Origin of the sequence: Micromonospora sp. NPDC049645, assembly GCF_040675155.1 — a bacterium.
Lineage (GTDB): Bacteria > Actinomycetota > Actinomycetes > Mycobacteriales > Micromonosporaceae > Micromonospora.
On sequence record NZ_JBFAOI010000001.1, the window covers coordinates 622464 to 679495 of the forward strand.

Annotated in this window: 54 protein-coding genes (2 of these 54 cut by a window edge); 34 read left to right on the forward strand and 20 right to left on the reverse strand. The window is 70.6% G+C overall.

The window, feature by feature from the left end; translation table 11 throughout:
- Positions 1-512: the 5' portion of a DUF4241 domain-containing protein gene (locus tag AB0J33_RS02985; RefSeq protein WP_363609196.1), read on the reverse strand. 127 nt of this gene lie to the left of the window's left edge; 512 of the gene's 639 nt are visible here — the first part of the coding sequence; its start codon is at positions 510-512; its stop codon lies off the left edge, out of view.
- 73 nt (positions 513-585) lie between these two features.
- Positions 586-1617: a Ku protein gene (locus AB0J33_RS02990; RefSeq protein WP_363609198.1), complete on the reverse strand. Its 1032-nt coding sequence runs from the start codon at positions 1615-1617 to the stop codon at positions 586-588.
- Positions 1618-1702: 85 nt separating this feature from the next.
- Here AB0J33_RS02990 and ligD (AB0J33_RS02995) point away from each other — a divergent pair, with 85 nt between their 5' ends.
- Both ligD (AB0J33_RS02995) and ligD (AB0J33_RS03000) read left to right on the forward strand, forming a co-directional pair.
- Positions 1703-2644 carry a non-homologous end-joining DNA ligase gene (gene ligD / locus AB0J33_RS02995; RefSeq protein WP_363609200.1) on the forward strand — a complete coding sequence of 314 codons (942 nt, stop codon included), beginning with the start codon at positions 1703-1705 and terminating at the stop codon, positions 2642-2644.
- On the forward strand, positions 2634-3551 hold the full coding sequence (ligD, locus tag AB0J33_RS03000) for a non-homologous end-joining DNA ligase (protein ID WP_363609202.1): 918 nt from the start codon (positions 2634-2636) through the stop codon (positions 3549-3551). Before ligD (AB0J33_RS02995) ends, ligD (AB0J33_RS03000) begins: the two co-directional genes overlap by 11 nt.
- Positions 3552-3734: 183 nt before the next feature.
- On the opposite strand, the gene AB0J33_RS03005 is transcribed toward ligD (AB0J33_RS03000), so the two are convergent.
- Together AB0J33_RS03005 and AB0J33_RS03010 are read right to left on the reverse strand one after the other, a co-directional pair.
- Positions 3735-6038 carry an esterase-like activity of phytase family protein gene (locus tag AB0J33_RS03005; RefSeq protein WP_363609204.1) on the reverse strand — a complete coding sequence of 768 codons (2304 nt, stop codon included), beginning with the start codon at positions 6036-6038 and terminating at the stop codon, positions 3735-3737.
- Positions 6039-6092: 54 nt separating this feature from the next.
- Complete coding sequence (locus AB0J33_RS03010) at positions 6093-7205, reverse strand: hypothetical protein (protein ID WP_363609206.1); 1113 nt, start codon at positions 7203-7205, stop codon at positions 6093-6095.
- A gap of 143 nt (positions 7206-7348) precedes the next feature.
- On the opposite strand from AB0J33_RS03010, the gene AB0J33_RS03015 reads away from it, so the two are divergent.
- Together AB0J33_RS03015 and AB0J33_RS03020 are read left to right on the forward strand one after the other, a co-directional pair.
- Entirely contained in the window at positions 7349-8101 is a 753-nt protein-coding gene (locus AB0J33_RS03015; RefSeq protein ID WP_363609208.1) for a TIGR03089 family protein, read from the forward strand.
- Between the two features lie 157 nt (positions 8102-8258).
- Positions 8259-9221 (forward strand): zinc metalloprotease, encoded by a 963-nt coding sequence (locus AB0J33_RS03020; protein WP_363609210.1) that lies wholly within the window; start codon positions 8259-8261, stop codon positions 9219-9221.
- 123 nt (positions 9222-9344) lie between these two features.
- Here the strand turns inward: AB0J33_RS03020 and AB0J33_RS03025 are convergent, their stop codons facing one another.
- Positions 9345-9830 (reverse strand): carboxymuconolactone decarboxylase family protein, encoded by a 486-nt coding sequence (locus AB0J33_RS03025; RefSeq protein ID WP_363609212.1) that lies wholly within the window; start codon positions 9828-9830, stop codon positions 9345-9347.
- Between the two features lie 169 nt (positions 9831-9999).
- On the opposite strand from AB0J33_RS03025, the gene AB0J33_RS03030 reads away from it, so the two are divergent.
- The gene (locus AB0J33_RS03030) at positions 10000-10917 is read left to right on the forward strand and encodes an RNA polymerase sigma-70 factor (protein ID WP_363610202.1); all 918 of its coding nucleotides are present in this window, start codon (positions 10000-10002) and stop codon (positions 10915-10917) included.
- Positions 10918-10982: 65 nt separating this feature from the next.
- Here the strand turns inward: AB0J33_RS03030 and AB0J33_RS03035 are convergent, their stop codons facing one another.
- Together AB0J33_RS03035 and AB0J33_RS03040 are read right to left on the reverse strand one after the other, a co-directional pair.
- Complete coding sequence (locus AB0J33_RS03035; protein WP_363609214.1) at positions 10983-11252, reverse strand: hypothetical protein; 270 nt, start codon at positions 11250-11252, stop codon at positions 10983-10985.
- Entirely contained in the window at positions 11249-11518 is a 270-nt protein-coding gene (locus AB0J33_RS03040) for a DivIVA domain-containing protein (RefSeq protein ID WP_363610204.1), read from the reverse strand. The genes AB0J33_RS03035 and AB0J33_RS03040 overlap by 4 nt, the downstream gene beginning before the upstream one ends.
- A 363-nt stretch (positions 11519-11881) precedes the next feature.
- Between AB0J33_RS03040 and AB0J33_RS03045 the strand changes: the two genes are divergently transcribed.
- Both AB0J33_RS03045 and AB0J33_RS03050 read left to right on the forward strand, forming a co-directional pair.
- Positions 11882-12115, forward strand: coding sequence for a winged helix-turn-helix domain-containing protein (locus AB0J33_RS03045; RefSeq protein WP_363609216.1), 234 nt, complete (start codon positions 11882-11884; stop codon positions 12113-12115).
- A gap of 400 nt (positions 12116-12515) precedes the next feature.
- Positions 12516-13667, forward strand: coding sequence for a DNA cytosine methyltransferase (locus tag AB0J33_RS03050; RefSeq protein ID WP_363609218.1), 1152 nt, complete (start codon positions 12516-12518; stop codon positions 13665-13667).
- Positions 13668-13739: 72 nt separating this feature from the next.
- Here the strand turns inward: AB0J33_RS03050 and AB0J33_RS03055 are convergent, their stop codons facing one another.
- Positions 13740-14816, reverse strand: a complete 1077-nt coding sequence (locus AB0J33_RS03055) for a restriction endonuclease, SacI family (protein WP_363609220.1) — start codon at positions 14814-14816, stop codon at positions 13740-13742.
- A gap of 183 nt (positions 14817-14999) precedes the next feature.
- Here AB0J33_RS03055 and AB0J33_RS03060 point away from each other — a divergent pair, with 183 nt between their 5' ends.
- The 4 genes from AB0J33_RS03060 to AB0J33_RS03075 all read left to right on the forward strand — a co-directional run bounded on the left by AB0J33_RS03060 (position 15000) and on the right by AB0J33_RS03075 (position 22933).
- A complete protein-coding gene (locus AB0J33_RS03060; RefSeq protein WP_363609222.1) occupies positions 15000-15572 on the forward strand; it encodes a hypothetical protein in 573 nt (190 codons plus the stop codon).
- A gap of 764 nt (positions 15573-16336) precedes the next feature.
- The gene (locus AB0J33_RS03065) at positions 16337-16678 is read left to right on the forward strand and encodes a type II toxin-antitoxin system HicB family antitoxin (protein ID WP_363609224.1); all 342 of its coding nucleotides are present in this window, start codon (positions 16337-16339) and stop codon (positions 16676-16678) included.
- Between the two features lie 323 nt (positions 16679-17001).
- Complete coding sequence (locus tag AB0J33_RS03070; RefSeq protein WP_363609226.1) at positions 17002-21933, forward strand: carbohydrate-binding protein; 4932 nt, start codon at positions 17002-17004, stop codon at positions 21931-21933.
- 277 nt (positions 21934-22210) lie between these two features.
- Positions 22211-22933 (forward strand): hypothetical protein, encoded by a 723-nt coding sequence (locus AB0J33_RS03075; protein WP_363609228.1) that lies wholly within the window; start codon positions 22211-22213, stop codon positions 22931-22933.
- Between the two features lie 111 nt (positions 22934-23044).
- Here the strand turns inward: AB0J33_RS03075 and AB0J33_RS03080 are convergent, their stop codons facing one another.
- Positions 23045-23416: a DUF4267 domain-containing protein gene (locus AB0J33_RS03080; RefSeq protein WP_363609230.1), complete on the reverse strand. Its 372-nt coding sequence runs from the start codon at positions 23414-23416 to the stop codon at positions 23045-23047.
- A gap of 89 nt (positions 23417-23505) precedes the next feature.
- Here AB0J33_RS03080 and AB0J33_RS03085 point away from each other — a divergent pair, with 89 nt between their 5' ends.
- Positions 23506-24078 (forward strand): TetR/AcrR family transcriptional regulator, encoded by a 573-nt coding sequence (locus AB0J33_RS03085; protein ID WP_363609232.1) that lies wholly within the window; start codon positions 23506-23508, stop codon positions 24076-24078.
- A gap of 198 nt (positions 24079-24276) precedes the next feature.
- Here the strand turns inward: AB0J33_RS03085 and AB0J33_RS03090 are convergent, their stop codons facing one another.
- Positions 24277-25956 carry a DNA repair helicase XPB gene (locus AB0J33_RS03090; RefSeq protein ID WP_363609234.1) on the reverse strand — a complete coding sequence of 560 codons (1680 nt, stop codon included), beginning with the start codon at positions 25954-25956 and terminating at the stop codon, positions 24277-24279.
- A gap of 172 nt (positions 25957-26128) precedes the next feature.
- On the opposite strand from AB0J33_RS03090, the gene AB0J33_RS03095 reads away from it, so the two are divergent.
- Complete coding sequence (locus tag AB0J33_RS03095) at positions 26129-27007, forward strand: L,D-transpeptidase family protein (protein WP_363609236.1); 879 nt, start codon at positions 26129-26131, stop codon at positions 27005-27007.
- Positions 27008-27105: 98 nt separating this feature from the next.
- A complete protein-coding gene (locus tag AB0J33_RS03100) occupies positions 27106-27342 on the forward strand; it encodes a hypothetical protein (RefSeq protein ID WP_363609238.1) in 237 nt (78 codons plus the stop codon).
- A 28-nt stretch (positions 27343-27370) separates the two neighbouring features.
- On the opposite strand, the gene AB0J33_RS03105 is transcribed toward AB0J33_RS03100, so the two are convergent.
- Positions 27371-29854 (reverse strand): helicase-associated domain-containing protein, encoded by a 2484-nt coding sequence (locus AB0J33_RS03105; protein ID WP_363609240.1) that lies wholly within the window; start codon positions 29852-29854, stop codon positions 27371-27373.
- A gap of 83 nt (positions 29855-29937) precedes the next feature.
- Here AB0J33_RS03105 and AB0J33_RS03110 point away from each other — a divergent pair, with 83 nt between their 5' ends.
- Positions 29938-30561 (forward strand): HAD hydrolase-like protein, encoded by a 624-nt coding sequence (locus AB0J33_RS03110; protein WP_363609242.1) that lies wholly within the window; start codon positions 29938-29940, stop codon positions 30559-30561.
- A gap of 27 nt (positions 30562-30588) precedes the next feature.
- Positions 30589-30975: a cold shock domain-containing protein gene (locus AB0J33_RS03115; RefSeq protein ID WP_088986676.1), complete on the forward strand. Its 387-nt coding sequence runs from the start codon at positions 30589-30591 to the stop codon at positions 30973-30975.
- Here AB0J33_RS03115 and AB0J33_RS03120 read toward each other — a convergent pair.
- Positions 30936-31784, reverse strand: coding sequence for a 1,4-dihydroxy-6-naphthoate synthase (locus tag AB0J33_RS03120; protein WP_363609245.1), 849 nt, complete (start codon positions 31782-31784; stop codon positions 30936-30938). The two genes, AB0J33_RS03115 and AB0J33_RS03120, sit on opposite strands and share 40 nt — an antisense overlap.
- Before the next feature lie 637 nt (positions 31785-32421).
- On the opposite strand from AB0J33_RS03120, the gene AB0J33_RS03125 reads away from it, so the two are divergent.
- On the forward strand, positions 32422-33264 hold the full coding sequence (locus AB0J33_RS03125) for a helix-turn-helix transcriptional regulator (protein ID WP_363609247.1): 843 nt from the start codon (positions 32422-32424) through the stop codon (positions 33262-33264).
- Here the strand turns inward: AB0J33_RS03125 and AB0J33_RS03130 are convergent, their stop codons facing one another.
- Both AB0J33_RS03130 and AB0J33_RS03135 read right to left on the reverse strand, forming a co-directional pair.
- A complete protein-coding gene (locus AB0J33_RS03130) occupies positions 33265-33915 on the reverse strand; it encodes a futalosine hydrolase (protein WP_363609249.1) in 651 nt (216 codons plus the stop codon).
- Positions 33912-35528 carry an MFS transporter gene (locus AB0J33_RS03135; protein WP_363609251.1) on the reverse strand — a complete coding sequence of 539 codons (1617 nt, stop codon included), beginning with the start codon at positions 35526-35528 and terminating at the stop codon, positions 33912-33914. The genes AB0J33_RS03130 and AB0J33_RS03135 overlap by 4 nt, the downstream gene beginning before the upstream one ends.
- On the opposite strand from AB0J33_RS03135, the gene AB0J33_RS03140 reads away from it, so the two are divergent.
- Positions 35527-36456, forward strand: a complete 930-nt coding sequence (locus tag AB0J33_RS03140; protein ID WP_363609253.1) for a DUF3027 domain-containing protein — start codon at positions 35527-35529, stop codon at positions 36454-36456. The two genes, AB0J33_RS03135 and AB0J33_RS03140, sit on opposite strands and share 2 nt — an antisense overlap.
- 24 nt (positions 36457-36480) lie before the next feature.
- Here AB0J33_RS03140 and AB0J33_RS03145 read toward each other — a convergent pair whose 3' ends face one another.
- Positions 36481-36726 carry a DUF2530 domain-containing protein gene (locus AB0J33_RS03145; protein WP_363609255.1) on the reverse strand — a complete coding sequence of 82 codons (246 nt, stop codon included), beginning with the start codon at positions 36724-36726 and terminating at the stop codon, positions 36481-36483.
- Positions 36727-36814: 88 nt separating this feature from the next.
- Here AB0J33_RS03145 and AB0J33_RS03150 point away from each other — a divergent pair, with 88 nt between their 5' ends.
- The 4 genes from AB0J33_RS03150 (at position 36815) to AB0J33_RS03165 (ending at position 40820) form a co-directional block, all read left to right on the forward strand.
- Positions 36815-38293, forward strand: coding sequence for an NCS2 family permease (locus AB0J33_RS03150; protein WP_363609257.1), 1479 nt, complete (start codon positions 36815-36817; stop codon positions 38291-38293).
- 115 nt (positions 38294-38408) lie between these two features.
- Positions 38409-38858 carry a MarR family transcriptional regulator gene (locus AB0J33_RS03155; RefSeq protein WP_363609259.1) on the forward strand — a complete coding sequence of 150 codons (450 nt, stop codon included), beginning with the start codon at positions 38409-38411 and terminating at the stop codon, positions 38856-38858.
- A 72-nt stretch (positions 38859-38930) separates the two neighbouring features.
- Positions 38931-40214, forward strand: a complete 1284-nt coding sequence (locus tag AB0J33_RS03160) for an MFS transporter (RefSeq protein ID WP_363609261.1) — start codon at positions 38931-38933, stop codon at positions 40212-40214.
- Between the two features lie 96 nt (positions 40215-40310).
- The gene (locus AB0J33_RS03165; RefSeq protein WP_363609263.1) at positions 40311-40820 is read left to right on the forward strand and encodes a hypothetical protein; all 510 of its coding nucleotides are present in this window, start codon (positions 40311-40313) and stop codon (positions 40818-40820) included.
- 13 nt (positions 40821-40833) lie between these two features.
- Here the strand turns inward: AB0J33_RS03165 and AB0J33_RS03170 are convergent, their stop codons facing one another.
- Complete coding sequence (locus AB0J33_RS03170; RefSeq protein WP_363609265.1) at positions 40834-41586, reverse strand: helix-turn-helix domain-containing protein; 753 nt, start codon at positions 41584-41586, stop codon at positions 40834-40836.
- A 230-nt stretch (positions 41587-41816) separates the two neighbouring features.
- Between AB0J33_RS03170 and AB0J33_RS03175 the strand changes: the two genes are divergently transcribed.
- Positions 41817-42629 carry an alpha/beta fold hydrolase gene (locus AB0J33_RS03175; protein WP_363609267.1) on the forward strand — a complete coding sequence of 271 codons (813 nt, stop codon included), beginning with the start codon at positions 41817-41819 and terminating at the stop codon, positions 42627-42629.
- Positions 42630-42682: 53 nt separating this feature from the next.
- On the opposite strand, the gene sepH is transcribed toward AB0J33_RS03175, so the two are convergent.
- The 3 genes from sepH to AB0J33_RS03190 form a co-directional block, all read right to left on the reverse strand.
- Positions 42683-43765: a septation protein SepH gene (gene sepH / locus AB0J33_RS03180; RefSeq protein WP_350854022.1), complete on the reverse strand. Its 1083-nt coding sequence runs from the start codon at positions 43763-43765 to the stop codon at positions 42683-42685.
- A gap of 185 nt (positions 43766-43950) precedes the next feature.
- The gene (gene serC, locus AB0J33_RS03185) at positions 43951-45078 is read right to left on the reverse strand and encodes a phosphoserine transaminase (RefSeq protein WP_363609270.1); all 1128 of its coding nucleotides are present in this window, start codon (positions 45076-45078) and stop codon (positions 43951-43953) included.
- A gap of 211 nt (positions 45079-45289) precedes the next feature.
- Positions 45290-46396, reverse strand: a complete 1107-nt coding sequence (locus AB0J33_RS03190; protein WP_124774249.1) for a citrate synthase 2 — start codon at positions 46394-46396, stop codon at positions 45290-45292.
- A 278-nt stretch (positions 46397-46674) separates the two neighbouring features.
- On the opposite strand from AB0J33_RS03190, the gene pdxH reads away from it, so the two are divergent.
- The 7 genes from pdxH (at position 46675) to AB0J33_RS03225 (ending at position 52765) form a co-directional block, all read left to right on the forward strand.
- Positions 46675-47304 carry a pyridoxamine 5'-phosphate oxidase gene (pdxH, locus tag AB0J33_RS03195; RefSeq protein WP_363610206.1) on the forward strand — a complete coding sequence of 210 codons (630 nt, stop codon included), beginning with the start codon at positions 46675-46677 and terminating at the stop codon, positions 47302-47304.
- Positions 47301-48599: an MFS transporter gene (locus AB0J33_RS03200; RefSeq protein WP_363609273.1), complete on the forward strand. Its 1299-nt coding sequence runs from the start codon at positions 47301-47303 to the stop codon at positions 48597-48599. The genes pdxH and AB0J33_RS03200 overlap by 4 nt, the downstream gene beginning before the upstream one ends.
- A gap of 18 nt (positions 48600-48617) precedes the next feature.
- Entirely contained in the window at positions 48618-49547 is a 930-nt protein-coding gene (locus AB0J33_RS03205; protein ID WP_363609275.1) for an aldose 1-epimerase family protein, read from the forward strand.
- The gene (locus tag AB0J33_RS03210) at positions 49547-50149 is read left to right on the forward strand and encodes a nitroreductase family protein (RefSeq protein WP_363609277.1); all 603 of its coding nucleotides are present in this window, start codon (positions 49547-49549) and stop codon (positions 50147-50149) included. Before AB0J33_RS03205 ends, AB0J33_RS03210 begins: the two co-directional genes overlap by 1 nt.
- A gap of 187 nt (positions 50150-50336) precedes the next feature.
- Positions 50337-50642 carry a type II toxin-antitoxin system VapB family antitoxin gene (locus AB0J33_RS03215; RefSeq protein WP_145786031.1) on the forward strand — a complete coding sequence of 102 codons (306 nt, stop codon included), beginning with the start codon at positions 50337-50339 and terminating at the stop codon, positions 50640-50642.
- A 44-nt stretch (positions 50643-50686) separates the two neighbouring features.
- Complete coding sequence (locus AB0J33_RS03220) at positions 50687-51850, forward strand: acyl-CoA dehydrogenase family protein (RefSeq protein ID WP_363609279.1); 1164 nt, start codon at positions 50687-50689, stop codon at positions 51848-51850.
- A gap of 99 nt (positions 51851-51949) precedes the next feature.
- The gene (locus AB0J33_RS03225) at positions 51950-52765 is read left to right on the forward strand and encodes a DUF4230 domain-containing protein (protein ID WP_363609281.1); all 816 of its coding nucleotides are present in this window, start codon (positions 51950-51952) and stop codon (positions 52763-52765) included.
- A 253-nt stretch (positions 52766-53018) separates the two neighbouring features.
- Here the strand turns inward: AB0J33_RS03225 and AB0J33_RS03230 are convergent, their stop codons facing one another.
- Positions 53019-53228: a PspC domain-containing protein gene (locus AB0J33_RS03230; protein ID WP_030486383.1), complete on the reverse strand. Its 210-nt coding sequence runs from the start codon at positions 53226-53228 to the stop codon at positions 53019-53021.
- Positions 53229-53622: 394 nt separating this feature from the next.
- Between AB0J33_RS03230 and AB0J33_RS03235 the strand changes: the two genes are divergently transcribed.
- From AB0J33_RS03235 to AB0J33_RS03250, 4 genes are all read left to right on the forward strand, one after another.
- Positions 53623-54993 (forward strand): L-serine ammonia-lyase, encoded by a 1371-nt coding sequence (locus tag AB0J33_RS03235; protein ID WP_363609285.1) that lies wholly within the window; start codon positions 53623-53625, stop codon positions 54991-54993.
- 71 nt (positions 54994-55064) lie between these two features.
- Entirely contained in the window at positions 55065-55892 is an 828-nt protein-coding gene (locus tag AB0J33_RS03240) for an ABC transporter permease (RefSeq protein WP_363609287.1), read from the forward strand.
- Position 55893: 1 nt separating this feature from the next.
- The gene (locus AB0J33_RS03245; protein ID WP_363609289.1) at positions 55894-56640 is read left to right on the forward strand and encodes an ABC transporter ATP-binding protein; all 747 of its coding nucleotides are present in this window, start codon (positions 55894-55896) and stop codon (positions 56638-56640) included.
- Between the two features lie 41 nt (positions 56641-56681).
- On the forward strand, positions 56682-57032 hold the beginning of the coding sequence (locus AB0J33_RS03250; RefSeq protein WP_363610208.1) for a DUF5941 domain-containing protein. Its footprint extends 1665 nt past the window's final position; only the first 351 of its 2016 coding nucleotides appear in the window; the start codon lies at positions 56682-56684; its stop codon lies beyond the right edge, outside the window.

The following is a 57032-nucleotide window of genomic DNA, read 5'->3' on the forward strand; positions in this document are numbered from 1 at the left end:
ACCTCGTCCAACACGACGGCGATCAGCCCCGGGACCGGGGAGGACGGCAGCTCGGCCGGGATGAAGACCTCCTCGACCCGGTCGGAGTCCCAGCCCTCCAGGGCGGCGAGCGCGGTCGGGTCGGCGAGAGTGCCGGTGCCGGCGTCCACCCCGTACCCGAAGTAGTCGTCGGCGCCGAGCGTGGCGACATCCTGGTCGCCCGCGACGGCCGGCTCCCAGCGAACCGTGGGCTCGTCGGAGACGACCAGCTCCAGCGCGGCCACCCGCCGGTCCACCTCGGCGTCCTCCCGGAGCACCACCGCCACCCAGGCGCGCGCGGGGTGCCGCCCCGGCGGCACGGTCACCGTGAACGGTTCCGCCTCCGGGCAGACCAGCGGGTCGCAGCCGACCACCCGGCCGGTCGGCAGCACGATGTCGCTTACCGGGTGGACCTCGATCTGGTACCCGCCGTGCTGGTCGGTGAAGCGGGCGCCGGGCGTCAGCAACCGGTCCAGGTCAGGGGTGTACGGCATGGGGGCTCCTCCGGTCGCCAGCGGCCGGCGGAGCGTACCCGGCCCGGCGGACACCGCCGCCGCTGCCGTACGGTCAGGCGCTCTTGCGGGGTGCGGTCTTGCGCGCGGTCGTCTTCTTCGCCGGCTCGGCCTTCTTCGCGGCGGCCTTCTTCGCGGCGGTCTTCTTCGCCGGCTCGGCCGCCTTCTTCTCGGCCGTCTTCTTCGCCGCGGTCTTCTTCGCGGGCGCCTTGGCGGCCTTCTTCTCGGCCGCCTTCTGCGCCGACCGGGCCGACGAGATGGGCGTCGGCGCGCCGCCACCGCCGCCACCACCACGGGCCGGCTCCTCGCCGCGCGCCGCCTTGGCCCGCTCCACCGACGCCTTCAACGCCGCCATCAGGTCCACCGCCGCGGCGGGGGCCTGCTCGACCTCCTCCGGCTGGACGACCTCCCGGCCCTCCACCTTGGCGTCGATGACCTCCTGCAACGCGGCCCGGTAGTCGTCGGTGAAGACGTCCGGTTCGAATTCACCGGTCATCGAGTCGATCAGCGAGCTGGCCATGGCCAGCTCCGGCGGACGCACCTTGAGGTCCTCGTCGAGGAAGCCGAAGTCCGGGGTACGGATCTCGTCCGGCCAGAGCATGGTGTTGAGCAGCAGCACACCCTCGCGGACGCGCAGCGTGGCCAGCTGTTCCCGCTGGCGCAGCGCCACCTTGACGATGGCCACCCGCTCGGAGTCGATCAGGGCGTCCCGCAGCAGCACGTACGGCTTGGTCGCGGTGCCCTCCGGTTCCAGGAAGTACGCCTTGTTGTAGAGGATCGGGTCGACCTGCTCGGCCGGCACGAACTCCAGCACGTCGATGGCGCGGGAGCTGGTCAGCGGCAGGTCGGCGAAGTCCTCGTCGGTGAGGATCACCATTTCGCCGCCGCCGATGTCGTAGCCCTTGGCGATGTCGTCGTAGGTGACCTCCTCGCCGCAGACCGAGCAGGTGCGCTTGTAGCGGATCCGGCCGCCGTCCTCGCGGTGCACCTGGTGGAACCGAATGTCCTTCTCCTCGGTTGCGGAGTAGAGCTTCACCCCGATCGAGACGAGCCCGAACGACACGGCTCCCTTCCAGATGGCACGCATTCTGCGCTCCCTTCGCCGGTATCGACCATGCTCGCATCCCGAAGAACATGACGCGAGGTGTTCGGCCTGCTACTACAGTCGGGTCGTGCCCGGCGCGCCGATCAAGCCGATGCTAGCGATGACCGGGCCGCTCCCGGCGGGTGACGGCTGGGCGTACGAGTTCAAGTGGGACGGGGTGCGCGCGCTGGCCGACGTCTCCGGTGGCGTCCAGCACCTGTACGCCCGCTCCGGCGTGGAGATCACCGCCGCGTACCCCGAACTGGCCGCCCTGCACGAGCAGGTCGACGACGCGTTGCTCGACGGCGAGGTGGTGCTGCTCGGCGAGACCGGCCAGCCCTCGTTCACCGCCCTCGCGGAACGGATGCACGTCCGGGACCGGAACAAGGCCGCCCGGCTGGCGGCGGCCATGCCGGTCACGTACATGATCTTCGACCTGCTCCGGCTGAACGGCGACGACCTGACCGGCTGGCCGTACCAGCGCCGCCGGGAGGCGCTGGACGCGCTGGCGCTCGGTGGCCCCCGCTGGGCGGTGCCGCCGGTGTTCGCCGACGGCCCGGCGACCTACGAGGCGGCCGGTGAGCACGGCCTGGAGGGCGTGATGGCCAAGCGGGTCGGAGCCCTCTACCGCCCGGGGGTGCGCTCGCCGGACTGGGTGAAGGTCAAGCTGGAGGTGACCGGCGACTTCGTGATCGGCGGCTGGCGGCCGGGAGCGCGCCGGGTCGGCGGGCTGCTGGTCGGGGTGCCGGGCACGGACGGCCGGCTGATCTACCGGGGTCGGGTCGGCGGCGGGATCGGCGCGGCCATCGAGCGGCAGCTCCTCGCCGAGTTGGAGCCGCTGCGCTCCGGCGTGTCACCGTTCGCGTCGGGGGTGCCGCGCGAGGATGCCCGAGGCGCCATCTGGGTAACACCCCGGGTGGTGGTGGAGGTGAAGTACGGCCAGCGCACCCCCGACGGCCGACTGCGCTTCCCCCGGGTGCTGCGGTTGCGCCCGGACAAGCCTCCGGAGGAGGTCGACGATGCCGGCTGAGCGGCTACGGGTGGACGTCGAGGGACGCGCGCTGGAGTTGTCCAACCTGGACAAGGTGCTCTACCCGACGGCGGGGTTCACCAAGGGTGAGGTCATCGACTACTACACGCGGATCTCCCCGGTGCTGCTGCCGCACCTGCGGGACCGACCGGTCACCCGGATCCGCTTCCCCAACGGGGTGGACGACAAGTCGTTCTTCGAGAAGAACACGCCGGCCGCGACCCCGGACTGGGTGCGGGTGGAGAATCTGCCCGCGCCCGGCTCGACGAAGGGCCGGGAGACCATCGACTACGTGATCGCCGACGACCTGCCCACCCTGGTCTGGCTGGCCAACCTGGCCGCCCTGGAGCTGCACACCCCGCAGTGGAAGGTGGGCGAGCACCCGGACATGATGGTCGTCGACCTGGACCCGGGCCCACCGGCCGGGCTCGCCGAGTGTTGCCCGGTGGCGGTCCTGATGCGCGACCGGCTCGCCGACGACGGCATCGAGTCGTACCCGAAGACCTCCGGCAAGAAGGGCATGCAGCTGTGCTGCCCGATCGCCGGCACCCAGTCGTCCGATGTCGTCTCCGACTACGCCCGCCGGATCGCCCAGGAGCTGGAACGGGACCACCCGAAGCTGATCGTGTCGAAGATGGCGAAGAACCTCCGGCCGGGCAAGGTCTTCATCGACTGGAGTCAGAACAACGCGGCGAAGACCACAGTCGCCCCGTACTCGCTGCGGGCCCAGTCGGTGCCGTCGGTGTCGACGCCGCTGACCTGGGACGAGGTCGAGGCCGGCGCCCGTGGCCGCAGGCCGGCCGTCCGCCAGTTCACCGCCGCCGAGGTCCTGGCGCGGGTCGAGGAGTACGACGACCTGCTCGCACCACTGCTCGACGGCGGCCCGGAACTGCCGGCCAAGGGCTGACCCTGGCGGGACTGTGGGCGCCGTCGGCGGTCGGCGGTGACTGTCAGTCACCTCCGTCGGGGCGGATGGGACAGTGAGCGGTATACCTAAGAGTCATATCTATACCTCTGAGGTATACCGCTCAACAGCACACCGGCATGGCGGGACCGGCACGGACGTGTCGCGCAGCCCGCCGGCACCGGATCAGCGGCTGCCGAAGACCTTGCGGCTGGAGCCGAGGCGCAGCAGCACCGTCTCGCCGGTGGCGTCCTGCACCGCGTCGTTGTCGGTGATGGCGTACACCTCGCCGTTGCCGGCCACGGTCAGACCCTCCAGCTTCTCCTGCGTCCAGCCGTTGGTGGCGCGCAGCGCGGGCAACACGTCGACGGCGAGCGTCTTCGGGAGCACGGTCAGCGGGCCGGTCGCCGCAGCGCCCGGCAGCGGCACCGTGTAGATCCGCTTGACCGTGGCGACCGGGCCGTTCAGCTTGTCCCGCTCGATGACCGCGAGCCGGTCGCCGACCACGGTGATCTCGGAGAGGCCCATCCAGTCGCCGGGCACGGTGGTAGCCCCCAACTGGTAGCCGAACCAACTCCAGGTGCCCGCCGCGACGTCGTACCGGCCGAGCCGGACGACGCCGGCCGGGTCGGTGCTCAACTCCCGCTGTACGGCCACCCAGACGATCTCCCGGCCCTGCCGGTTGGTCGCGGTGACCCCCTCCAGGCCCTGCTTGCCGAGGCCGGCGGCGACCTCGGCGGGCAGCGGGACGGTCTGCCGGGTGACCCCGGTGGCGTCGAGCCGGACCAGCCTGTTCTCCGCGCCCTTGGCCCCCTCCACGGCGAGCCAGAAGCCACCCTGCGGCCGGGCGAAGATGCCCTCGGCGTCGTACCCGACCGGGGCTCCGGCCGCGTCCTTCACCGGCAGCGCACCGGTGATCACGGCCGGGGTCCGCTTCGCGTCGATGGCGAGGATGCGGGTCTGGCTGTACGCCGCATCGGTGACGCTGTAGAGCTGGTCCCGCGCGCCGGGGACCGCGCTCAGCGCGCCGAGCGCGCCCCAACCGATCGGGGCGCCGGCCCGGTCGGTGCCGGAGACGATGCTCGGGAAGGTCGGGGTGCCCTTGCCGAGCTGGAAGAGCGACACCGACGCCCGTACGTTCACCGCGGCGTCGTCCTCCTCACTGGACACGGCGAGTAGCCCCCGCGACGGGATGGGCAGCAGCCCCTCCGGCCCGTTGGTGGTCGGCAGGAGCTGCCGGAACACCGGCCGGGTGGGGTCGCTCAGGTCGTAGACGGCGACGAAGTTGCTCCGCTCCGAGCCGACGAAGGCGTACCGGACGCCGTCGTACTCGGCGACGGCCACGCCCTCCGGCTCGGTGCCCTTCTTGCCGGCCCGGTCCTCGTTGTGCAGCCCGTACGTGACGGCCAGCCGCTCGAACGTGTTACCGGCGTCCCAGGCGACGCGCCCGCTGCGGCTGTCGAAGACGGACCAGCCCCGGGTGCCACCGTGCCAGTCGCCCTCGTTGGCCGTGGCGAGATAGCGGTCGTCGACCCAGGCCACCGCGTCCGGCTCGCGCGGCACGTCGGTGATGCTCCCGGTCAGGTCGATGACACCGTCCTTCTTGGTGTCGATGCCACTGATCGTGGCGGTGCCGGCGCCGAACACCTTCGTGACCCGGCCGGTGGGCAGGTCGATCAGGGCGACGCCGTTGTTCTCCTGGAGCGTCACGGCCAGCTGGTTGCGGCTGTTGATCGAGACGTACTCCGGCTCGGGGTCGGTCGGCGCGGCGAGGCCGGCCTGCGCCAGGGCGGGCAGCGCGCTGCCGTCGGCGCCGGTCAGCGCGACCGGCCGCAGCCGCCAACCGGCCGGAGATTTCCCGGTCAGGTCGACGATCTGCACGAAACCGGCGGGCGCCTGCGGCAGATCGCCCTCCTCGCCGCCGGGCGGGGTGGCCTCCTCGTCGCGCTCGTTCTCGATGGCGATCGCGGCGTACCGCTGGTCCTTGCTGATCGCGATCGAGTCGGGCTGACCGCCGAGGTCGAAGCTGGCCACCCGTTCGCGGCTGGCCAGCTCGATCACGTCGAGTCGCCCGGACGGCTCGGTGTAGCTGGCACTGGTGTTCACCACCACCAGCACGTACCTGCCGACCACCGCGACCGAGGTCGGCTCGTCCTCGGCGTCGCCGAGCTGCGCCAGGGAGAGCGTGCCGAGCCCTCGCGGCCGGTCGGCACGGGAGATGTCCAGGAAGCCGATGCGCCGGGCCAGCGCGTCGGTGTGGATCAGGGTGCGGCCGTCCTCGCTGACCGCCGAGATCTCGGCGACCGTCGGGGTCGCCGGGTCCTCGCCGGCCGGGCGGTTCTGGAACACCGGGTACGTGGCGACCCGGTCGAAGGCGAGCGACGCGCGCGGGTGATGGTGTCCGCCGGCCGTGGCCGGGGCGGCCCCGGTCAGGCTGGCGGCGGCGACACCGGCTGCGGTGAGCGCGGTGAATGCTCTTCTGAGTGTCAAGGACTTCCTCCGTTAGGTCGTACCCGCACGGAGGCTGACACCTGCCGGGGAGCATCAGCTTGCGGCGACGTGAACAGCGGGCGAAGCGCGGCTCAGTCGCCACCAGGCGCCGCCGACCAGGGCGACGGTGATGACGGTGACCGCGACGTCGCCGGCCAGGGCCGCCGCCGGGCTCGCCGGGGAGTACGGCGGCACCAGGTACGCGAACGCGGCGGCGCTGACCAGGCTGGCCGCGCCGGCGGCGAGCACGTGTCGCTGCCCCCAGTTCACGCCCGACGACCAGTACGCGACCAGGCCCCCGACGGCAGCCGCGAGCCCCAGGGCGATAGCCACCCCCGCCCAGCCGGGGGTCAGGTCGGTGCCGAGATGAACGAGGAGGATCAGCAGCCCCACCCACAGCGGATGCGGCGCCCGACGAATGCGGCGCGGCTCGCTTTGCTCTGCTGCCCTCCATGCACCACCGGCCCGGCGGCCCGGGCGTCGCCAGTGCGGCAGGAGGGCGGTCGTAACGAGTGTGACTACCACCATCGCGGCGAAGGCCAGTTGGAGCGGGCTGGCCAGGAAGCCCTTCCGGCCGCTGCTGTCGGAGAAGACCAGCAGGCTGCCGAGCAGGTAGATCACGCCGACCACGGCCAGCCCGGGTCGGCCCAGCCACGGCCGCAGCCGCCGCTCCGGCCCGAGGAACGACTCGATCAGCACGATCGGCGCGCAGATGGTCAGCAGAATGTGGTTGCCCACGTAGTCGAACGCCTGCCGGAGGCTGAAGTCGAGCCCCGGCACCAGCGACGCCTCGGCGGCGACGCGCAGGTCGGCGTACTGGGTGTCGTCGAGGTAGTCGGGGTTGAACAGCGACTGGTCGACCAGCCCGGCCTGGAGCACACCGAACGCGGCGGCGAGCAGCACGATCGTCGGCCAGCCCGCGCCGAGGTGCCGGGCGGTCTCCCGGATCAGGATGGCCGCGCCGCCGTACATCGGGCCCAGGAAGATCAGCACCGGGAGGAAGTCGTCGATGGCGAAGCCACCCCACGAGCACTCGGCCGCCCACGGCGCGAGCAGTAGCAACGCGATCACCGGCAGGAGCCGGCGGCGCAGCGGCAGCCGGCCAGCGGCGACCGGGCGGCCAGCGGCGGGATGGTCGGCCGTGACAGGCTCGGGATCGGTCGGCATCGGCACTCCTCGGCGACGTCTCGGAAGTCACCAGTACCGTGCGGGTGCCATCCGGCCAGCCGCAACGGCCATCGGCCGACGACCGTCGCGACCAAAGTCGTTCAGTAGGGTGGGGGCGACGTCGCCACCCGGGGAGCGTGAAGATGCAGCCGACCGCCATGACCGATCCTGCGGCGCAGCCCACCGCCGCCGAGCGTGCGCTGCTCAGCTACCGCGACGAGGCGACCGGGGAACGGGTCGACCTGACCGCCCAGCAGGTCGGGTCGTGGGCGGCGCGCAGCGCCAGCCTGCTGCGGGACGGCTGCGGGCTCGGCCCCGGCAGCCGCGTGGCGGTGCTGCTGCCGGCGCACTGGCGTACCGCCGTGGTGTTGCTGGGCGCGTGGGCCTCCGGCCTGGCGGTGTCGTTCCGGCCGCGCGCCACCGCGGGCCTGGCGGTGCTCGAACCGGGCGGCGACCGGCCGTTCGACGCGGTCTTCGTGACACCGGAGCGGCAGGACGACTGGCTGGAGGACGTGCCGGACGCGACGCACCGCTACCTCGTCGGCACCGGCCCGGGGCGGCTGGACGACGTGCCGTTGGGCTGGTTGGACTGGTCCGCCGAGGTGCTTCGGCACGGCGATGCCCCGCCCGACCACACCGCCATCCGCCCGTCGGACCCGGCCACCGCCGACGGCACCACCTACGGTCAGTGGGGCGCGCTCGCCCAGGAGTTCGCCGGGATGCTCGACCTGTGCGCCGGCGACCGACTGCTGGTCGACGCCGCCGAGACCGAGCAGCCGCTGAAGTGGTTGCTCGCGCCGCTCTCGGTCGGTGCGTCCGTGGTCATCAGCGCCAACCTCGATCCGGCCCGGCGGGACGCGGTCGTCGCCGCCGAACAGGTGACCCGGGTGCTCTGACGCACGCCCGACCGGGCCAAACAGCGCTCCGCGATCCTGTTCCGTTACATCGGCATCCGCCCTGTTCAGAGGGGCTTTTGTCGATGCCGTCGGCGTGTTTTCATACCCCGGACGACGTCATCGACCCGCACCGCTTCCCTCACCGAAAGGTGCAACGATGCACAGGAGACCGACCTTCCGACTGGCCGTCCTCACCGCCACCGCCGCGACGCTCCTGGCGTCCGGCGGAGCCTCCGGTGCGCTGGCCACGGCCGCCCCCGCGACCGCCTCCCCGGGCGTCATGGCCTGCGACCCGGGTGTCGACGCCCACGGCGCCGCCCGGCTCACTGCGGGCGCAACGGCCCAGGAGCCGGAGCTGTACTCGAAGAACGAGGCCAACGCCTACGGCGTGATCAAGGACGCGCCGCGCCTGGCCAACGGCAGCGTCACCATCCCGACGGTCTTCCACATGGTCTCCGACCATCCGCTCACCCCGGCCGAGACGACCAGGTGGAACACGCTGATCGCGGCGCAGATGACGGTGCTCAACGACTCGTTCGCGGGCCGTACGGCCGGCGACGCCTCCGACACACCGTTCCGGTTCTCGCTCATCGACACCACGTGGACGGTGAACAGCGCCTGGTACACGGTCGAGCCGGGCAAGAACGAGCGGGACATGAAGAAGGCCCTGTACACCGGCGACTCCCGCACCCTCAACGTGTACGCGGCCAACATCGGCGGCGGGCTGCTCGGCTGGGCGTACTTCCCGAAGGGCTACAACAACGGCCGCGACTACATCGACGGCGTGGTGATGCTCGACGAGTCGATGCCGGGTGGCACGGCCGGGAAGTACGCCCTCGGTGACACGCTGACGCACGAGGTGGGGCACTGGCTGATGCTGGAGCACACCTTCGCGCACGGCTGCTCCGCGTCCGGCGACTTCGTCGCGGACACCCCGCGCGAGGCGGCGCCGCAGTTCGACTGCCCGGTGGGCGCGGACACCTGCACCGCACCCGGGCTGGACCCAATCCACAACTTCATGGACTACACGCAGGACTCCTGCATGGACATGTTCACCGCCGGCCAGGCCGACCGGATGAGCGACGCCTGGGTGGCGTTCCGCGCCGGCGGCGCCGGCTGACGCAGGCATTGTCGGCGGCTGGCGGGCCGCGACCAGCGCAGCGTCGGCTCCCACATCGCCTCCGCTGATGGTCGGCGTGCCCGGTCCAGGATCGGATGATCCCGGACCGGGCACGCCTCCCGTTCAGTCGAACGCGGCGGCGAACATGCCCGGCTGGTACGAACCGCCCCGCTGGTGCACGATCACGGCGAGCCGGTTGGCCGCGTTGATCAGGGCGACCAGGGCGACCAGCGCGGCGATCTGGTCGTCGTCGTAGTGCTTGCGCACCTGATCCCAGGTCTCGTCGGACACGCCCTGGTGGGCGTCGGCGAGCCGGGTGCCCTCCTCGGCGAGCGCCAGCGCGGCCTGCTCGGCCTCGGTGAAGACGGTGGCCTCACGCCAGGCGGCCACCAGGTTCAGCCGGACCGCACTCTCACCGGCCGCCACTGCCTCCTTGGTATGCATGTCGATGCACCAACCGCAGCCGTTGATCTGGCTGGCCCGCAACGACACCAGCTCCTGCGTGGACTGCGGCAGCGACGACCGCTGGATCACCTGGCCGGCGTTCGCGAACCGCTTGAAGAATTTCATCGCGGTCTCGTTGTCGAACATGTTGAAACGGGCGTCCATGGTTCCGTCCTTCACTCGCATTGTTCGATCGGACGACCATGAGATGCCGGCCATCTCCGATCTGTGACGGCGCGGCCGGGGTGACGACCGCCACAGGCCGCAGGTGTCACAGAACGACCGGGTCCGGCATCTGATGGGCGACGCAGTCGAGAGCGAACAGGAGTCACCCATGGTGGGCACGCCGCAGACCACCGCCGACGACGACCGCCCGGACCGGGCAACCGAGGCGTTCCTCGCCCACCGCAACCTGCTCTTCACCGTCGCGTACGAAATGCTCGGCTCGGCCGCAGACGCGGAGGACGTACTCCAGGAAACCTGGCTGCGATGGGCGGGCGTCGACCTGAGCACGGTCCACGACCAGCGCGCCTACCTGGTCCGCATCACCACCCGGCAGTCACTCATCCGGCTGCGGACGCTCGGCCGCCGCAAGGAGTCCTACGTCGGCTCCTGGCTGCCCGAGCCGCTGCTCACCGCCCCCGACGTGGCCGAGGACATTGCGCTGGCCGACAGCGTCTCGATGGCCATGCTGTTGGTGTTGGAAACCCTCGCACCGACCGAACGCGCCGTGTTCGTGCTGCGTGAGGTGTTCGACCTGGGGTACGACGAGATCGCCGAAGCCGTCGACAAGAGCCCGGCTGCCGTCCGCCAGATCACCCACCGTGCCCGCGCGCACGTCGCCGCGCGCCGACCCCGCCAGGTCGTGTCCGCGGCCGAGACCCGGAGCGCGCTTGACGCGTTTCAGCGGGCCGCCGAAACCGGCGACCTCCAGAGCCTGCTCGACATCCTCGCGCCGGACGTCGTCCTGCTCGGCGACGGCGGCGGCGTCAAGCAGGCCGTCCCGCGGCCCGTCCTCGGCGCCGACAAGGTGGCCCGCCTGCTGGCCGGTGGGTGGGGCAAGGTGCCGGGCGTCACCTCGCTGCGGCCGGCGCAGGTCAACGGCTACCCGGCGCTCATCGTCCACCTCGACGGCGAGCTGGACACCGTCGTGGCCGTACGCATCGACGACGGCCTCGTCACCGGGATCTACGCCGTGCGCAATCCCGCGAAGCTGTCACACATGGAGCAGGAGACCGTCCTGAGCCGCTGACCCTCGTCATCCGGTCGCCCAGCGGCGCGGCTGTCTCCACCTGTGGAGTTGATGACGTAGACGATTCAGCGCCGTCGGGCCCACGGCGGGCGTGGCGCGCACGCCGAGGTGTGGTCCGCCGCCAGCGCACACCGGCCGCGTCCGTGCGGCAGCGGCCGGTCGCAGAAGACCCAATGTCGTACGCCCTGTTGGTCCTCGGCCGAGACGGTGACCCCGCCGGGCTCGACGCGGGCGCTGAGCCGGGCCAGCACGCGGGCGGCGGTCCGGGCGAAGATCCGGGCCCGGAGCAGGTCGGGTGCGGTGACCGGCAGGTGGATCACCCAGCGCTCGGTCATCGGGGACGGTGGCTCGCCGACTTGGTGCTCTGCCAGGCGCGCAGTGCGTTCTTGATCCGTACGTTCTCCTCCTGCACCGCGACCAGGGCGGTCTGCGCGACGGCGAGTTCGTCGGCTACTCGGTGTAGGAACGCGCGGATCTCGACCGGGTCGAGGCCGCGCCGGCGGCCGTTGAAGCACCGCTCCCGGATCTGCCACGGGCGCAGGTTGCGGGGTACTTCGCTCGGCGGTTGTGCTTCCTTGTGCCGGCTCACCAGCCGGCGGATCAGATTTGGCACGCGGTGACCGCCCTTCGTCGGGTCGCCAAGGTGGAAGGGGCGGCCTCCGCCGGTTGCGGGCGGCGGAGACCACCCCGCCCTGCCACCGCAGCCTGAATCGGCGGTATGGCAGCAGGGCCGCTTGTCTCTTGCTGGTGCTGGCACGACTGACCGGGGGTGCCAGCCGTGCCAGCGGTGGTGGATGCCCAACCGGGAGGCCGGCTGCCTACCAGGCGATCCGTTGCCGGGTATCCGTGGAGCAACCTATAATGCAAAGCATGGTAAGTGCAAGCACTGAGCATGCTAAGCAGGCGAAGCCTTGGCCGACGGCGTGTGGGCGTGGGAAGATCTTGGGGCCTACCAGGAGTTGCCATGCCCCGAATCTCAGACCGTCAGCGCATAGCCCAGGACATCCGCGACAAGATCGCGTCCGGGGAGTACGGATCCGGAGCGAAGTTGCCTTCGCTGCGGGAGATGTCTGCGCGCTACGGTGTTTCCGCCGAGCCGGTTCGATCCGCGCTGCTGATCCTGCAGGCCGAGGGCCTGGTCGAAGGTCATCAAGGCAAGGGCGTGTACGTGACTGGGGCTCGGCCGGCGACCGACTAGCTAGCGTTCAACTGCCGACTGAATACCAACGTCTGCTTTCTGCTCGGCCGCGATCAACCTCCGATCGCTTGCTGCGTACGTCCGGCTCCAGCCGCGATCCCCGCCGGGGGGAGCCGGGCACCGGGCACCACCACTCGTCAGCCGTCATCGTCCGGTGTTGCTGGGCGTGGTCATCATGCTGACCAGCGCCGGGCATCGTCAGCCACTGCCGGCGGTTTCGATGCCTCCGTGCTGCCTCTGCGCCAAAGGGTCAACACCCCCGCGCCCGAACCTGGCTGGACCTTGGCCTCTGCGTCATGCCACCTCCAGTGATCAATCCAATAACGAAGAGCCCGCCTCCGACGGCAGGCGAAGCTCGCGGCCTAGAGTTTGCGAGGGTCGAGCCGAGGGAGTGACCAGGGTGAGCGAACGTCTTCCAGTCATCAGCCTTTTCTCGGGCGCCGGTGGCCTTGACCTGGCGGTCGAGGCGTGTGGCCGCACCGATGACGCCGACGGCCTCCTCCGCGTTGCTGTAGCCACGGACTACGAGGCGCAGGCACTCAGGACTCTGTCCATGAACTTCCCCGAGACGCCCACGCTCTGTAAGGACATCCGCAACACGAGCGGGGACGAGCTGCTCGAGATGGCGGGGCTGTCCGCAGGAGAACCGACCCTGGTGATCGGTGGCCCTCCGTGTACCCCCTTCAGCAAGTCTGGATTCTGGCTCGAAGAGAAGCGTGAGAGCCTCGATCCCAACGCGTCTCTCCTCGATGAGTACGTGCGGGTAGTACGCGACACGCGACCTGAAGCCTTCATCCTTGAGAATGTTCAAGGCCTCACCTATTCGACGCATCGCGCACAGTTCACACGCCTCCTGAAGCAGCTAGAGGATCTGGGCTACAACCCGCGCGCGAAGGTACTCCTTGCTGCGGAGTACGGCGTTCCTCAGCTACGGCGGCGTGTGTTCGTGGTCGGCCGGCGAGATGGTAAGGCTTTCCAGTTCCCGCCTATCACTCACTCTGGGTTGAGCGAGCGCGACCGAAAAATCGATGCCACCAAGCTGCCGTTCGTCACCGCTCAGGACGCGATCGGGGACTTGCTGCCGGGCACGCCTGAGCCCGGTGAGGCCGTTAACGGCGAGTACGGGGAGCTGGCATCTGAGGTGCCGCCAGGCCAGAACTACCTGTGGCATACCGACCGATACGGTGGACGCGACGTGTTTAAGTGGAGGAGTCGCTACTGGACGTTCCTCCTGCGGCTGGACCCGGATCGGCCGGCTTCGACCATTCAAGCCCAGCCGGGCCCTTACGTTGGACCCTTCCATTGGGAGAATGTCGTAAACGCTGACGGAGAAAAACGAGCCCGACGCCTGCGAGTGCCGGAAATGCTCCGACTCATGACATTCCCGGATGACTTCAAGTTCGATGGCAACCGGGCCGACATTCAACGTCAGCTTGGAAACGCCGTCCCGGTTCAGCTAGGCAAAGTTGTGGTAGAAGCACTAATGGAGCAGCTCGGCCACCTTGGCCGCTCCCAAGAGAACAACCATCAACAGTTGGAACTTGTTGTGTAGGAGTATCGCGGACCACACGTGGCTGGTTGTTTGCGCTGGGGCAGCCCCTCTCAACTGCCCCAGCGCAAGTCACTACTCGACGAAACTGGAACGGGTTAGCTCAGCCCAGCGTTTTTGAGTGGAGACGGGAAGCCCCACTTCCACCATTCGCATCACCATCCCACGAGCTAGGTTCCTGATGTTTACCTTCACTCCACGTGGGCTCCATGCAAAGGCATGAAAGATAAGCTCTTCCACGCCATATATCCACGTGAATACACAATCCAACTCTCGCGCAACCCGGCTAGCATCTAGACCGCCCCCATCCTGCTGACCGGGACTCAAAGCCACATACATCACGTTCTTGATGCCTTGATTTGCGCAACGACGCGTGAATGCCCAAACCTCGTCTTCTGTCACCTCACGCTGCTTCACTTCAATAGCCACCATGGGGTTTTTCTCAGCCGCTTGAAAAACATGCACGTCGCCCGGCCAATGCCTGCTAGGGTCATTAATTTTTCCAGTCCGGACGTCTGCCCAAATCAGACTCAAAGCCGCTGCGGCAAGCGCTTGGCCTCTACCGCCTCGCTCGGGGTCCTCGAGAACAAAGCTTTTAGCGGCAGTAACAATCTGTGCCAGATCTGACTCTGTGTCAGAGATGATGATAGGCTGGTTTTTGAGTGCGACCGCGAATCGTTCCCGGAGCCAGGCAGCGAAGGCTCGAAGAGCCTCCTGCTCGTCGAGCCGGTCAACGTAGGCGAGCACTGATAGAAGGAACTCGAAGCTCCCTTTTTCGCGTGTCACAATATCGTGGAGGGTGCGCGGCTTCAACCAGGTGCTTCCGTTGGTCGGATTAGCGCTTTGGGAACCAAGGTCAAAGCCGTATCGATCTCGAGCGGGGGCGAGAACGTGGTCGGCGATTCCCCGCATGTGGTAGCCGCGCTCGGTTTCGCCCAGCTTGACCACAAATGGATCGATACGACTATCGCAGGCCTTCGCGAGAAGCGCACACCCTAGGACGACGGTGTCACCTCCCCTCGTCGACTCTCCCACCTGGCGACTCAACGTCGACCACTGTTCTGGGACTGGGAAGTCCGACTGCGCAATGGCCATGGCCTCCTCAAACCGCTGCTCGGCCAACGGAATGCTGATGCTGATCCCGATCTTCAACTGGCTCGTCCTCCAGGTCGTCTGAACCAGCAACTTAGAGGATCAAACGGGCCTATGTGGCCCCCCACGCGGCCAGGGCAGCCGGCAGGCTAGATGAGGATTGTCTGCTGTCCGGTGACCGCGCGGACGATTCGGCCCTGCTCGGGCATCCAGTGCCTTGCGCATCCCCGTTACGGTGGCCCGGTGCTGCTGAACCTCGTGCCGCTAGCTATCGACTGGCAGGAAGTATCGGATCAAGCGACGGTCATTGGCGTCTTTATCGCCCTGGCCGTGGGCATTGCAACGACCGTCGTCATGATCCGCCAGGAGAAGGTTACGAGGACGGGCCAGCAGCTTCAGTCGGAACACGCCACAGCCGCCGCCGAGCGGGCAGAGTCGGCCGCCCGGCTGACAGAGGAGTACACACGTCGGGTCGTTGAGGCGCTGGAAACGATTGCCTCTCGCCCAGAAGGTGCTGGACTGGTCATCGCCGCACCTCGCGTTCGCTGGTCTCTCACACACCAGGACGGCGATAAGTACCTGCTCACGAACGTCGGAGACGCAGCTGCACACAGTGTACGAATCAATGCTCACAAGTCGCTTCATTTGATCAAACCCACTGATGGGCACAACATCGACGCTGGCGAGGCGCTGGGCTTCCTAGCCGTTCCGACCATGGCTACCCTCGACTTCACGATCACCGTGGAGTGGTTCGATCTTTCGAGCGGTCACAAGCGGACGTGGAAGTACCCCCTCCCCCCCAACCGCCAGAAGTGACCTGCCATCCCGCCTGCCATCGACCCGTCCTATCGGGGAGCGGGCGGCCGCCCGGCCCGCCACGTCAAGCGGACCTTGACGCACGTTCGGACGCTGGCGGGTCGGGCGGTGGTCTGCTCGGCTTGCCCCGGGTCGATGGCGGGCGGAATGGCCCCCGCAACCACCCACGGATCGCGACCCGCGGACGGTGCCCCGGCCATCCTGGAGCCGGAACGCCCCCGCCGGAGGCGCAGTGCCGCAACCCCGCGACCGCTGCCAGTTCGCCGACGCGGCCGGCGTGCGCTCTCCTACGCCGCGCGGGCTCGTGGCCGCGTGACCCGGCCGGCTGCCGGCCCACAGCATCCACAATCAATCGCCCTGTCGTTCTGCGGCGGCCCTTTGGGCTTCCGCTTTCCGCGTCAGCCGCCGGCGTGTTGCGTGGCCGGAGTCGGAGCGCCAGCGGAGCGACGGACGCGCGCCCAAGCGGCGGCGCGTGCGGCCCGTTCAGGGCCGCCTTGAAGACGTACAGAAGATCTGAACCACTTCGCCGGCAGTCCGGCTGTCCTCCGTCGGCTGATGTGCAACAGTCGTCCGTCAAGTGATGCGCGACAAGCTAATGCACCTCCGCGCATCACACGGTGTTGCGCTCACCCGTCGCATCTGCCGTTCATCGTGATCGTGCTGGGACCGTCTGGCAGTCCGAGATACCACCAGGTGCCAGGTGGCGGCTTAGTGTGCCAGGCACGGCAAGTGCTCAAGGCGATCGACAAGAAGGAGGCCATGTGATGACCGGTCCCCATCCTGAGGTGTCCCACTACGCCTACCGCGTCACGTGGTCGGTCCAGGACCGCGAGTTCGTCGTCACCTGCGCCGAGTTCCCGTCCCTCTCCTGGCTGGCACCTTCCCAAATCGAGGCGCTGCAAGGGCTCCAGGACCGACTGCGTGAAGTGATCGCGGACATGCGGGAGCAGGGCGAGGCGGTGCCGCAGCCGTTCGCGGAGCGAAGCTACTCCGGCAAGTTCAACCTCCGTGTCGGGGAGAGCGTGCGCCGCGAGCTCGCCATCGAGGCTGCCGAGGACGGGATGAGTCTCAACCAGTACGTCCTACGTAAGCTCCGCGCCGCCTGAGTGGTCGCCCGGCTCATCACACGACCGTGCTTCGAAGGGCGCTATTGATCAACTAACTGTTCACCCCTACAGCGCCCGTCTCTCATCCGGCTTGGCTGGCGAGTTCGCTCAGAGCCGGCAGGGTCATCAAACGGCCGCGCCCGCCGGCGTGCCACAGCCCTGTGGACCGGAGCGCTGGCACACCCCAACCGCTCGGCTCTGCGGTGTCGTGGCGGGTTCTCCGCGTCGGTGGCGTCCACCTTGACCCACCAATAAGGAGAGACCCCGCCATGACGCACGAGACACGTGCGGGTAGGAAGCGAACACGCGGAATCCTGTCCGCGGTGGCGCTCATCCTCATCGCCGGACCGGCAACTGCCCTCAACCCCACGCTCGCGGACGCGCAGGCGACCCCGACCAGCGGTAACACCCCACTGATCAACCTAACCAACGGGCAGAACGTCGAGGGCAAGCTCCCCGTCGTCGTCGAGCCCGTCACCGAGAACGACTCGGTGACCACCCTCTCGGTCGACGGCGACATGGTCGGTGCCGACAAGACCGCCGGCACCGCCCACTTCGCCTTCGAGATGGGCGGCAACGGCACCGAGGCCCGTTACCGCAACTACCTCACCGTCAACGAGCACACGGCCGAGGCGGACCGGGTCTACCTGCCGGACATCGCCGGTGGGCAGGTCGGCACCCTCGACTTTCCCGGCGACTGGCTGCGAGACGGTGCGAACACCATCACCGTCCACGCCGGCGCGAACTGGGTCGACTCGACCACCAAGACCGCCGTCGGCTACGAGGAGCTACCCAACGGTGAGGGTGGCCGTTGCCCCAACTACGACGACTACGCGTTGAGCAGCATCAGCCTCAGCCTGCTCGGCGTGGTCGCCGACGGTGAGCAGAACCTGTTCAGCTACAGCTTTGGTGACGGCACCTGCGGCAGCTCGGCGAAGCTGCTCAACCAGGACCTGACCTTCGTCATCTCCGGCACGCCGGGCAGCACGTCCGGCCTGCGCACCGACCTCGACACCACAAAGCTCACCAACGGTACGCACACCGTCAGCGCGACCACCCAGTCGGGCGCGAAGACGTCGGTGACCGTCGACGTCAACAACGCTCCGGCCGGCGCGGCGGTGGTCACCCCCGGTGACGGTGCCCGCGTACGCGGCACCCGACCGGTGATCGCCGCGCTGCCCAGTGGCGGCACGCAGCACGTCGAGTCCCTGGCCATCGACGACAAGCCCGCCGAGAACGCGGAGGCGCTGGCCGCCGGCACCGCCACGCTCGGCCTCGCGGTCGCGGCCGGCAACTCGATCGAGGCGCGCTACCACAACTATGCGCTGGTCAACGGCCACCGGGTCGACCTCGGCGGTGACTACGGCGCGACCGGCGCGGAGGCCGTGAAGCTGGCGTTCCCCAACCGGTTCCTGCACCTCGGCGACAATGTCGTCGAGATCCGGACCGGTGACTACAACGGCACCCTCAACGGGGCCACCTGCGCCAACCACGACGACTTCACGCTCAACCGGGCGGCGACGAGCCTCACCCTGAGCACGGCGGGCACGGTGACGGCCGGCACCACGTACGTCGTCACCACCAGCGGCACGACCGTGACGAAGGCGGAGACGACCGCCGCCTCGCTGGCGCTGGGCGACGGCACCTGCGCCGCCAACAAGGACGCCGAGTTCCACTTCACCATCGCGGACGCCCCGACGACGCGCACTGTCGACACCCTCGGCAGCGGGGGCGACGCACACCTGAAGGTGTTCGTCGGCGGCAACGGCAGCGACAACGGGTACGACAACAAGGTGCTGATCAACGGCATCCCGCTGGAGATCGGCATGTGGGAGAAGGAGACCGCCGACCTCGCCTTCCCGAACGAGTGGCTGGTGCCGGGCGTCAACGCTATGGAGTTCGTCGCGGGCAACGACCACGGCAGCGCCAAGCCGGGCGGTTGCGACAACTTCGACGACTTCACCCTGCGCGACTTCCAGCTCCTGCCGACCGGCGCGAAAGCCACCCAGCTGACCCGGTCGACCGCACAGACGACGGTCACCATCGGCTCGGCGAGCTACCCCGCCGGCTCCCAGGTGACCACGTACATCGGTGACGGCACCTGCGGCAGCAGCTACAACTCGGTGCTGACCAAGATGGTCCTGTTCGACGTCACCGCGGCGGACGGCTCGACGCTGCCGGCACTGGGCAAGCGCGCCGACGTGGACACCACGACGATCGCGGACGGTGCCCACACCATCAAGGCGGTCGTCGGGGACAAGACCTCGACGCGGCGCTTCACCACCGACAACACCGCCCCGGAGATCGCGGACAGCGTCCCGGCGGCCGGGCAGCGGCTGACCTCGACCGTCGCGCTCAACGTCACGATCAAGGACGCCTCCGGGGTGGTCGGCACGCCGGTCATCACGCTCGACGGCGCTGCCGTCAAGCAGGGCGACCAGATCGGCCACGGCCTGCCGGCCGGGCAGCACACCATCGCGGTGACGGCGACCGACGCGCTCGGCAACACCGCCACCCGCGAGGTGCGCTTCAGCAGCGCGAGCATCCCGGACGTCCCGACCGAGCTGAACTCGACTGTCAAGGACACCGACCCGCTCTCGGCCGAGCTGTCCGCCCGGATCCCCGGTGCCGAGGGGGTCGGGCTGACCGCCACCTTCACCAAGGCGGACGTGGTCCTGCCGACCGGCGGTTACCAGGGTGCGGCGGCCGACGTGCCGACCACGCTCGACGTCCAGCACGACCGGAACGTGGACGTCGCCTCGCTGCGCCCGCTCGACGGCGCGACGATCGACACCCCGTCCGACCGTGGGGTGGTCTTCCAGCGGTACGACCTGCCGCTCGCGGCGACCACGCAGGAGCCGACGTTGCGCTGGTCGGGGACCATCGACCCGGCCCGGATCGTGGCGCTGCGCGCCTGGAACCCGGCGACCGACACATGGGTCGTGCTGACCTCCTCGCGTGGCCAGGCCGGGCACGAGACGGTGCTGACCGCGCCGGTGGAGGCCGGCTACCGCGACGGCGGGGTGGTGCACGTGCTGGTCACCGGCGAGGACCCGTTCGCCGACGACCTGTCTCCGCACGACTCGACGGCGCAGAACGACAAGGATCGCTTCGAGGACCCGGCTTCGTACGACTTCTCGTTGGCGCACTTCACCGACACCCAGTACATCACCGAGGGTGCCGCCGGCGGCACGTACGACGACTTCGACGGCAACGCCGAGCCCACGGACGTCGAGACGGCCGAGGAGCAGGCGATCTGGTCGGCCGCGTACCGCGACCAGATGCAGTGGATCGCCGACAACGCGGCCAGCCGCAAGATCGCGTACGCCGCGCACACCGGCGACGTCATCGAGAACGACTACTACGACCCGCTGGCGAAGAACCCGGACGGTTCGCTGAAGCGGCCCGGCCTGCACGAGCAGGTCGAGAAGGAACTCGCCGCCGCGTCCGGCTTTCAGAAGATCCTGGACGACAACGGTGTCGTCAACCAGGTCATCGCGGGTAACCACGACGACCAGCTGGGCGCCGAGACCGGCCCCACCTCCCGGTTCAGCCGCACCTTCAGCGCCGACCGGTACTACGGCACGGCGAAGGGCTGGCCGAAGGGCACCGAGTACCACGCGTGGGACGAGGCGACCAAGGCCGACGGTTCGGTCACGCCGGGCAAGGACAACCAGAACAACTACCTGCTCTTCTCCGCCGGTGGTCTGGACTTCGTGGCGGTCGGCCTGTCGTACGGCGTCACGCCGGCCGAGGCCAAGTGGGCTGATTCGATCTTCAAGCGGTACAAGGACCGCAACGGGATCCTGCTCTCCCACGACTACCTGAAGCCCTCGGCCAACCCGGACGGTCGGGGCGCGGACTTCTCCGCACCGGACGGCTCGCCGCTCTTCAAGCAGGTCGTCGAGACCAACCCGAACGTCTTCCTGGTCCTCGCCGGGCACGAGCACGGCGTCGGCACCAACCTGAAGTCGAAGATCGGCGTCACCGTCAGCCACGACGTCGTCGAGCTGCTCGCGGACTACCAGTTCTACACGGTCACCGCCGCCGAGCTGTGGCCCAAGCAGGTCGCCGCCGACGGCACCATCGACGTCAACGGTGACGGCACCCCGGACCACAAGGCCACCGACCGGTTGCAGTTCGGCGCGAGCTTCCTGCGCCTGCTCCAGTTCGACGTGGACCGGGCCGAGATGCACATCGACACGTACTCGCCGTTCCTGAAGAACTTCGGGGCGACCGAGTACGACATCCGCCAGGACGGCAGCCAGCCCAAGCCGCGCTACAACGGCTCGGAGGACAACCTGACCCTGCCGGTGGACCTCACCACCCGCAAGACGTCGTTCAGCACCGACTCGCTGGCCGCGTACGTGCCGTCCGGCACCATCGGCACCGACGAGGTGACCGCGAACGGCGTCGCCACCACCACCTGGGGCAAGCTCCTGCCGGGCGGCTCGTACGGCTGGATCGTCTCCGCGAAGAGCGCCGACGGTGGCGAGGCGGTGGCCCAGCCGGCCGTGTTCGCCACCGCCAAGCAGGTCCCGACGATGACCGTCACCGCCGCCCCGACCGCCTGGGGCACCGCGGCGACGGTGACCGTGCGGGTCGCGGCCGGCAGCACGCCGGTCACCGGCGCGGTGGAGCTGCGCGAGGGTACGACCGTTCGCGGCTCGGCCACGGTCACCAACGGGACCGCGACGTTCACCCTCCCGGTCGGCCTCGCGGGCGGCCAGCACACGCTCACCGCGTCGTACCCGGGCAGTGACCTGCTCACGCCGGTGCAGACCACCGCCATCCTGACGGTGAACCTGCCGGCGGAGTGGAGTTCGTCGACCGTCTACAACGACGGCGACCGGGTCACCTATCAGGGCCGCGTCTTCCGGGCCTCCTGGTACACGAAGAACCAGAAGCCGGGGGCCGACCCCAACGGCGCATGGCAGGAGATCGCCATGACCGAGGACGGTACGGCGATCTGGACCGCGTCGCGGGTCTTCAACTCCGGCGACCTCGTCATGTACGACGGCCGGAAGTGGCGGGCCCAGTGGTACACCCGTAACCAGAAGCCGGGCGACCGCAACGGCTCCTGGGAGGAGATCGCCCCCACCCCGCCGGACAACAGCCCGGCCGCCTGGACGCTCACGAAGGTCTACAACGCTGGCGATCGGGTGACCTTCAAGGGCCACGTCTACGAGGCGAAGTGGTGGACGCGCGGCCAGGAACCGGGTGACAAGAACGGCCCCTGGAAGCTGATCAAGTAGTCAGGTTCGCGTGACGCCGGCCCGGGACCGCTGCTGGTCCCGGGCCGGTGCGCTCTCCACCCTTGATCGACTCGGTTTCCGTGAAACCGGGGCATCAACTTGCCGGGATACCGCGACTTCTGGAAGGTCGAGTCGATCAGGGCCGCGCGGGTGCGTCACCCGTCCGGTGGAGGCCGTTCCTTCCGCCCGCTCTCACGTTTTTCCTGCTCCTACGCTTCGCCGAAGGCAGGCGCGCGGTGGGAGCGCCCGCCCCGGTCGGAGCAGTGGCGGAGGGCAGATGGCTTCGAGGCGTACACCTCGGGTTGTGGTGGCGGCGGTGGCCGGCGGTCTGTTCGCCCTCGGTGTGGTCGCGCCGGGTCCGGCGGCGGCGCCGCTGCCCCGCGCGGCCCGGGCCGACGGCGCCACGGCCCCCGACACGCGCGAGCCGCGCCCACCGCTGCTCCCCGCCGACTTCCAGGGCACCGGCCGGTACATCGTGCGGGACCTCGGCATCGACGTGCCGTTCAGCTGGCAGGGCCGGGACGGCAACAGCCAGATGGTCGCCGGCGGCCCGGACCACCCGATCTGGTTCACGAACCTGATCTACGAGAACACGCTCTACACGCTCACCTACAAGTGGCCGAACATCCCACTGTTCCCGCCCCGCGCGTGCAGCAAGATCCCGGGGTTCTTCAACCGGCAGATCTTCAACGACAAGCTGAAGACCGCCCGTTACGTGGGGCCGGAGATCCTGCAAGGCGAGCAGGACCGGCACGTCGACCACTGGCGGGTCGGGGTCGTCGGCGGCTCCACAGTGCCGGGGGAGTTCTTCCGGTTTCCGATCGCGCTCGGCGACATCTACGTCGACCAGCACGACCCGAGCCGGTGGCGGCAGGTGTTGCAGTTCGGGCTACAGAACCTCTTCGACCCGGAGCTGGACGAGTGGTTCACGTTGGACACCTTCGACCACCGTCCCGGCCAGGTCACCCTCCCCGACCGCTGCCCACCCCCCACGCCCTGACCCCCACCCCACCCCGGCTGGCGCGTTGATCAAGAGGTTTGTGTCACCGATCGGCCCGACCGTGACCCAAACCTCTTGATCAACCTTTCCAGGGCGAGTCGCTCCCGGCGGTCACAGGGCGAACAGCAGGGCGGCGTTCAGGAGGACCACCAGGGCCGTCGCGAAGTGGATGCCGAAGGCGACCGCCTTCGTTCCGCCGTTGCGGAGCACGACGAGCGTGTCGCCCAAGGGTACGAGCGCGACGACCAGCATGAACCACGCGACCGCGTCGGTTGTGGTGAAGGCGATCAGGGCGAGGCCGAGCAGGCCGTAGCTGAGATCGCGCAAGCCCTTGATCGTCAGGTAGGCGGGGTCGCCGTCCGTTCGGGCCGGCACGCCGTAGCCGGCGGCCGCGGCCCGGGGCACCAGCAGGAACCGCGCGCCGATGAAGGCGACGAAAAGGCTGAGTACGACGGCGAGCCCGTAGGCGAGGGGTGCCAGCATGAGTCTGCTCCACTTCCTAGCGCTGCTAGATACAGGAGCGACGCTAGCAGAGCGTCGACAGGAACGCTAGCGATGCTAGTATTGCTGTTATGTCGACTCAGATGCGCCGGGAGCGCGAGCGGGCGGAGCGGGAACGCGCCATCGTCGCCGCCGCCCGAGAGTTAGCTCTCGCTGAAGGCTGGGACGCGGTGACCACCCGGCGGCTGGCCGCCGAGATCGAGTACAGCCAACCGGTCCTCTACAGCCACTTCAAGGGCAAGGACGCCATCATGGCGGCGGTCGCCGTCGAGGGCTTCGCCGAACTGGCCGCCGCGTTGGTGTCCGTCCGGGCCTCGGCTGCCGACCCTCGGCAGGCGGTCGCCGACGTCGCGGCGGCGTACGTCGCGTTCGCCGAACAGCGTCCCGCGCTCTACGACGCGATGTTCACCCTCGCCGTGGACCTGCCGTTCGCCAGCTCGGACGTCCCGACCGACCTGGCCCGGGGCTTCGCCGAGCTGGCCGAGACGGTACGCCCGTTCGCCGGGGACGCTGACCTTGAGGTCGTCACCGAGACGTTCTGGAGTGGCCTGCACGGTCTGGTCACGCTCATGCGCAGCGGCCGCCTCCGTCGGGAAGGCCATCAGCGGCGGCTGGCGGTGCTGGTCGACCGCTTCTCGCGCTGAGCGCTGTCGGTCAGGTTTGACCCGGCGGCCGTCCGGGGCGCGGGGTCTTCTTTCGCGGGGTCCCGCAAGCGCTGACGCCTGATCGACTCGGCTTTCAGCAAAACGCGGTGTCGAAGTGCCTCGGACACCCCGACTTTCTGAAAACCGAGTCGATCAAGGCCGGTCGGTCTGGCCGGTTGATCAACGGCCGCGCGCGGGTCAGTCGAAGGACGGCAGGGACGGGCCGAGGACGTCGTCGGCGTCGACGATCGTGTACGCGTACCCCTGCTCGGCGAGGAAGCGCTGCCGGTGCGCGGCGTACTCGGTGTCGATCGTGTCCCGGGACACCACCGTGTAGAAGTGCGCCTGCCGGCCGTCGGCCTTCGGCCGCAACACCCGGCCCAGCCGCTGCGCCTCCTCCTGGCGTGAGCCGAACGTCCCGGACACCTGGATCGCCACCGCCGCCTCCGGCAGGTCGATGGAGAAGTTGCCGACCTTCGAGATCACCAGCGTGCGGATCTCCCCGGTGCGGAACGCGTCGAAGAGCCGTTCCCGCTCCTTGTTCGTGGTCGAACCCTGGATGATCGGCGCGTCCAGGTATTCGCCGAGCTGGTGCAGCTGATCGATGTACGCGCCGATCACCAGCACCTGGTCGTCCGGGTGCCGGTCGACGAGCGCCCTGACCACCGGCAGCTTGGTGCGGGCGGTCGCCGCCATCCGGTAACGCTCCTCGGCCTCCGCCGTCGCGTACGACATCCGCTCCGCGTCGGTCAACGTCACCCGAACCTCGGTGCACTCGGCCGGGGCGATCCAACCCTGCGACTCGATGTCCTTCCACGGCGCGTCGTACCGCTTCGGCCCGATCAGGCTGAACACGTCACCCTCGCGGCCGTCCTCGCGTACCAGAGTCGCGGTGAGGCCCAACCGGCGACGGGCCTGGAGGTCCGCGGTGAACCGGAAGATCGGCGCGGGCAGCAGGTGCACCTCGTCGTAGACGACCAGACCCCAGTCGCGGGCCCCGAACAGGTCCAGGTGGGTGAACGCGCCGCCGCGCCGCGAGGTGAGCACCTGGTACGTGGCGATGGTGACCGGGCGGATCTCCTTGCGCTCGCCCGAATATTCGCCGATCTCCTCCTCGGTCAGCGACGTGCGGGCGATCAGCTCCCGCTTCCACTGCCGACCGGCGACCGTGTTGGTGACCAGGATCAGCGTGGTCGCCTTCGCCTCGGCCATCGCCGCCGCGCCGACCAGGGTCTTGCCGGCGCCGCAGGGCAGCACCACCACCCCCGACCCGCCGGCCCAGAACGCCTCGACGGCCTCCCGCTGGTACGAACGCAGCGTCCACGGCTTGCGGCCGTCCTTGCCGGCCTCGGCCAGCTCGATCGGGTGCGCCTCACCATCGACGTAACCGGCCAGGTCCTCCGCCGGCCAACCCAGCTTGAGCAGCGCCTGCTTGAGCCGGCCACGCTCGGACGGGTGCACCCGGATGGTGTCGTCGTCGATCTTGTCGCCGAGCATCCCGGCGAGCTTCTTGCTCTTGGCCACCTCGATCAGCACCAGCCGGTCCAGTGCCCGCAGCACCAGCCCGTACGCCGGGTCGTTGGCGAGTTGCAGCCGGCCGTAGCGGTCCATCGTCTCGGCCACGTCCACCAGCAGCGCGTGCGGCACCGGGTAGCGGGAGTACTTGATCAGCGAGTCGACCACACCCTCGGCGTCGTGCCCCGCCGCGCGGGCGTTCCACAGACCCAGCGGGGTCAGCCGGTACGTGTGCACGTGCTCCGGCGAGCGCTCCAACTCCGCGAACGGCGCGATCGCCATCCGGCAGGCCTGCGCGTCGGGGTGGTCGATCTCCAGCAGCAGGGTCTTGTCCGACTGCACGATCAGTGGTCCACCGCTCACGCCAGCGTCCTCTCCTCGGTTGGCCTTCCGACCGGAACGGGTCGCATACCCGCTGCTGGCCGACCATCCAGTGTTGCACGACGTGGGACGACGGAAGAAAGATGCGCACCGGGCGCAACCGTGACGGCACTTACGAACGTCTAGTAAAGGGACGACTGTCTGGGGAGGGTCCATGAAGCGTGTCCGGATCAGCTTCCGGGTGGTCGCCCTTGTGGTGGTCGTGCTGGTCGGCGCGGGTGCGTGCGCGTTCGAGCCGCAGTCCGGTGGGAGTGGTGGCGGGGGAGCCGCCCCAGCCGGTGCGGCGGAACAAAAAACGGGGGCGAGCGACACACCCGGGCCGGACCAGCGCGGCCGGCCCACGCCGGCCGCGCCCACCCCGAAACCCTCCCGGACACCCACTCCGAAGCCGACCCGCACCACGACCAAGCCGACTCCCGGCACCGCCACGCCGACCGTCGCCGGCTGCCCCCAGGGCCAGCACCAGCGCGCGGTGGAGAGCTACCTGGCCCGGTTGGGCGGGTTCGGGGCGGTCACCGTGGACGGTCGGCAGTCCGCCGCCGACTGCGCCGCGATCAAGAGGTTCCAAAGGAGGTACGGCATTCGCCCCGTCGAGGGTCGCGCCGGGCCGACCACCCTCGACGTGGCCCAGCGCCTCGCCACCACCGACCCGGCCCGGTGCAAGGCCGGCACGGGCACCGCGTTCTGCGTGGACCTGACCCGGCAGACCGTCTGGGCGCTCCGCGGCGGCAAGGTGATCATGGCGCCGACGGTGACCCGCACCGGAATGTCCGGCTACCGCACCCCGGCCGGCACGTACGCGGTCAACTACCGCAACCCCAAGGAGTGGTCCGACCCGTACGAGGTGTGGCTGCCGTACTGGCAGCACTTCACCCAGGGGATGGGCTTCCACGAGACCACCACCTACCTGCACGACAAGTCGATCGGCTCGCACGGTTGCGTCAACCTGCTGCACGCCGACGCCGTCCGGATGTGGGAGCTGGGCAAGGTCGGCACCCGGGTGGTGCTGATCGGTCGGCGCCCCGGCACCTGAGCGACACGGAGCGAATCGCGGGGATAACCCCCTGTCCGATCGGTCCCCTGGAGTGTCACGCTGGGAGTCCAGGGCCGGACCGGGCGGGGAGGCTGGGCATGACGGTCGACCGTGACGTGATCTCTGAGCATGAGCAAGCACCACCCGACGAGGTGTCCCGGGCGACCGTGATCGCGTACGCTGTCGCGGCGACGCTCCTCCTCGCGTGGTTCCTCTTCGGCTGGCTGGTGCTCCAGCAGGGCTTCGTCGACTCGGTCGGGGAGTCCGCCGGTGCCGGGTTCGCGCTGCTGCTGATCATCTCGGTGGTCGGCACCGTACGCCGCAGCCGCCGCTGACCGACCGACCTCGCGGCGGCGCTGGCGGTCAGTCCGCCACCACCGCCGCGGTGATCCGGTGCAGCGCGAAGGTGTGCAACATCTCGGTCCGTTCGTCCTCGGCCCGCAGGTAACCGGCCCCGATCGAGACCGGTTTGAGCAGGCGCGAGGCGGTCGCCCCGTGCGCGTCGACATAACCGACCCAGACCAGCGCCTTGTCCCGGACCGCCTGCTGGAGCACCGCCAGGGCCTCGCTGTGGGTGTGCGCGGGCACCGGACCGCCGCCCAGCCCCGCCGCGCCGCCGCGGACCACCGCCGGTGCCCGCCGGGCCGCCCGCGCCGCCGCGTCACCCCGCCGGATGTGCTCCACCACGCCGAGCAGCCGGGGCATCGGCAGCTTCGGGGCGGCCAGCGGGTCGAGCGACCGGGTGGTCACCGACATCCGGGCCGGGGCCCGCCGGATCCGCGGTCGGGCCAGCACCGTGCCGCCCGTACCGTCCTCCTGCACCGGGGCGTACCCGGCGTCGCGGAGCGCGCCCAGCAGCCGACCCACCTGGTACTGGGTGCACAGCACCGTCGGCGCGAGCCGCCGCAGTGCCAACGACTCCAGCCGCCGGTCGGCCAACACCTCGTTGATCAGCGTCTCGTCGTCGCTGCGCAGGTACGCCCCGGCCAGGCCGACCCGCAGCCCACCGTGCTTGCGGGCCACGTCGTCGATCAGATATGTGAGCCCCTGCGGCACGGGGGTACGCGACCGGCGCCGGAACACGTCGTGCAGGTCGTCGGCCGTGTAGCCGGAATCCAACGCACGCCGCACGCTCGCCGTGGTGACCCGGTGCACGCTGGCCCCACCGGCCGACTCGAACTCGGTCATCGCCTCCAACTCGACGGCGAGCGCCGGCTCGGGTGGCCCGGGCACCACCACGGTCAGGTCGGCCTGCACCAGGAAGTGGTCGACCGGGGCGGGCAGCAGGGCGTCCAGCGCGCGGGCGGCACTGGACGGGTCGCCGCTCTCGACGTCCGCGTGCACGCCCAGCGGGTCGTCACCCCGCTCGTCGGTCGACGTCAGCTCACCCAGCAGCAGCCGCCCGTACGAGGTGAGCGCCCCCAACCCCGTCACGCCCAGCTGCGCGGCCTCGGCCAGCACCTCCCGGTGGGCGGCGTCCCGACCTCGGCTGCGTCGCGGGGCCCGCCAGTCCAGCAGGTCCTGCACCTCCTCCGGGGTGGGCGCGGTCGCCGGCTCCAGGTCGGCGAGGACGCCGAGCACCGCCCGCCGGGTGGCCGGCACACCAGCCCGCTCGGCCTCGGCGGAGAGCGCGGTGATCGGCCGGTCCCGGTCGTCACGGCGGCCGACCAGCCCCACCTGCCGGGTCATGGTCAGCCAGGCTCGGGCCAGCTGCTCCCACCGCTGGGCCAGTGAGGCGGCCCGCCACACCTCGTACCCGCCGGTCGGCAGCACCTGCTGATCCACCCCGTACCGGCCGGTGGCCGCGCCGGGCATCTCCAGCTCACCGAGGAGCCCCGCCGCGTACGCGACCTCCAGCAGCAGCGCGGTGGTCGGTTCGTCCAGCCCGGCGGTACGCGCCAACCGGCGCAGATCCCGCACACCGATGCCGCCCGAACGCAGCACCGGCGCCGGCTCGTCGGCCAGCTGTTCCAGCAGCCCCTCGGTGTGCCGGACCACCTCCATGGTCTGCCCGGCCCCGGCCGAGTCGACCGCCTTCGGCTCGCGCGGCGCGGCGGCCACCGGCGGTGGGCTGGTGCGCAGCGGCCCGAGCGCGCCGCTGTCGCGGCGCAGCAGCAGGCCGACCTCGCGGGGCAGCTCCACCGTGCCGCTGGCCGTGGACGAGCCGGTCGTCACCGGGACCAGCAACCGGTTGTCGACGAGCCACCGCACCGGTGAGCCGGTCGGCGCGCCACCGTTGGTCGGGTCGGAAAGCACCGGGTCCTCCGCGCCGAGCGGCGGCGCCTGCAACGCCCCGGGCGGCACGCTGCCCACCGGCGGGCCGGCCGCCAACCGGTCCAGGATCGCCCGGGCCGACGGTGGGGCGGCCAGCACCGTGCGGCGCAGCTTCGCCGGGTCCGCGCAGAGCGCGGCCGTGCGCGGGTCCAGCTCCGCGGCCGGCCGGCCCAGCCCGGCGGGGTACGGGGCGACCTCGTCGACGGCGGGTACCACCTGGAGCGCGTGCTCCGGGCCGTACAGCAGGAAGAGCGCACGAAGTCGGCCCACGGCGGCCCGGACAGCCGTCGGAGCCGGCGGCTGCGGTCCGGCGGTCGCCATCGCGAGCACGCTGTCGGTGGCCGTGGTGCCATCGTCCGGATTCCGGGTGAGCCGGGCGGCGTCGAGGATCTGGAGGGTGAACTGGTCCAGCCCGTCCAGCGCTCGGGCCACGGAGACCCGGGACTGGGCCCGGATGGCCAGGGCGGAGACGTCGGCCGGCACGGGCACGACAAGGTCGGGCCGCAGCTGCAGGAGCGCGGCCAGTGACTCGTCGGGCAGCGACCGTAGGTGGTCGGCGAGTGAGGTGGTCATCGTCTTTCCACGCTAGCCCGGCACCGGGCTTTCGCGCCCCTCGGACGTCCGGCCGACCGGGAGTAGCCGGTACGTTTCTCGACATGCCCGCACTGACCGTCGGTTTCGACCTCGACATGACCCTGGTGGACTCCCGTCCCGGCATCGCCGCGGCGTATCGGGCGCTGACCGCGAAGACAGGTGTGCCGGTCGACGCCGAGTTGGCGGTGTCCCGGCTCGGCCCGCCGCTGCGTACCGAGATCGCGCACTGGTTCCCGCCGGAGCAGGTCGAGTCGGCGGTGCGGCTGTACCGCGAGCTGTACCCGGCGTACGCGGTCACCCCGACGCTCCTCTTGCCCGGCGCGCGGGAGGCCATCGACGCGATCCACGCGCGGGGTGGCCGGGTGCTGGTCGTCACGTCCAAGATCGGTCGGTTGGCCCGGTTGCACCTGGACCACCTCGGTCTGCCGGTCGACGAGCTGGCCGGCGACCTGTTCGCCGAGCAGAAGGCGACCGCCCTGCGGGAGCACGACGCGACCCACTACGTCGGTGATCATGTCGCGGACATGGTGGCGGCGGCAGCGGCCGGGGTGCCCGGCATCGGTGTCGCGACGGGCCCGTGCTCCCGCGATGAGCTGGTCGCGGCCGGGGCGGAAGTGGTGCTGGGCGGGCTCACCGAATTCCCAGCGGCGCTCGACGGGATGATCCAGCTAGCCTTGGAGCAGTAGCGGCTCAAGTGAAGCAGGGGTTTTCAGGTGCCTACGGGTCGAGTGAAGTGGTACGACACGGCCAAGGGATACGGCTTCGTCACGAGTGACGAGGGCGGCGACGTGTTCCTGCCCAAGGGGGCGCTGCCGGCGGGTGTCACCGACCTCAAGGGTGGCCAGCGGGTCGACTTCAGCGTGGTGGACAGCCGCCGGGGCGCGCAGGCCATGGGCGTCAAGCTGCTGGATGCGCCGCCGTCGATGGCGGAGTTGCGCCGTCGGCCCGCCGAGGAGCTGCACGGCCTGGTCGAAGACATGATCAAGGTGTTGGAGGCGAAGGTCCAGCCGGACCTGCGCCGGGGCCGGTACCCGGACAAGAAGACCGCGCAGAAGATCGCTCAGCTGGTCCACGCGGTGGCACGCGAGCTGGAGGTCTGAGGCACCAGGCCGGCGGTGGCGGCCCGGTCGAGCAGTGCCGCCACCGCGGCGAAACCGGCCTCGCCCAGGTCTGCGGTGAACTCGTTGACGTAGAGGCCGATGTGCCGGTCCACCACGTCGAGCTCCATCTCCTGGGCGTGCGCCAGCACGTACTCGCGGCTGGCCGCCGGATCCGCCCAGGCCTGCCGGACCGACTCGCGAACCCAGCCGGCCGCGGCCTCCGGGTCCACCGCGCCACGCTTCGCCAAGATCGCGCCGAGCGGGATGGGCAGGCCGGTGTCGGCCTCCCACCACTCGCCGAGGTCGACCAGGGCGCTCAGGCCGTGCCGGTGGTAGGTGAACCGGGCCTCGTGGATGACCAGCCCGGCGTCGTAGCGCCCAGCTGCCACGCCCGGCATGATCTCGTGGAACGGGACCACCTCGATCCGGGCCGGCGGTCGCCCGGCGGACCAGAGCCGAAACAGCAGGTACGCGGTGGTCCGGTCGCCCGGCACCGCCACCGTGGCGCCGGTCAGGTCGGTGCGGTCCGGCCCGCCGTCGCGGTCACCCCGGGTGAGCACCAGCGGCCCGCAGCCGCGACCGAGTGCGCCACCGCAGGGCAGCAGGTGGTAGTCGTCGAGCAACCAGGGCAGCGCCGCGAAGCTCACCTTCACCAGGTCGAACGCGCCTCGCTCGGCCGCCGTGTTGGTGACGTCCACGTCGGCGTACGTCACGTCGACCGGTGGCGCGCCGGGCACCCGCCCGTGCACCAGCGCGTCGAAGACGAACGTGTCGTTGGGGCAGGGCGAGATTGCCAGAGAGAGCGCCACACCCTGACGGTAACCCCGCCCTCCGCCTACCCGGTCGCCGCGGTCCCGCGCCTGTGACCTGCCGTGCACTCGACGCGCCGTCTGTGCGCCGCCACCGTCGGGTACCGAACGTCTCCAGGGGTGCGGCGTGTCTCTGTCGCTCCCTGTAGAACTGCCCCATTGGCGGGGCGTCGTTCCGGTGCCGCCGTGCGGGGCCGTGATGTCGGCGGCGGCGTGTCCGTGCGGCGGCAGTGGTCCGTGCGGCGGCAGTGGGTCCGTGCGGCGGCGGTAGCGGTCGTGCGGTGGTGCGGCCGTGGCTGGCGGGGCGTCGTTCCGATGCCGCCGTGCCGGGGCCGTGAAGTCGGCGGCGGTGGGTCCGTGCGGCGGCGGGGCGTCCGTCCGACGGCGATGCATCCGGGCGACGGTGGTAGCGGTCGTGCGGCGGTTGCAGCGTCGGTGCGGGCTGCCAGCGGTATGTCCGCTGTGATGGTCGAATTGATCTTTCCCCGACGCCCGTCCGCCTGCGCCCCACTCACGGGGCAGCTCGACAGGCATGGCCCAAGAGGTATGCACAGCCGTGGTGGCTTTATCCACAGGGTTGTCCACAGGCGGATCGGGCCCTGTTGACGACTGGAGACGAGCGGAAAACCATAGACCGGTGGCTGCCGAGAAAAATGCGATCGACCTGGGGGCAGCCCTGCGGAATCTTCGTCGACGCGCAGACCTGAGTCAGCGGGAGCTGGCCGAGCAGTCCGGGATCCCGAAGAGCACGGTGGCGCGGATCGAGGCGGGGCAGGGTGCCGGGCCGGCGTTCCGGACGGTGGAGCGGCTGGTCCGTGCGGCCGGCGGTGAGATCGTGCTCAGCCTGCCCGGCGATGCCTTGCGCACGGCCCGAAGGGAGTCACCGGACGCGCCGGACGACGAGCCACGGGACGAGGCCGGTCGCCGATACCCGGCCCACCTTGACGTACGGCCAGTCCGCACCCTCAAGGACTGGCCTGGGGCCTGGTGGGCGCACTCGTACACCCTGCCCCGCCGGTTGTGGCCGGTACGAGTCCCGGAGCTGACCTACGACCGGGATCGAGCGCGGCGCGACGAGCGACGCTTGCGGGACCGGGCACGCGCCGAGGTGCGGTTCCGGCGCGCCCCTGAGGGGCTGCCGAGCACATCGTGGCGTTTTGTCGCCGAGCTGCCCGGTGCCGGGCCGGTCGGTGAGTTGAGGGCCCATGAGCGGAGTTTCGACCTCCTCGTCGGGGAGGATTGGGGCGACCGGCGGGAGCTGGTGTTGGAGGGCGTCCTCGTTGCTCCCGGTCTGCGGACCCTGGGCATCGGGTGTCAGCTGGTCGGGCTGCTGGCCAGGGAGATGGCGGTGGCCGGCATGCGGACCACCCACGCGATCGCCGAGGCCGGGAACGTCGAGTTCCTGCTGGCCTGCGGGTTCGAGCTACAGGCGGGCCGGCCGTCGGCGCTCACGCTCGAAGTGCCCACTCCGCGGTCATAGTCAGCGCAGCGCCGGGGCCGCCGTGGTCAGCGCGGTAAGGGCTTCGCGCAGCCGCCAGGCGTCCCGGTCGCGCGGGCCGATCGGGTTGGAGATGGTGCGCAACTCGGCGAAGGGCACCCCGGCCTGTGCGGCGGCGACCGCCACGCCGTACCCCTCCATGGCCTCGGCGACCGCTTCCGGGTGCCTCCGCCGCAGCTCGTCGGTGCCGGCGGCGGTGCCCGTGACGGTGCTGACCGTGAGCACCGGGCCGATCGTGGCCGTCGGAAGAGCGGCCCGCAACACCGCCAGCAGGTCCTTGTCGGTCGGCACCACGCCGCCGGCACCGAGCAGGGCGGGCGGCATGCCCAACTCGTCGATGGGGATGAAGCCGTCCGGTGATTCGGCGCCCAGGTCGGCGGCGATGCTGGCGGTACCGAGCACGGTGTCGCCGACCGCGGCCCGCCCGGTGAAGCCGCCGGCCACGCCGGCGCTGACCACCGCACGGTACGGGTGGCCGGCGGCCTCGGCCAGCGCCAACAGCCGCGCGGTGGCGGCACCGGCGACGGCCGGGCCCACGCCGACCGGGGTGACGGTCACGGTGCGGTCGGTCAGACCGGCGCGGACCGCGTCCGCCTCGGCGGGAACCGCCGTCACCACCAGCAGACCGGTCACGAGAGTGGGCCGGGGGACTCGCGGCGGCTGTCGTCGTCGGCTCCGCCGCCCGGGCCGCCGACCGACGACGACGGGCGGTAGATGTGGTAGCCCGGCGGGGCCAGGCGCGGGTCGTCGTCCGGCGGGGCGCTGGTCTGGGCCGGTGCCGGCGAGGTCGGGGTGGGGTCCCCGGGCCCGTCCGCCGGCTCGTCCTCGGGCAGCTCGTCCTCGGTCAGTTCGTCGTCGCCGAGCGGCCGGCCGGCCAGTTTCTCGCCGCGCAGGCGGGCGGCGACCAGCACCCCCCGGATCGCGGCCAGCACCCCGACCCCGGCGGCGACGGCGATGCCCATCCGACCATCGAACGGCACCAGCCCGAGGCCGCCGCCGGCGACGAAGGCGAGCATCAGCACCGTCTCGGAGTGGGCGAAGGAACTGGCCCGTAGTCGTTCCGGGATGCGCTCCTGGATCGAGGCGTCCACGGCCAGCTTCGCGATCCCGCTGACCATGGCGGCGACCAGGCAGAGCAGCGCGACCATCAGCAGCGAGAACTGGATGACGGCGAGCACCGCCACCCCGGCCACGATGATCATGCTGCTGGACTGGATGGCGGTCGGCCAATGGATGCGCAGTCGGGTGCCGATCGCCGTGGCCAGGAAGGTGCCGACCGCGAGTGCGCCGCCGACCACACCCAACGCCCACTCGGCACCCAGATCCCGGCCGAACACCACGGTGGTCAGGTCGCCCTTCTTGATCGCGAAGGCGAGGAAGAGCAGCAGGAAGCCGTACAACGCGCGTGACGTCGCGGCACCGATCAGGGTGGCGATCACCAGTCGGCCGGACGGTCGACCCCGCCCCAGCGGTCGATCACCACGGCGGCGGCCCAGCGCGCGCAGCGCCCGGGGGACCCGCTCGGGTGGCTCCGAGTCGGCCTTCGGTGGCAGCCGCAGGGAGATCACCATGCCGACCAGGAAGATCACCGATGCGACGCGGAGCGGCCACTGCGGCCCGAACCAGAACGCGGCCAACCCGATCGGTGCCACCAGCGCACCCGCCACCGTGCCGTAGACGCTGGCCCGGGCACCCACCTGGGACAGGCCGAGGCCCTCCGGCAGCAGCCGGGGAACCGCCGCCGAGCGAGCCACGCCGTACGCCCGGGACAGCGCGAGCACCCCGAACGCGGCGGGGTAGAGCCCGAAGCCGTGGATGTAGTCGGAGATCAACCAGGCCAGGAAGGCGCGGCCGAGCATCGTCGCGGCCAGGGCGTACCGCCGGCCGTGCCGGAAATGGTCCAGCAGCGGGCCCACCACCGGGGCGAGCATCGCGAACGGCACCATCGTCACCAGCAGGTAGAGCGCGACCTTGCTGCGGGCCTCGCCGAGCGGCACGTTGAAGAAGATCGTGCCGGCCAGGCCGATGGCGATCAGGGTGTCACCGGCGCAGGAGAGCGCGTGCAGGTCGAACAGGCGAACCATGCCGACCTCGCCGCCGGCGCCCCGGGTGCGGGCCCGACCGGCCCGGCGGGTCACCCAGCGACCGCTGCCCAGCGAACCGCGCAACAGCAGACGAACGGCCCGAATGCCGGTGCCGACGGTCCGCCCGAGGACGGAGCGCCCGGAGCGGGAGTACGACGGCATGTGCACCATCCTCGCCCATTCGATCCGGGTACGCCGCACCACCGCTGGGAAAGGTTCCCCGGGAGTCCCTGTCACCCCTGCGGGGCGCATGGGGAACAATGGTGAGGTGACCAGGCCCGCCTCCACCCGTGCCGCCCGTCTCGACCAGGTCTGCGCCGCCGCCGTCGAGGTGGCCCGCGCTGGCATCACCGAGGTGGACGCCGACGACGTCGGCGACCACCTGCAGGTCGTCGCCGAAGGTGATCGGCTGGTCACCCACTACTTCGAATGCCGTCTCGCCGGCTACCGCGGCTGGCGCTGGGCGGTCACCGTCACCCGGGTGCCGCGCAGCAAGACGGTGACCATCTGCGAGACGGTGTTGCTGCCCGGCCCGGACGCGCTGCTCGCGCCCGGCTGGCTGCCCTGGCAGGAGCGGCTCAAGCCGGGTGATCTGGGTCCGGGCGACCTGCTGCCGACCTCGCCCGACGACGACCGGCTGGTCCCCGGTTACCTGCTCTCCGACGACCCGGCGGTCGAGGAGACGGCGTGGGAGTTGGGCCTCGGGCGCGCGCGGGTGCTCTCCCGGGAGGGCCGCATCGACACCGCGCAACGCTGGTACGACGGCGAACACGGCCCCGCCGCGGCCATCTCGGCCGCCGCCCCGGCCGCCGCCCGCTGCGGGACCTGCGGCTTCTACCTGCCGCTGGCCGGTGCGATGCGGCAGGCATTCGGGGCGTGCGGCAACTTCTACGCCCCCGACGACGGCCGGGTGGTGAGCGCCGACCACGGTTGCGGCGCCCACTCCGAGACGTTGATCGAGGCGGCCGAGACCGCGGTCGAGGAACTGCCCACCGTGTACGACGACAGCGCGGTGGAGTCCATGTCGGTCAGCCGGGCCCCGGGCTCGGTGGAGGCGGCTGAGCCGGCGGAGCCGTACGGGCACTCCTGATCGTCCGCGCGGCCCCCGACGGGGTCACCTCGCGCGGCGGCGGCGTCGGTTGGCGTCGTGTCGCATCATCACGGCGAGACCCGGAAAGCCCCACAGGAAACCGGCGAGGCAGGTCCAGAGCCAGTTCTGGTGACCGTGGTCGGTCAACCAACCCCGAAAGAAGATCAGCAGGACCAGCCCGGCCACCGCCCACGCGATCAATCCGGCGACGGCGAACGGCACCATCGGCGGATCGAGTGGTGCGGGCCGCGGTGGCTGCTCGTTCGGCATTCGGCAAGCGTACGGGATCTGCTTCCCCTGCCCACCGGTGATCTGCGACGATGCGCGCGACAATCGGAAGATCACCTGCGAGGACCCGATGGCAGTAGCGCCGCCCGACAACGGCACACCTCCCAACCCCGCCCACCCGCGTAACGGCTTCGACCGGTTCTTTGAGATCTCCGCCCGTGGCTCGACGGTGAGCCGTGAGGTACGCGGTGGCCTGGCGACCTTCTTCACGATGGCGTACATCGTGGTGCTCAACCCGCTGATCCTGGGCGGCGCCGTCGACGGTGACGGCAAGACCCTCCCGATCCCCGCGCTGGCTGCCGGGACCGCGCTGGTGGCCGGCCTGATGACCATCCTGATGGGTGTGGTCGGCCGGTTCCCGCTGGCGCTCGCCGCCGGTCTGGGCGTCAACGCCCTGGTGGCGTACGAGATCGCACCCGAGATGACCTGGGCCGACGCGATGGGCCTGGTGGTGATCGAGGGTCTGATCATCGCGGTGTTGGTGCTGACCGGTCTGCGGACCGCCGTGTTCCGCTCGGTGCCGACGCAGATGAAGACCGCGATCGGCGTCGGCATCGGTCTGTTCCTGACCATCATCGGCCTGGTGGACGCCGGTTTCGTCAGGCGCATCCCGGACGCCGCCAACACCACCGTCCCGGTGGGCCTGGGCATCGGCGGCAAACTGGTGAGCTGGCCGATGCTGGTCTTCGTGGTGGGCCTGCTGATCACGCTGGTGCTGGTGGTCCGGCGGGTGAAGGGCGCGATCCTGATCGGCATCCTCGCCTCGACGGTGCTCGCGGTGATCGTGGAGGCGATCGGCAACATCGGTCCGTCGTTCGTCGACGGGAAGCCCAACCCGAAGGGTTGGTCGCTGAACGTGCCGGAGCTGCCCAAGACGGTGGTCGACCTGCCGGACCTGTCGCTGCTCGGCAAGTTCAACGTGCTCGACTCGTGGGGGCGGGCCGGCTGGCTGGTCGTGCTGATGTTCATCTTCACCCTGTTGATCACCGACTTCTTCGACACCATGGGCACGATGGTCGCGGTCGGCCAGGAGGGCGGCCTGCTCGACGAGCAGGGCACCCCGCCGAGGGCCAAGGAGATCCTGCTTGTCGACTCGATCGCCGCGGCGGCCGGTGGTGCGGCCAGCACCTCCAGCAACACGTCGTACATCGAGAGCGCCGCCGGTGTCGCGGAGGGTGCCCGAACCGGTGTGGCCAACCTGGTCACCGGCGTGCTCTTCCTCCTCGCGATGTTCCTGGCGCCGCTGGTCGTGATCGTGCCGTTCGAGGCGGCGTCGACGGCCCTGGTGGTTGTCGGTTTCCTGATGATGACCGCGGTGCGGACGATCGACTGGTCCGACTACGAGATCGCCATTCCGGCGTTCCTCACGATCGTGCTGATGCCGTTCACCTACTCGATCTCGAACGGGATCGGCGCGGGTCTGATCACCTTCGTGGTCGTCAAGCTGGCTCGGGGCAAGGCCCGCGAGATCCATCCGTTGCTGTACGGGGTGGCCGCGCTGTTCGTGCTGTACTTCCTGCGTGGGCCGATCGAGTCCCTGGTGCTCTGAGGCGGGTCCGGGCGGGGAGTCGATCGGGATTCCCCGCCCGTACCATCTGAATCCCCCCGGTGAGCCTGGTCATAACGGATGTCGTTAGCCATGCTCATTAGTTAAGCTAACTACTGTGACGGAGCGGACGGTGACGGCGGAACGCGTGCCACCGGCGCAGCTGGCTCCCCAGCTGCGTGATGCGATCACCCGACTCAACCGGCGGGTCCGCCAGGCCCGACCGGTCGGCGACCTCACGGTCACCCAGGTCTCCGCGCTCACCAGCCTGCGGCTGGCCGGCGCGATGACGCCTCGGGAACTGGCCGACGTGGAGCGGGTGCAGCCGCCGACGATGACCAAGATCGTCGGGAAGTTGGAGGAGCGCGGCCTTGTGCTGCGGACCCCCCATCCGACCGACGGGCGGCAGGTCATCCTCGCGGCGACCGAAGGAGGGCAGGCCGTGCTCGACCAGTTCGAGCGGGCCCGCGACGAGTGGCTGGCCCACCGGCTGGCCGCGCTCGACGAGGACGAACGGGAGACCCTGCAGAGGGCCGCCCAGATTCTTCAGCAGCTCGCCCGCGCCTGAGCCGCGCCCGCGCCACCGGGTCCGTGCCGTCACCTGTCGATGACGCGTACGTCCGGAGGAGGCGCACCAAGAGTGCAGGCGAAGCTGAGCACGATGTTCCAGTCCCTACAGGTCCGCAACTACCGCCTTTTCGCATCCGGGCAGCTGATCAAGCTGATCGGCGTCTGGATGATGTTCATCGCCCAGGACTGGCTCGTCCTCGAGCTCTCCCACAACTCGGCCACCGCGCTCGGCGTGGTCACCGCCTGTCAGTTCACTCCGGTGCTCCTGCTCACCCTGCTCTCCGGCCGGCTCGCCGACCGGTACGACAAGCGGGTCCTGCTGTTCGCCGCCAACACCTTCTGGAGCGTGCTGGCGCTCGGCATGTCCGTGCTGGTCCTCACCGACCTGGTGCAGCTCTGGCACGTCTTCGCCTTCGCCGCGCTGCTCGGCACGGCCAACGCCGTCGAGACGCCGGTCCGGCAGGCGTTCGTCTCCGAACTCGTCGGCACGCCACTGCTGCCCAACGCGCTGTCGCTGAACGCCGCCGTGTTCAACTCCGCCCGGATCGTCGGCCCCGCCGTCGCCGGCCTGGCCATCGCCGCGTTCGACGTCGGTCCGGTCTTCCTCTTCACCGCCCTCAGTTCGGTCGCGCCCCTGGTCAACGTGGTCCGGATGCGGACGGCCGAGCTGCACCGCGACGCCCTGCTGCCGCGCGACGAGCGGGCGTCCGCACGGGTCGTCGACGGGTTGCGGTACGTGTGGCGCCGCCCCGATCTGCTGTTGCCCATGGCGGTCATGTCGGTGATCGGTATGTCGCTGTTCAACTTCCAGCTCACCCTGGCCGCGTTGGCGAAGACGGTCTTCAACACCGGTGCGGCCTCGTTCGGCCTGTTCAGCACGGCACTGGCCGTGGGCGCGCTGGGCGGCGCCCTGAGCGGCACCGGTCGGCGGAGCCGCCCGTCGGTGTGGCTGGTGCTCGGTGCGGCGATCGGCTGCGCCAGCTTCGGCACCCTGGTCGGCCTCTCCACGGCGTACTGGCTGGTCGTGGTGTTGCTGGTGCCGACCGGCTTCTTCATGGTCTTCTTCGCCCAGGCCGCCAACCAACGGGTCCAGCTGGGAGTGGATGCGGCCTTCCGGGGTCGGGTGATGGCGCTGTGGGTGCTGGTGTTCCTGGGCACCAACCCGGTCGGTGCGCCGCTGATCGGTTGGGTCGCGGAGCACTTCGGCGCCGGCGCCAGCATCTGGATGGGTGGGCTCATCTCGCTCGCCGCCGCGCTGATCGCCCTGACCTGGCAGCTGCGTCGTTCCGGTGCCCGGCTGCGCTTCCGGGTGCTGCCGATGCCCCGCTTCTACGTCACCTCGACCGACTGCTGAGGTTTACGGCGGAACCGGGTCCGGTCCCGTTGCGCGGATCGCGCGGATCCGGCCAAAGCGCTGGCGGGGTGGCACGGCGGGGCTTAGCGTCGATGTGTGGGAGTCGGACGCGCGCTGATGCTGGCCCTGGCACTCCTTGCCGTGGCCAGCCTTCCGGCGGCGTTCGCCCTGCTCTTCTGCTATGACGAGATCCTCGACCGGGTGGTGTGCGGCTGGTCCGAGTGGCGGGAGCGTCGCCGGGAGAGCCGCACCATCGCGCGTCTGGACCGGGCCGTCGAGGCGGACGCGCTGACCCGGGACATCGACCTCAGCGAGTTCGACCGGATCGACCGACGGCCGCTGGAGCAGCTCGCCGCCGACCTGCGTCGCCTCGGTGGTCAGCGGCTCGGCGGCACCGGCCGGTCGATGGTCTGGCACAGTGCGCTGCTCAAGGCGTACGACGACCGGCTCCGCCTCGCCTGCCGGGCCCTGGGCGTCACCGAGCACCTCGCCGAGCTGGAGGGTGTCGATCAGGAGATCGAGCGGGTCCGGGTGGAGGGTGTGCTGCACGCCGCGGGGCTGACCCTGCCGGCGGCCCGGGCCGGGCACCGGCAGCGGCACCGCTGAGCACGCCGGATGGCTAGGGCCGATCCGGCGCTGGCTGCGCAATGTCCGTTGTGGTCGCCGGGGAGCTGGTGTGGAGCACCTGACGGGCCTGCTCGGCGGCCCGGACGATGCTCTCGCTGATGAAGTCGAGGAAGCGGGCGATGTTCTCCAGGCGGGCGGCGGCGGGGGTCTGCGGGCCGAGGAGGGCGACGCCCTGACGGGCGATCTCCACGAGCTGGTCGTTGGCCCGCGCACTGGCGATCGTCGCCTGGTAGAAGAGCTCGTCGTCGATGACGTAGCGGTCGCGGCGGCGTTCGTCGCGCTCCCGGCGGACGAGGCTCTGGCTCTCCAGAAAGGTGATCGCCTTGGAGATGGACGCCGGGCTGACCTGGAGGCGCTGGGCGAGCTGGGATGCGGTGAGGCTGCCCGAGTCGGCGGTGAACAGGCAGGTCAACACCCGGGCCGGGGTCTTGGCCAGGCCCGACGCCATCAGGACGGTGGTGAACGTCTCCTCGTACTCGGCCACGGCCTCGGTGTCGCGCCCGTGCTCCTGCGGCAGGCTGGCCCGCCCCCGGGAGGCGGGCCTGCGCCGGTGGGCGCGACGTTCGGTGGCACGGTGGGCGAGGTCGGCGCGGTAGGCGGTGGGACCACCGTTGCGCATCACCTCACGGGTGACCGTCGAGGTGGGACGGTCGAGGCGTCGGGCGATCTCGGCGTAGGGGAGGCTGTCGGCGAGCCCCAGCGCGATCTGCTGGCGTTCCTGCTGGCTGAGCCTGCCTCCCGGCATCGTGGTCTCCCTCGCTGACGTGGCGGCCGATGACCGCTGCACCATAGCGTTCACCGGTTGACGGTTGCAATGATCCACGATCTGCTGTTGCGTTATGATCAGGCCAGTTGCAACACTTCCAAGCCACTGACCTGCCACAACGTCATTCTAGCGCAACGAGCTTGTTGCCGCTGAATGGAAAGCAACGTAGCGTTTCTGGTGTTGGAAACATGACGCGACCAGGAGCGACGATGACGACGAACAAGAACCTCTCCGCCAACTCGACGTGGACCGGCATGGTGTCGGTCGACGACACGGCCCTGGCCGTCACCGACACCGGCGGTGCCGGCATCCCCGTGGTCTACCTCAATGGCCAGTTCGCCACCCAGGGCTACTGGCGGCGGGTCATCAGCGAACTGGGCACCGGATTCAGGCACATCACCTACGACGAGCGGGCTCGCGGCAAGAAGTCGAAGCGGTCAGCCGACTACTCGTTCGAGGCGGCCGTCCGGGACGTCGACGCCGTTCTCGCGGCCCGGGGCGTACACCAGGCGGTGCTGGTGGGCTGGTCCTACGGCGCGGTGGTCGGGGCGCACTGGGCCCACCGCAACCCGGAGCGGTCGCTGGGCGCGATCCTGGTCGACGGCGCGTTCCCGCACGACTGGCTCGACGAGGCGATGGCGCAACGGATCCGCAAGATGTTCCGGCGGATGAACCTGTTCATGCCGCTGCTGCGCCCGACGGGCCTGACCCCGCGGATGAACGCCGACCAGATGGCGGACAGCAACATCGAACTCGGCGAACTCTCCCGCGAGCGCGAGCTGGGCCCCGTGCTGGACGCCATCACCGTCCCGGTGCGGTACGTCGTCGCCTCCGGAACGTCCCTGGGCAGCCGGGACGACGAGCAGGAGAAGATCCGGGCCAGCCTCGACGGGGTGGTCGCCCGCAACCCGCACATCCAGGTCGCCGCGAAGGTCGCCAGCAACCACGGTGCGATCCTCAAGAAGGACTTCCGGGCGATCGCCGACGCCGTACGCGAGGTCGCTGCCCCGCACCGCGCGTGAGGCCCACGCGCTCGCGTTGACGGATGGCGGAAACCACCCGTCAACGCGAAGCGTCAGGAGGACTCGCGGGCCGCCGGGCCGCTGCCGAACAGCACGTCGTCCCAGCTCGGCAGCCGCTTGCGCGGCTTGCCGTTGGCGTCGGTGGACTCGCCGCCGCCGGCAGCCGCCGCGGCGCCCGTGCGGCGCGGCCGCAGCACCGCCAACGACGGCACGGCCGGCACCTCCTTGGGCGCGTCCGAGTCGTCGTCGAAGGCCGAGCCCTGGCCACCACCGAGCAGCGCGGCGGCACCCCCACCGACCGGCCGCTGCCGGGGCGCGTCAGACCCGGCGAGAGCAGCCGGGGTACGCGGCTCGAGCCCGCGGCCCGACGAGGCGCCGAGCGGGCGGTCCAGGGAGGCGAGCAGCGCGTCCCGGCCGGCCCGGATCGGATCGCGGCCGGGGCGTGGGTGCTCGGACGCCGCCGGCAACCCGTGCCCGCCACGACTCGGCTCACCGCGCGACGGACCGGGCAGGGCATGTCCACCCCGCTCCGGCGCCGGCTCCTGGCCGAGGATCGGCGTGGGCCGCTCGGCGCACAGGTACTGCGCCATGTCGTCGTGCGGGGCTACCGACTGTCGGGTCTTGTCGAGATCCCAGATGGCCTGCGCCGTGGCCTTGCCCGACGGCCAGGTGGCGATGATCCGCCAGGTGCCGTCGTCACGCCGGTACGCGTCCCAGGAAATCTTCTCGGTGTCGATGCCGTGCTGGCTCAGCCGACCGTTGACCACCTCGGCGAGCGGGGTGGGCTTCTCCGCGCCCTTGAGGCGGGTGCGGCGGGCGTGCTGGGCGAGCATCGCCCGCTCCTGCAGCACGGGGCCGGCGTAGCGGAGCACCCGGTCGACCGGCACCCCGGCGATCCGGGCGACATCCTCCGCCGACTCACCGGAGCGGATGCGGGCCTGAATGTCCCGAGGGGACAGTGACGGAACCGGGTCGGCCGCGGTGGGCGCGACCGCCAGCGGCGGCGCACCGGGCTCGGCGTGCAACGCACCGGAGATCCGTTCGTCGATCGGCAGCGCGAGCAGCCGCCCGACCTCGTCGGCGAGAACCAGGGCATGGCCGTCCTCGGAGAGGGCGACGAAGCGTACTGGGCGCATAGCGTTGCCTCCGTCCCGCTTCGCTGGCCGCACGCCACGAGTCGGCCACCCAGGCGTCTCGGACCACCGTACGCGCATCTGCCTCGGGGTGGGGGAAGCGACACCCCGCATGTCGTGACTGAGCTGCGGCGATGATCACGGTCGGTGTCCGTTGAGGCCCCAACGGACACCGACCGTGACGAAGCTCAGAGTCGCTCGACCACGTAGTCGATGGACGCGGTCAGCGCCTCGACATCGGCCGGCTCGACCGCCGGGAAGAGCGCCACCCGCAGCTGGTTGCGACCGAGCTTGCGGTAGGGCTCGGTGTCCACGATGCCGTTGGCGCGCAGCGCCTTGGCGATCGCGGTGGCGTCCACCCCGTCGGCGAAGTCGATGGTGGCGACCACGTTGGAGCGCAACGCCGGATCGGTGACGAACGGGGTCGCCACGCTGGACCGCTCGGCCCAGCCGTAGACCGTGGCGGCGCTCTCGGCGGTGCGCTTGGCCGCCCAGGCCAGGCCCCCCTGCGCGTTCATCCAGTCGGTCTGCTCGGCGGCCAGGAAGATGGTGGCCAGCGCCGGGGTGTTGTAGGTCTGCTCCAGCCGCGAGTTGTCGATCGCGGTGACCAGGTCGAGGAAGGCGGGGATGTAGCGGCCGGACGCCTTGATCTCGGCGGCCCGGTCCAGTGCGGCCGGCGACATCAGGGCCAGCCAGAGACCGCCGTCGGACCCGAAGCACTTCTGCGGGGCGAAGTAGTAGACGTCGGTCTCACCGACGTTGACCTCCAGACCACCCGCGCCGGACGTCGCGTCGACCAGCAGCAGCGAGCCCTCGTCGGCGCCGGCCACCCGGCCGATCGGGACGGCCACACCGGTCGAGGTCTCGTTCTGCGGCGTCGCGTACGCGTCCACCCCGGACTCGGCGACCAGGGTCGGGGCGCTGCCCGCGTCGGCCTTGCGGACGGTCGGCTCACCCAGGAACGGGGCATCCTTGACCGACTTGGCGAACTTGGCGCCGAACTCGCCGAAGCTGGCGAACTGGGCCCGGTCGCGGATCAGGCCGAAGGTGGCGACCTCCCAGAACGCGGTGGTGCCACCGTTGCCGATCACGACCTCGTAGCCCTCGGGCAGCGAGAAGAACTCGGCGATGCCGGAACGCAACCGGGCCACCTGGTCGCGGACCGTCTTCTGCCGGTGCGAGGTGCCGAGGTAGGTGGTTGCGACCTCGGCGAGCGCGGACACCGCCGCGGGACGGACCTTGGACGGGCCGCAGCCGAACCGTCCGTCGGCGGGCTTGATCTCATCGGGAATCCGGATGATCGGTGCGTCAGCCACGGTCTTGAAGATCCTTCCGCAAGGGCGAGGGCGGGCCCGGCGACACTGCCGACCCTCATCCTCGCACCTGGCCCGGATGGCGATGGGCGGGGTCCCGGCGGTGGGCGTGAGTCCTTCGCCACAGTCGGCCCCGTCAGCCGTCGAGACCCGCCAGCCGTCGAGAAAGGCCCCTCCCCGATGCCCGGCGTCGAGAAGGGGCCCCTTCGGTGGCTCAGACGCCGTGCGGGATGGCGGCCCAGCCCTCGACGTCGGACGGCTTGCGCGTCTCCGGGCCGATGTAGCGGGCCGACGGGCGGACCAGCCGCTGAAGGCGCTTCTGCTCCAGGATGTGCGCGCTCCAGCCGCCCATCCGCGCGCAGGTGAACATCGAGGTGAACATGTGCGCCGGCACCTCGGCGAAGTCCAGCACCACGGCCGACCAGAACTCGACGTTGGTGGCCAGCACCCGGTCCGGGCGGCGGGCCTGAAGCTCGGCGAGGGCGGCCTTCTCCAGCGCCTCGGCGATCTCGAAGCGCGGGGCGCCCAGCTCCTTGGCCGTACGCCGGAGCACTCGGGCGCGCGGGTCCTCGGCGCGGTAGACGCGGTGGCCGAAGCCCATCAACCGCTCGCCGCGGTCGAGTACGCCCTTGACGTAGCCCTCGGCGTCTCCGCTGCGCTCCACCGCCTCCAGCATGCTGAGCACCCGGGACGGGGCGCCGCCGTGCAGCGGTCCGGAGAGGGCGCCGATGCCGGAGGAGATGCAGGCAGCCGCGTCCGCCCCGGTGGAGGCGACGATGCGGGCGGTGAAGGTGGACGCGTTCAGGCCGTGCTCGGCGGCCGAGATGAAGTACGCGTCGACGGCCTTGACGTGCCGTGGGTCGGGCTCGCCACGCCAGCGCTTCATGAACCGCTCGACGATGGTCTGCGCCTTGTCGATCTCCTTCTGCGGCACCGCCGGCAGGCCGAGGCCGCGAGCGGACTGGGCCACGAACGAGAGCGCGGTCACCGAGACCCGGGCGAGATCCTCACGGGCCTGCTCGTCGGAGATGTCCAGCAGCTGGTTGAGACCCCAGTACGGGGCCAGCATGGCGACCGCGGACTGCACGTCGACGCGGATGTCACCGGAGTGCACCGGCACCGGGAACGGCTCCGCCGGCGGTAGGCCCGGCCCGAACCGGCCGTCGACCAGCAGTGCCCACACATTGCCGAACGACACCTGGCCGATCAGATCCTCGATGTCGACCCCGCGATAGCGCAGCGCGCCACCCTCGCGGTCAGGTTCGGCGATCTCGGTCTCGAAGGCGACGACGCCCTCCAGCCCGGGTTTGAAATCGGCCATGTCGCTCTCCTGGATCTGGTCGGTGCGCCCGATCGCTCATCCGGCCCGATCGGCCGAGCGCCTTAGGCGACCCTCAGGGATGTGTTCGGAACATCTTGCCTGCTGAGTAAGGGATACGCGACCCGCTGCGACTGTGCTGCACGCGACATCCCCGGACGCGCATTCTCCGCCCCACTCGGTGAGACTGGGCAGGGCGGGCTGGCCAGCGCGGGAGGGCGCCGGCGGGAGCGCCGAGAAGGAGTGGGGACGTGACGGGTGACACACCCGCCCCGGCCGCGATGCGTAACGAGTACGCCGCGGACCTGGGCCTGACCGAGGCTGACCTGGCCGCCGACTGGTACACCCAGTTCGACAGCTGGTTCGCCGACGCGGTGGCTTTCGGGCTACCCGAACCGAACGCCATGGTGGTGGGGACCGCCGACCCGGGCGGCCGGCCGAGCGGGCGGACGGTGCTGCTGAAGGGGTACGACCCGGAGGGGTTCGTCTTCTTCACCAACCACCTGTCGCGCAAGGGCGTCGAAACCGCCGCCAACCCGTACGCCAGCCTGGTCTTTCCGTGGTTTCCCATGCAGCGTCAGGTGGTGGTCGCCGGGCGGGTCGCGCACGTCGACCGCGCGACGAGCGAGGCGTACTTCGCCAGCCGGCCACGCGGCTCCCAACTGGGCGCCTGGGCCAGCCCGCAGTCACAGGTCGTGTCGGACCGGGCGGTGCTGGAACAGCGCTACCAGGAGGCGGCCGAACGGTTCGCCGACCAGGCGGAGATACCGACGCCGCCGCACTGGGGCGGGCTGCGGGTGCAACCCGATTCGGTGGAGTTCTGGCAGGGCCGCGCCGGTCGGTTGCACGACCGGCTCCGCTTCCGTCGCCTCGACGAGGGCGGCTGGACCGTCGAGCGGTTGGCGCCGTGACGGGTGTGCGGGAGACCCGGCCGCGCACGGCGCGCCGCTGGGCGATCGACGTGCGCCCGCTGCGGGTGCCGGCGTACCGGCGGCTCTGGCTCGGCAACACCGTGGCGATGTTCGGCTTCCAGTTCACCGCCGTCGCGGTGCCGGTGGAGATGTACGCCCTGACCCGGGACTCGTTCTGGGTGGGCCTGCTGGGCGTGGCTGCCTTCGTACCGTTGCTGGTCTTCGGGCTCTGGGGCGGCGCGGTCGCCGACGCCCGCGACCGCCGTGTGGTGCTGCTCGGTGGCTCATTGTTGCTCTGGGCATCCACTCTCGGGCTGTTGGTCCAGGCACTGCTGAACGTGGGCAGCCCGGTGCTGCTGCTGGTGTTGATGGCGGTGCAGTCGGTGGCCTTCGCGATCAGCTCGCCGGCCCGCAGCGCCATGCTGCCCCGGCTGGTGCCGGAGAGCCTGGTGGCGTCCGCCAGCACCCTGAACTACACGACCTTCACCGCCGCGTCGGTCGCCGGCCCGCTCGCCGCCGGCCTGATCCTCTCCGCCTCGTCGGACACCACAGTGGTCCTGCCGATCGCGTACGGGGTGGACGCGGTGCTGTTCACCGCCATGCTCTGGGCCGCGCTGCGGCTGCCCTCGCTCCCACCCGAGCCGACCGCCGACGGTCAGGCCCGCCGGGCCGGCCTGGCCAGCGTCGTCGACGGGTTCCGCTACCTGGCCACCACCCCGGTCCTGCTGCTGTCCTTCGCGGTGGACCTGATCGCGATGATCCTGGCCATGCCGCGGGCGCTCTTTCCGGAGATCGCGCACGAGCGGTTCGGCGGCGGAGGCTCGGTCGGCCTGCTCTACAGCGCCATCGCGATCGGCTCGATGATCGGTGGGCTGACCTCCGGCTGGATCGGCCGACTCCGCCGGCAGGGGCTCGGCCTGGTGCTCGCGGTGGTCGGCTGGGGCCTGGCCATCGCCGCGGCGGGGTTGGCCCACCAGCTCTGGCTGATGGTCGTGCTGCTCGCCGTGGCCGGCGCGGCCGACCTGATCAGCGCGGTGCTGCGGCAGTCCATGCTGCTGGTTTACGCGCCGGACCGGATGCGCGGCCGACTCCAGGGCGTCAACACGGTGGTGGTGGCGGGCGGCCCACGCCTGGGCGACCTGCGCGCCGGCACCATGGCCGCCGGGTTCGGCGGGGGAGTGGCCTGGGTGGCCGGCGGCCTCGCCTCCGCGGTGCTCGTGGTGGTGCTCGCGGTCGCGTTCCCCGCGCTGCTGCGTTACCGCGCGGCGACGGCGTCGAGCGACGACCGGACCTGACCGGTTAGGGTCGCCGGCATGGAAAGCCCCGAGCAGCGCCCGTTCTCCGGCGCCCAGTGGACCATCTCCGCCGCCGGCCACGAGGCCGTCATCGTGGAGGTGGGCGGTGGGCTCCGGACGTACCGGCACGACGGTGTCGACCTGGTCGACGGGTATCAGACCGACGAGGTCTGCCCCGGTTGCACCGGGCAGGTGCTGGCACCCTGGCCGAACCGGATCCGCGATGGCCGCTACCCGTTCGGCGGGCGTACGCACCAGCTCGCACTGACCGAGCCGGAGCGGCACGTGGCCATTCACGGGCTGGTCAACTGGGCGCCGTGGCAGTTGCTGGAGCAGTCGGCGGACGCGGTGACGGTCGGCTTCGACCTGCCGCCGCAGCCCGGCTACCCGTGGCCGCTGCGGCTGCGCAGCCGGTGGAGCGTCGACGCGGACGGGCTGCGCGCCGAGCACGAGGTGACCAACATCGGTACGGAGTTGGCCCCGTTCGGCTTCTCCGTGCACCCGTACCTGCAACTGCCGGGCGTCGCCGTGGACGACCTGGTGCTGCGGCTGCCCACCCGGAGCCGGGTGTTGGTGGACGGTCGGCTGCTGCCGGTGGGAGTGACCCCGGTGGCCGGCACCGAGTACGACTGGACCAGCCCCCGCCGGATCGGCGCGGCCGTGCTGGACTCCTGCTTCGGCGAGGTGATCCGGGACGCCGACGGCGGCTCGTCGGTGAGCCTGTCCGCGCCGGACGGTTCGGCCGGGGTGAACATCTGGGCGGATGCCGAGTTCGGCTGGTGGCAGGTGTTCACCGGGGACGCCCTCACCGGTGAGCGGCACCGCCGTTCGGTGGCGGTCGAGCCGATGACCTGCCCACCGGACGCGTTCCGGTCGGGCAAGGACCTGCTCACGCTCAAGCCGGGCACGACCTGGCGGGGTGCCTGGGGCATCCGGCCCGGGGCCTGATGGAGTTCGCCGAGGTCGTCCGCCGCAGGCGGATGGTGCGCAACTACGACCCGGACCGTCCGGTCCCGCCCGACGTGGTGGATCGGCTGCTGGAGCACGCGGTCCGCGCCCCGTCGGCCGGGTTCGCCCAGGGTTGGGGTTTCCTGGTGTTGGAGGAGCAGGCCGATCGGGACCGGTTCTGGGCCGCCACCACCCCCGGGGGCGGTGGGCGGGAACGGTGGCTCGCGGGCATGCGTCGGGCGCCACTGATCGTGGTGCCGCACGCCAACGAGTCGGCCTACCTGCGGCGGTACGCGGAGCCGGACAAGGGCTGGACCGATCAGTCCACCGACCGGTGGCCGGTGCCGTACTGGCATGTCGACACCGGCTTCGCGGCGTTGCTGATGCTGCTCACCGCCGTGGACGAGGGCCTCGGGGCGTGCTTCTTCGGCATTCCGCCGCAGCGGCTCGCCACCTACCGGGACGCGTTCGGCGTGCCGACGGAGTTCCAACCCATCGGTGCCGTCACAATCGGTTACCGGGCGGCGGACCATCGGTCACCATCGCTGCGCCGTGGGCGTCGTCCGATGGACGAGGTCGTGCGGCGCGGCCGGTGGAACTGAGCCCGCCGTCCCGTTCGTCCTGTTGAGGATCGGACGAGCGATAGCGAAACTGACATCAGGGAGCAGAACGCAACGTGCGCTGGGCGGCTAGGCTGGCACGGTCATCGGTGCCGCGCCGCGCGGTGCCCGCCGCGGCCCGGCTCGGCGCCGTCGGTCGGCCCGGCCACGGGGAGGGGAGCGTGCCGTCGTGATCTTCAGAGCGGTCCGGGACGGGCGTCCCTATCCGGAGCACAATCTGACGCTCAAGCAGTGGGCGGAGATTCCGCCGCGACCACTGCGCCTGGATCAGATGATCACCACCAAGCGCGAGCTGGCGCTGGACAAGCTCCTCGCCGAGGATTCCACCTTCTACGGCGACCTCTTCCCGCACGTCGTGCAGTGGAACGGCGGGCTCTACCTGGAGGACGGGCTGCACCGGGCGCTGCGCGCCGCTCTCCAGCAGCGCAACCAGATCCACGCGCGGGTGCTGGTGCTCTCCGAGTCGATCGAGTGACGAACCCTTCTGTCCCGCGCTGAGCCTTCGTTAGGGTGGCGTCCATGACCGCTCCGCTGGACCTGCTCGACCTGGATCCGTCGCTCAGCGAGGAGGAGCGGCAGATCCGGGACGTCGTCCGTCAGCTCGTCGACGACCGGGTGCGGCCACACGTCGCCGACTGGTACGAGGACGGCCGGGTGCCCGCCCGGGAGCTGGCCCGCGAGTTCGGCAAGCTCGGCCTGCTCGGCATGCACCTCACCGGCTACGGCTGTGCCGGCGCCTCCGCGGTCGCCTACGGGCTGGCCTGCCAGGAGTTGGAGGCCGGCGACTCCGGTCTCCGTTCCCTGGTCTCCGTGCAGGGATCGCTCGCCATGTACGCCATCTGGCGCTACGGCAGCGAGGAGCAGAAGCAACGCTGGTTGCCGTCGATGGCCACCGGTGAGGCGATCGGTTGCTTCGGCCTGACCGAGCCGGACCACGGCTCGGACCCCGCCTCGATGACCACCCGGGCCCGCCGCGACGGCGACGACTGGGTGCTCTCCGGCGGAAAGATGTGGATCACCAACGCCCCGATCGCGGACGTCGCGGTGATCTGGGCGCGCACCGACGAGGGCGTACGCGGTTTCGCCGTACCGATGGACACGCCCGGCGTCACGGCCCGGGAGATCCGCCGCAAGATGTCGCTGCGCGCGTCGGTGACCGGCGAGATCGTGCTCGACGACGTCCGACTCCCGGCGGACGCCCAACTGCCCGAGGCGGTCGGGCTCAAGGCGCCGCTGAGCTGCCTCACCGAGGCCCGGTACGGCATCGTCTGGGGTGCGGTCGGCGCCGCCCGCGACTGCCTGGAGACCACCCTGGCGTACGCCGCCACCCGCACCCAGTTCGGTCGCCCACTCGCCGGCTTCCAGCTCACCCAGGCGAAGCTCGCCGACATGGCCGTCGAGTTGGTGAAGGGGCAACTGCTCGCGCTGCACCTGGGCCGGCTCGCCGACGCCCACCGGCTGCGGCCCGAGCAGGTCAGCGTGGGCAAGCTGAACAACGTGCGGGAGGCGCTGGCCATCGCCCGGCAGTGCCGCACCATCCTCGGCGCCAACGGAGTCTCCGGCGAGTACCCGGTGATGCGGCACGCCAACAACCTGGAGAGCGTGCTCACCTACGAGGGCACCTCGGAGATCCACCAGCTGGTCATCGGGCAGCGGCTCACCGGGCTTTCCGCATTCGCCTGACCTGCTCGTTTGTCGCTTCCTGGCGCTCGCCGAGCGACTGTCGTATCGGGGCCGTACCGTCATTGACAGACGACGTGTCTGACGAGGACGGTGAGCGTGATGGCCCGCGACGCTGGCAGCAACGAGCCCACGAGGGAGTTCCCCGGTTACCCGACCGGCGGCGATCTCAAGGCGCGGTCGACCGCGACAACCGAGCCGACCACTGAAGGTTTGGACGGGCCCGGTGGCCCTGGCGGCCCGACGGCCGGCGGCGACGGCCCTGGTGGTGGTGGCGGTGGGGCGGCCCGAGGTCTGCTCCTGCTGCTCGGCGCCGCCGCGCTGGCCGTGGTCGTGCTGCTCGGCATCCAGGCGACCGGCATCCTGCCGGAGTTCCGCAACCCGTTCGCCAAGGAGCAGACCGACCGCAGCCAGCCACCGCTGCTGAAGTCGATCCAGGACCTGAGCCGCTACGTGGCCGCCGAGGGCAACTTCCAGGTGGTGGTCGACACGCAGAACGACCGGCGCAACGTTCCGGACTTCCTGCTCAACGAGCGCACCCTGTTCGTCGGCGCCGGCAGCGTCGAGGCGTACGTCGACTTCACCAAGATCGGTGAGGGTGCCGTCGTCCAGTCCGCCGACGGTAAGTCCGTGGAGATCAAGCTGCCCGCGCCGCAGCTCGGCGAGACCAACCTCGACATGGAGAAGAGCTACGTCTTCGCCGAGCAGCGCGGTCTGCTCAACCGGCTCGGTGACCTGGTCGGCAACGACCCCAACCGGCAGCAGCAGGTCTACCAGCTCGCCGAGGACCGGATCACCGCCGCCGCCCGGGACAGCGGGCTCTCCGCCCGAGCCGAGGAGAACACCCGCAAGATGCTGGAGGGGTTGCTCCGCTCCCTCGGCTACCAGCAGATCACGGTCACCTACATCGCGGCCTGACCTACGCCCGTACGCCGGAGCGCCCGCCCCGACTTCCGTCGGAGCGGGCGCTCCCGCACGTCGCCCGCTCTGCTCGGGCCTGCCGCGCCGCCCGCGCTGCTCGCGCCCCGCTGCGCTGCCACGCGCCAAGATCCGCGCACTTTCGGGGATGTTGGTGCCTCGGGCGGCCGGGAGGCAGCAACTTCGGGGATGTTGCTGCCTGACCCGGCTCGGCGGATGGGCGGATGGGCGGGTGGGCGGGTGGGCGGGTGGGTCAGTGTCCGGTGGAGGCGAGGTAGCGGTCCTCGTTCGGCATCAGCACCCACAGGATCAGGTAGACGATCACCTGCGTGCCGGGCAGCAGCAGCGACAGCAGGAACAGCAGCCGGACCATCCCGGCCGACATGCCGAACCGCCGCCCGAGACCGGCGCAGACACCGGCGATCATGCGCCCCTCGCGGGGCCGGACCAGTTTGCGACTCATCGTCGTACTCCCACTCTGCGGCGGTGCGCCGCGTCTGCAATCCACGGTAGAAAGGGATGGCCACCTCGCCCTCGGTCCCGAGGAGGAGCGGCGACCCGTGGACCCGTAGGTGCTTTACCCGGGCTGCCCCCCGCTGACGCCTCCCCGGGTCGCCCGCCGCCACGACCCGGTCCGCCACGCCTACCGCAGCCCGCCGGGGGCGGGAGACGGTGGTCGGGTGTTCACGTCCCGGACCGGGTGGGCGTTGAGCTGGGCGGGTAGGCTGGCTGATCGGCCTTCCACACCCCGGAGGGTCGGCACCCATACCCCGGACGGTCACCAGCGGGGCCGTCCGACCGGCGGCCACGACCCGTCCGGGTCCCGTACGCCGGGACGACGGCGAGGAAGCGCAGCCATGATCAGTGTTTTCGACCTCTTCAGCGTCGGTATCGGGCCGTCCAGCTCGCACACGGTGGGGCCGATGCGGGCCGCGCGCACGTTCGTCGGCGGTCTCAAGGCCGACGGGCTGCTCACCGACACCGCGCGGGTGCAGGCCGAGCTGTTCGGTTCGCTGGGCGCCACCGGGCACGGGCACGGCAGCGACCGGGCGGTGCTGCTCGGGCTGGCCGGTGAGTCGCCCGAGACGGTCGACACGGACACCGTCGGGCCTCGGATCGAGCGGATTCGGGCTGAGCGGCGGATCAACATCCTGGACGCGCACGAGATCGACTTCGACCCGGACCGGGACCTGACGCTGCACCGCCGCCGGTCGCTGCCGTACCACCCGAACGGGATGACCTTCGTGGCGTACGACCGGGCCGGTGCCGTGCTGCGCAGCCGCACCTACTACTCCGTCGGTGGCGGGTTCGTGGTGGACGAGGCGGCGGCTGGCGCGGATCGGATCAAGCCGGACAGCACAGTGGTGCGGTACCCCTTCCTGACCGGGGCGCAACTGCTCGACGTCACCAGCCGCACCGGTCTGTCGATCAGCGAGGTGATGCTGGCCAACGAGCGTTCCTGGCGCAGCGAGGCGGACATCCGGGCCGGTCTGCTGGAGATCTGGCGGGTGATGCGGGAGTGCGTGCAGCGCGGCTGCGAGCGCGACGGCGTACTCCCTGGGGGGTTGAAGGTTCGGCGGCGCGCGGCGGAGCTGCGGCGCGGCCTGGAGGCGGACGCCGGCACCGCCGATCCGCTGCACGCGATGGACTGGGTGACCCTGTTCGCTCTCGCGGTGAACGAGGAGAACGCGGCGGGCGGCCGGGTGGTCACCGCGCCGACCAACGGGGCGGCCGGGATCATCCCGGCGGTGCTGCACTACTACACCCGGTTCGTGCCGGGCGCCGATGACGACGGTGTGGTGCGGTTCCTGCTGACGGCGGGGGCGATCGGCGTGTTGTTCAAGGAGAACGCGTCGATCTCCGGCGCCGAGGTCGGCTGCCAGGGTGAGGTCGGTTCGGCGTGTTCGATGGCGGCGGCGGGGCTGGCCGAGGCGCTCGGTGGCACCCCGGAGCAGGTGGAGAACGCGGCCGAGATCGGGATGGAGCACAACCTCGGTTTGACCTGTGACCCGGTGGGTGGCCTGGTGCAGATCCCCTGCATCGAGCGGAACGCGGTGGCTAGCATCAAGGCGATCACGGCTGCCCGGCTGGCGCTGCGCGGCGACGGTGTGCACAAGGTGTCGTTGGACAAGGTCATCAAGACCATGCGGGAGACGGGCGCCGACATGAAGGTCAAGTACAAGGAGACGGCGCGTGGCGGTCTGGCCGTCAACGTGATCGAGTGCTGAGTCTGGCCGATTCGGGGCATTCGTTCACCGACTGCTAACCTGGCGTCCGTTTCAGGAGGCGGGAGGCTGCGGTGACCTCTGGCGTCGCGGCGTTGTGGTCGCACCGCAACTCGCTGCGCATCCTGGTGAGACGGGACCTGGCGGTCAAGTACCAGCAGTCCGTGCTCGGCTACTTCTGGTCGTTGATCGAGCCGCTCGGCATGGGCGCCATCTACTGGTTCGTCTTCGGGGTGCTCTACTCCCGCGACACCGGTCGGCACCTCGGCGAGGCGGCCGGGTCGTACCCGCTGTTCCTGATCACCGGCATCTTCGCCTGGATGTGGACCAGTTCGGCGTTGAGTGAGGCGACGAACGCGCTGACCGGCCAGTCCCGGCTGATCACCACGATGAACGTGCCGCGTCAGGTCTTCCCGATCGGCCGGGTCACCGGCCGGTTCGCCGAGTACGCGGCCGGCCTGCCGATCCTGATCGCCATCGCGGTGATCTACGCGGCGCACGGTCGGATCCACCCCGGTTGGTCGCTGCTGTCCCTGCCGCTGGCGGTGGCCATCCAGGCCGTGTTGTTGACCGGGCTCGCCCTGCTGCTGTCGGCCTGGAACGTGCTGATGCGCGACGTGGAACGGCTGATGCGGCTGATCATCCGGGTGCTCTTCTACGCCACGCCGATCATCTATCCGCTCAGTCTGGTCCGGGAGTCCGGGCTGCCCGGTTGGCTGAAGGTGGTGTACGAGCTGAACCCGCTGGTCGGGATCTTCCAGCTGCACCACGCGATCTGGTACCCGGACGAGTTCCCGGACGCCCGGCTGCTCGCCACGACGATCATCGGCAGTCTGCTGGTGCTGGCCGCCGGCTGGTGGTCGTTCCGCCGGTTGGAACCCGCCGTGCTCAAGGAACTCTGACGTGGCCGCTCCGATCATCGAGGCCGACGGCCTGGGTATCCGCTTCGTCCGTAACCGGCGCCGCCAGCTGCGGCTACGGGAGTTGTTCATCCACCGGGGCGCCCGTGGCGCGCTGCCCGGCCAGTTCTGGCCGCTGCGCGACGTGTCGTTCACCGTCGAGCCCGGCGAGACCGTCGGGGTGATCGGGCGCAACGGCACCGGCAAGAGCACCCTGCTGCGGCTGATCGCCGGGGTGCTCATTCCGGACGAGGGCAGCATCCGGGTGCACGGCGCGGTGGCGCCGTTGCTGGAGTTGTCCGCCGGTTTTTCCAACGACCTGACCGGGCGGGAGAACCTGCACCTGGTCGGTGGGCTGCACGGGCTGTCGACGAGCTACCTGAAGCGGCACTTCGACGAGATCGTCGAGTTCGCCGGTGAGCAGGTCGAACGGGCCATCGACACGTCGGTGCGGCACTACTCGTCGGGAATGAAGGTGCGGTTGGGCTTCGCGATCATCTCGCACCTGCCGCACCCGATCCTGCTGATGGACGAGGTGACCGCGGTCGGGGACGCGGAGTTCCGCAAGAAGTGTTACGCGACGATTGATCGTCTGCTCGGGGAGGGGCGCACGCTGGTGCTGGTGTCACACAACGAAAAGGACCTGACCCGGTTCTGCCGTCGGGGGTTGTACCTCGACGCGGGCCGGTTGATGCTCGACGGCACCATCGTCGAGGCGCTCGACGCGTACCACGCCGCGGTCCCGCGGTGACGCTCGCGATCGTGCTCGCCGCCGGAACGTCCGCGGCGGGCCTGACCACGGCGACCGGCGAACCGCTGGCCGACCGCCTGGCCGCCCAGTTGCGGCTGGCCGGGGCGGGCGAGGTGCGCTTCGCCGCCAACCTCGACGAGCTGGCCGAACTGGTCGCCACCGCGACCACCTCCGTGCTGATCACCGGCACCGACCTGGTGGCGCACACCGCCGTGCTGCGGCACCTGGCCACCAGCCCGGTGGGGCCGACGGTGGCGCTGGTGCTCGGCGACCCGCCGGTGCCCGGCCGGGCGGCCGTGCGGGAGGAGCGCGGTCAGGTGGTGGACGCCGGCGCGGTGGGCACCCTCGACGGGGACGCCACCGGAGTGTTCGGCGGCGCGCTGCGGGTCGGC

Coding starts and splice junctions, on each gene's coding strand:
- AB0J33_RS03065 (WP_363609224.1), top strand. CDS start 16,337: ATGACCGGTCCCCATCCTGAGGTGTCCCACTACGCCTACCGCGTCACG.
- AB0J33_RS03135 (WP_363609251.1), bottom strand. CDS start 35,528: ATGCCGTCGTACTCCCGCTCCGGGCGCTCCGTCCTCGGGCGGACCGTC.
- AB0J33_RS03100 (WP_363609238.1), top strand. CDS start 27,106: ATGACGGTCGACCGTGACGTGATCTCTGAGCATGAGCAAGCACCACCC.
- AB0J33_RS03210 (WP_363609277.1), top strand. CDS start 49,547: ATGGAGTTCGCCGAGGTCGTCCGCCGCAGGCGGATGGTGCGCAACTAC.
- AB0J33_RS03095 (WP_363609236.1), top strand. CDS start 26,129: ATGAAGCGTGTCCGGATCAGCTTCCGGGTGGTCGCCCTTGTGGTGGTC.
- sepH (WP_350854022.1), bottom strand. CDS start 43,765: ATGCGCCCAGTACGCTTCGTCGCCCTCTCCGAGGACGGCCATGCCCTG.
- AB0J33_RS03145 (WP_363609255.1), bottom strand. CDS start 36,726: ATGCCGAACGAGCAGCCACCGCGGCCCGCACCACTCGATCCGCCGATG.
- pdxH (WP_363610206.1), top strand. CDS start 46,675: ATGCGTAACGAGTACGCCGCGGACCTGGGCCTGACCGAGGCTGACCTG.
- AB0J33_RS03020 (WP_363609210.1), top strand. CDS start 8,259: ATGCACAGGAGACCGACCTTCCGACTGGCCGTCCTCACCGCCACCGCC.
- AB0J33_RS03105 (WP_363609240.1), bottom strand. CDS start 29,854: ATGACCACCTCACTCGCCGACCACCTACGGTCGCTGCCCGACGAGTCA.
- AB0J33_RS03220 (WP_363609279.1), top strand. CDS start 50,687: ATGACCGCTCCGCTGGACCTGCTCGACCTGGATCCGTCGCTCAGCGAG.
- AB0J33_RS03010 (WP_363609206.1), bottom strand. CDS start 7,205: ATGCCGACCGATCCCGAGCCTGTCACGGCCGACCATCCCGCCGCTGGC.
- AB0J33_RS03170 (WP_363609265.1), bottom strand. CDS start 41,586: ATGCCGGGAGGCAGGCTCAGCCAGCAGGAACGCCAGCAGATCGCGCTG.
- AB0J33_RS03045 (WP_363609216.1), top strand. CDS start 11,882: ATGCCCCGAATCTCAGACCGTCAGCGCATAGCCCAGGACATCCGCGAC.
- AB0J33_RS03235 (WP_363609285.1), top strand. CDS start 53,623: ATGATCAGTGTTTTCGACCTCTTCAGCGTCGGTATCGGGCCGTCCAGC.
- AB0J33_RS03085 (WP_363609232.1), top strand. CDS start 23,506: ATGTCGACTCAGATGCGCCGGGAGCGCGAGCGGGCGGAGCGGGAACGC.
- AB0J33_RS03080 (WP_363609230.1), bottom strand. CDS start 23,416: ATGCTGGCACCCCTCGCCTACGGGCTCGCCGTCGTACTCAGCCTTTTC.
- AB0J33_RS03190 (WP_124774249.1), bottom strand. CDS start 46,396: ATGGCCGATTTCAAACCCGGGCTGGAGGGCGTCGTCGCCTTCGAGACC.
- AB0J33_RS03205 (WP_363609275.1), top strand. CDS start 48,618: ATGGAAAGCCCCGAGCAGCGCCCGTTCTCCGGCGCCCAGTGGACCATC.
- AB0J33_RS03140 (WP_363609253.1), top strand. CDS start 35,527: ATGTGCACCATCCTCGCCCATTCGATCCGGGTACGCCGCACCACCGCT.
- AB0J33_RS02990 (WP_363609198.1), bottom strand. CDS start 1,617: ATGCGTGCCATCTGGAAGGGAGCCGTGTCGTTCGGGCTCGTCTCGATC.
- AB0J33_RS03225 (WP_363609281.1), top strand. CDS start 51,950: ATGGCCCGCGACGCTGGCAGCAACGAGCCCACGAGGGAGTTCCCCGGT.
- AB0J33_RS03030 (WP_363610202.1), top strand. CDS start 10,000: ATGGTGGGCACGCCGCAGACCACCGCCGACGACGACCGCCCGGACCGG.
- AB0J33_RS03150 (WP_363609257.1), top strand. CDS start 36,815: ATGGCAGTAGCGCCGCCCGACAACGGCACACCTCCCAACCCCGCCCAC.
- AB0J33_RS03025 (WP_363609212.1), bottom strand. CDS start 9,830: ATGGACGCCCGTTTCAACATGTTCGACAACGAGACCGCGATGAAATTC.
- AB0J33_RS03035 (WP_363609214.1), bottom strand. CDS start 11,252: ATGACCGAGCGCTGGGTGATCCACCTGCCGGTCACCGCACCCGACCTG.
- AB0J33_RS03110 (WP_363609242.1), top strand. CDS start 29,938: ATGCCCGCACTGACCGTCGGTTTCGACCTCGACATGACCCTGGTGGAC.
- AB0J33_RS03230 (WP_030486383.1), bottom strand. CDS start 53,228: ATGAGTCGCAAACTGGTCCGGCCCCGCGAGGGGCGCATGATCGCCGGT.
- AB0J33_RS03175 (WP_363609267.1), top strand. CDS start 41,817: ATGACGACGAACAAGAACCTCTCCGCCAACTCGACGTGGACCGGCATG.
- AB0J33_RS03075 (WP_363609228.1), top strand. CDS start 22,211: ATGGCTTCGAGGCGTACACCTCGGGTTGTGGTGGCGGCGGTGGCCGGC.
- AB0J33_RS03015 (WP_363609208.1), top strand. CDS start 7,349: ATGCAGCCGACCGCCATGACCGATCCTGCGGCGCAGCCCACCGCCGCC.
- ligD (WP_363609202.1), top strand. CDS start 2,634: ATGCCGGCTGAGCGGCTACGGGTGGACGTCGAGGGACGCGCGCTGGAG.